Annotated in this window: 51 protein-coding genes and 1 tRNA gene (2 of these 52 cut by a window edge); 31 read left to right on the forward strand and 21 right to left on the reverse strand. The window is 65.9% G+C overall.

The genetic code is table 11. The annotated features are described in order from the left end of the window. The 3 genes from QQK63_RS04180 to hisH form a co-directional block, all read left to right on the forward strand. Nucleotides 1-355: the 3' portion of a DUF1972 domain-containing protein gene (locus QQK63_RS04180; protein ID WP_277827240.1), read on the forward strand. Its footprint begins 758 nt before the window's first position; 355 of the gene's 1,113 nt are visible here — the last part of the coding sequence; the start codon falls outside the window, past its left edge; it ends in the stop codon at nucleotides 353-355. A 63-nt stretch (nucleotides 356-418) separates the two neighbouring features. After that, nucleotides 419-1,006 (forward strand): imidazoleglycerol-phosphate dehydratase HisB, encoded by a 588-nt coding sequence (gene hisB, locus QQK63_RS04185; protein WP_277827238.1) that lies wholly within the window; start codon nucleotides 419-421, stop codon nucleotides 1,004-1,006. Between the two features lie 4 nt (nucleotides 1,007-1,010). Continuing rightward, on the forward strand, nucleotides 1,011-1,649 hold the full coding sequence (hisH, locus tag QQK63_RS04190) for an imidazole glycerol phosphate synthase subunit HisH (protein ID WP_277827236.1): 639 nt from the start codon (nucleotides 1,011-1,013) through the stop codon (nucleotides 1,647-1,649). Nucleotides 1,650-1,677: 28 nt separating this feature from the next. On the opposite strand, the gene QQK63_RS04195 is transcribed toward hisH, so the two are convergent. Continuing rightward, nucleotides 1,678-2,076: a DUF2147 domain-containing protein gene (locus QQK63_RS04195; protein ID WP_277827234.1), complete on the reverse strand. Its 399-nt coding sequence runs from the start codon at nucleotides 2,074-2,076 to the stop codon at nucleotides 1,678-1,680. 146 nt (nucleotides 2,077-2,222) lie between these two features. Between QQK63_RS04195 and hisA the strand changes: the two genes are divergently transcribed. The 3 genes from hisA (at nucleotide 2,223) to QQK63_RS04210 (ending at nucleotide 4,099) form a co-directional block, all read left to right on the forward strand. Further along, the gene (hisA, locus tag QQK63_RS04200; RefSeq protein WP_277827232.1) at nucleotides 2,223-2,939 is read left to right on the forward strand and encodes a 1-(5-phosphoribosyl)-5-[(5-phosphoribosylamino)methylideneamino]imidazole-4-carboxamide isomerase; all 717 of its coding nucleotides are present in this window, start codon (nucleotides 2,223-2,225) and stop codon (nucleotides 2,937-2,939) included. A 75-nt stretch (nucleotides 2,940-3,014) separates the two neighbouring features. Beyond that, complete coding sequence (hisF, locus tag QQK63_RS04205; protein ID WP_277827230.1) at nucleotides 3,015-3,776, forward strand: imidazole glycerol phosphate synthase subunit HisF; 762 nt, start codon at nucleotides 3,015-3,017, stop codon at nucleotides 3,774-3,776. 8 nt (nucleotides 3,777-3,784) lie between these two features. After that, the gene (locus QQK63_RS04210) at nucleotides 3,785-4,099 is read left to right on the forward strand and encodes a phosphoribosyl-ATP diphosphatase (protein WP_277827228.1); all 315 of its coding nucleotides are present in this window, start codon (nucleotides 3,785-3,787) and stop codon (nucleotides 4,097-4,099) included. 75 nt (nucleotides 4,100-4,174) lie between these two features. Here the strand turns inward: QQK63_RS04210 and QQK63_RS04215 are convergent, their stop codons facing one another. The 4 genes from QQK63_RS04215 to rlmB form a co-directional block, all read right to left on the reverse strand. Then, nucleotides 4,175-4,648: a CoA-binding protein gene (locus QQK63_RS04215; RefSeq protein ID WP_277827226.1), complete on the reverse strand. Its 474-nt coding sequence runs from the start codon at nucleotides 4,646-4,648 to the stop codon at nucleotides 4,175-4,177. A gap of 182 nt (nucleotides 4,649-4,830) precedes the next feature. Further along, entirely contained in the window at nucleotides 4,831-5,286 is a 456-nt protein-coding gene (locus QQK63_RS04220) for a YHS domain-containing (seleno)protein (RefSeq protein WP_277827223.1), read from the reverse strand. 125 nt (nucleotides 5,287-5,411) lie between these two features. Beyond that, the gene (locus tag QQK63_RS04225; protein ID WP_277827221.1) at nucleotides 5,412-5,735 is read right to left on the reverse strand and encodes a hypothetical protein; all 324 of its coding nucleotides are present in this window, start codon (nucleotides 5,733-5,735) and stop codon (nucleotides 5,412-5,414) included. 10 nt (nucleotides 5,736-5,745) lie between these two features. After that, nucleotides 5,746-6,528: a 23S rRNA (guanosine(2251)-2'-O)-methyltransferase RlmB gene (gene rlmB / locus QQK63_RS04230; protein WP_277827219.1), complete on the reverse strand. Its 783-nt coding sequence runs from the start codon at nucleotides 6,526-6,528 to the stop codon at nucleotides 5,746-5,748. Nucleotides 6,529-6,667: 139 nt separating this feature from the next. Between rlmB and QQK63_RS04235 the strand changes: the two genes are divergently transcribed. From QQK63_RS04235 to QQK63_RS04245, 3 genes are all read left to right on the forward strand, one after another. Then, a tRNA-Tyr gene (locus QQK63_RS04235) sits at nucleotides 6,668-6,751 on the forward strand. A gap of 283 nt (nucleotides 6,752-7,034) precedes the next feature. Continuing rightward, nucleotides 7,035-7,712, forward strand: coding sequence for a sugar transferase (locus QQK63_RS04240; RefSeq protein ID WP_277827217.1), 678 nt, complete (start codon nucleotides 7,035-7,037; stop codon nucleotides 7,710-7,712). A gap of 68 nt (nucleotides 7,713-7,780) precedes the next feature. Continuing rightward, nucleotides 7,781-8,803, forward strand: coding sequence for a hypothetical protein (locus QQK63_RS04245; RefSeq protein ID WP_277827215.1), 1,023 nt, complete (start codon nucleotides 7,781-7,783; stop codon nucleotides 8,801-8,803). 64 nt (nucleotides 8,804-8,867) lie between these two features. Here the strand turns inward: QQK63_RS04245 and clpX are convergent, their stop codons facing one another. Together clpX and QQK63_RS04255 are read right to left on the reverse strand one after the other, a co-directional pair. Beyond that, on the reverse strand, nucleotides 8,868-10,133 hold the full coding sequence (gene clpX / locus QQK63_RS04250) for an ATP-dependent Clp protease ATP-binding subunit ClpX (protein WP_277827213.1): 1,266 nt from the start codon (nucleotides 10,131-10,133) through the stop codon (nucleotides 8,868-8,870). A 151-nt stretch (nucleotides 10,134-10,284) separates the two neighbouring features. Beyond that, a complete protein-coding gene (locus tag QQK63_RS04255; RefSeq protein WP_277827822.1) occupies nucleotides 10,285-10,917 on the reverse strand; it encodes an ATP-dependent Clp protease proteolytic subunit in 633 nt (210 codons plus the stop codon). 149 nt (nucleotides 10,918-11,066) lie between these two features. On the opposite strand from QQK63_RS04255, the gene QQK63_RS04260 reads away from it, so the two are divergent. Further along, entirely contained in the window at nucleotides 11,067-11,729 is a 663-nt protein-coding gene (locus QQK63_RS04260; RefSeq protein ID WP_277827211.1) for a class I SAM-dependent methyltransferase, read from the forward strand. Nucleotides 11,730-11,747: 18 nt separating this feature from the next. Beyond that, a complete protein-coding gene (locus QQK63_RS04265) occupies nucleotides 11,748-12,941 on the forward strand; it encodes an FAD-binding domain-containing protein (protein WP_277827209.1) in 1,194 nt (397 codons plus the stop codon). A gap of 89 nt (nucleotides 12,942-13,030) precedes the next feature. Here QQK63_RS04265 and QQK63_RS04270 read toward each other — a convergent pair whose 3' ends face one another. Further along, complete coding sequence (locus QQK63_RS04270) at nucleotides 13,031-13,828, reverse strand: creatininase family protein (RefSeq protein WP_277827207.1); 798 nt, start codon at nucleotides 13,826-13,828, stop codon at nucleotides 13,031-13,033. Between the two features lie 208 nt (nucleotides 13,829-14,036). Between QQK63_RS04270 and QQK63_RS04275 the strand changes: the two genes are divergently transcribed. Continuing rightward, the gene (locus tag QQK63_RS04275) at nucleotides 14,037-15,251 is read left to right on the forward strand and encodes an acyl-CoA dehydrogenase (protein WP_277827205.1); all 1,215 of its coding nucleotides are present in this window, start codon (nucleotides 14,037-14,039) and stop codon (nucleotides 15,249-15,251) included. 3 nt (nucleotides 15,252-15,254) lie between these two features. On the opposite strand, the gene choV is transcribed toward QQK63_RS04275, so the two are convergent. The 3 genes from choV to choW are packed head-to-tail and all read right to left on the reverse strand — an operon-like array spanning nucleotide 15,255 to nucleotide 17,631. Continuing rightward, entirely contained in the window at nucleotides 15,255-16,268 is a 1,014-nt protein-coding gene (gene choV, locus QQK63_RS04280) for a choline ABC transporter ATP-binding protein (RefSeq protein WP_277827203.1), read from the reverse strand. Then, nucleotides 16,265-16,681, reverse strand: coding sequence for a GFA family protein (locus QQK63_RS04285; RefSeq protein WP_277827201.1), 417 nt, complete (start codon nucleotides 16,679-16,681; stop codon nucleotides 16,265-16,267). Before QQK63_RS04285 ends, choV begins: the two co-directional genes overlap by 4 nt. Further along, nucleotides 16,678-17,631: a choline ABC transporter permease subunit gene (gene choW, locus QQK63_RS04290; RefSeq protein WP_277827199.1), complete on the reverse strand. Its 954-nt coding sequence runs from the start codon at nucleotides 17,629-17,631 to the stop codon at nucleotides 16,678-16,680. The genes QQK63_RS04285 and choW overlap by 4 nt, the downstream gene beginning before the upstream one ends. Before the next feature lie 65 nt (nucleotides 17,632-17,696). Here choW and QQK63_RS04295 point away from each other — a divergent pair, with 65 nt between their 5' ends. Then, on the forward strand, nucleotides 17,697-18,341 hold the full coding sequence (locus QQK63_RS04295) for a glutathione S-transferase family protein (RefSeq protein WP_277827197.1): 645 nt from the start codon (nucleotides 17,697-17,699) through the stop codon (nucleotides 18,339-18,341). 14 nt (nucleotides 18,342-18,355) lie between these two features. Here the strand turns inward: QQK63_RS04295 and choX are convergent, their stop codons facing one another. Continuing rightward, the gene (gene choX / locus QQK63_RS04300; protein ID WP_277827195.1) at nucleotides 18,356-19,300 is read right to left on the reverse strand and encodes a choline ABC transporter substrate-binding protein; all 945 of its coding nucleotides are present in this window, start codon (nucleotides 19,298-19,300) and stop codon (nucleotides 18,356-18,358) included. 91 nt (nucleotides 19,301-19,391) lie between these two features. Here choX and betI point away from each other — a divergent pair, with 91 nt between their 5' ends. The 4 genes from betI to betA are packed head-to-tail and all read left to right on the forward strand — an operon-like array spanning nucleotide 19,392 to nucleotide 24,611. Next, on the forward strand, nucleotides 19,392-19,973 hold the full coding sequence (betI, locus tag QQK63_RS04305) for a choline-binding transcriptional repressor BetI (RefSeq protein WP_277827193.1): 582 nt from the start codon (nucleotides 19,392-19,394) through the stop codon (nucleotides 19,971-19,973). Then, on the forward strand, nucleotides 19,970-21,478 hold the full coding sequence (gene betC / locus QQK63_RS04310) for a choline-sulfatase (RefSeq protein ID WP_277827191.1): 1,509 nt from the start codon (nucleotides 19,970-19,972) through the stop codon (nucleotides 21,476-21,478). Before betI ends, betC begins: the two co-directional genes overlap by 4 nt. Further along, nucleotides 21,475-22,929 carry a betaine-aldehyde dehydrogenase gene (gene betB, locus QQK63_RS04315; RefSeq protein WP_277827189.1) on the forward strand — a complete coding sequence of 485 codons (1,455 nt, stop codon included), beginning with the start codon at nucleotides 21,475-21,477 and terminating at the stop codon, nucleotides 22,927-22,929. The genes betC and betB overlap by 4 nt, the downstream gene beginning before the upstream one ends. A gap of 11 nt (nucleotides 22,930-22,940) precedes the next feature. Beyond that, nucleotides 22,941-24,611 carry a choline dehydrogenase gene (gene betA / locus QQK63_RS04320; protein WP_277827820.1) on the forward strand — a complete coding sequence of 557 codons (1,671 nt, stop codon included), beginning with the start codon at nucleotides 22,941-22,943 and terminating at the stop codon, nucleotides 24,609-24,611. A 74-nt stretch (nucleotides 24,612-24,685) separates the two neighbouring features. Here the strand turns inward: betA and QQK63_RS04325 are convergent, their stop codons facing one another. From QQK63_RS04325 to QQK63_RS04335, 3 genes are read right to left on the reverse strand one after another with little or no spacing between them, the layout of a single operon-like run. Further along, nucleotides 24,686-25,909, reverse strand: a complete 1,224-nt coding sequence (locus QQK63_RS04325) for a vWA domain-containing protein (RefSeq protein WP_277827187.1) — start codon at nucleotides 25,907-25,909, stop codon at nucleotides 24,686-24,688. After that, the gene (locus tag QQK63_RS04330) at nucleotides 25,906-27,009 is read right to left on the reverse strand and encodes an AAA family ATPase (RefSeq protein WP_277827185.1); all 1,104 of its coding nucleotides are present in this window, start codon (nucleotides 27,007-27,009) and stop codon (nucleotides 25,906-25,908) included. The genes QQK63_RS04325 and QQK63_RS04330 overlap by 4 nt, the downstream gene beginning before the upstream one ends. Beyond that, nucleotides 27,006-27,692, reverse strand: coding sequence for a hypothetical protein (locus QQK63_RS04335; protein ID WP_277827183.1), 687 nt, complete (start codon nucleotides 27,690-27,692; stop codon nucleotides 27,006-27,008). Before QQK63_RS04335 ends, QQK63_RS04330 begins: the two co-directional genes overlap by 4 nt. 117 nt (nucleotides 27,693-27,809) lie before the next feature. Here QQK63_RS04335 and QQK63_RS04340 point away from each other — a divergent pair, with 117 nt between their 5' ends. The 3 genes from QQK63_RS04340 to QQK63_RS04350 all read left to right on the forward strand — a co-directional run bounded on the left by QQK63_RS04340 (nucleotide 27,810) and on the right by QQK63_RS04350 (nucleotide 30,592). After that, the gene (locus QQK63_RS04340) at nucleotides 27,810-29,177 is read left to right on the forward strand and encodes a phosphohexomutase domain-containing protein (protein WP_277827817.1); all 1,368 of its coding nucleotides are present in this window, start codon (nucleotides 27,810-27,812) and stop codon (nucleotides 29,175-29,177) included. 3 nt (nucleotides 29,178-29,180) lie between these two features. Continuing rightward, entirely contained in the window at nucleotides 29,181-29,567 is a 387-nt protein-coding gene (locus QQK63_RS04345) for a VOC family protein (protein WP_277827181.1), read from the forward strand. Between the two features lie 95 nt (nucleotides 29,568-29,662). Further along, nucleotides 29,663-30,592 (forward strand): dihydrodipicolinate synthase family protein, encoded by a 930-nt coding sequence (locus QQK63_RS04350; RefSeq protein WP_277827179.1) that lies wholly within the window; start codon nucleotides 29,663-29,665, stop codon nucleotides 30,590-30,592. A gap of 394 nt (nucleotides 30,593-30,986) precedes the next feature. Here QQK63_RS04350 and QQK63_RS04355 read toward each other — a convergent pair whose 3' ends face one another. The 3 genes from QQK63_RS04355 to katG form a co-directional block, all read right to left on the reverse strand. Further along, nucleotides 30,987-31,688: a VIT1/CCC1 transporter family protein gene (locus QQK63_RS04355; RefSeq protein ID WP_277827177.1), complete on the reverse strand. Its 702-nt coding sequence runs from the start codon at nucleotides 31,686-31,688 to the stop codon at nucleotides 30,987-30,989. Then, nucleotides 31,685-33,622 (reverse strand): heavy metal translocating P-type ATPase, encoded by a 1,938-nt coding sequence (locus tag QQK63_RS04360; protein WP_377134355.1) that lies wholly within the window; start codon nucleotides 33,620-33,622, stop codon nucleotides 31,685-31,687. The genes QQK63_RS04355 and QQK63_RS04360 overlap by 4 nt, the downstream gene beginning before the upstream one ends. 209 nt (nucleotides 33,623-33,831) lie before the next feature. Further along, entirely contained in the window at nucleotides 33,832-35,991 is a 2,160-nt protein-coding gene (katG, locus tag QQK63_RS04365; RefSeq protein ID WP_277827814.1) for a catalase/peroxidase HPI, read from the reverse strand. Between the two features lie 150 nt (nucleotides 35,992-36,141). Here katG and QQK63_RS04370 point away from each other — a divergent pair, with 150 nt between their 5' ends. After that, nucleotides 36,142-37,059 carry a hydrogen peroxide-inducible genes activator gene (locus QQK63_RS04370; RefSeq protein WP_277827173.1) on the forward strand — a complete coding sequence of 306 codons (918 nt, stop codon included), beginning with the start codon at nucleotides 36,142-36,144 and terminating at the stop codon, nucleotides 37,057-37,059. Here the strand turns inward: QQK63_RS04370 and cuyB are convergent. Then, complete coding sequence (gene cuyB, locus QQK63_RS04375) at nucleotides 37,051-37,743, reverse strand: cysteate racemase (protein WP_277827171.1); 693 nt, start codon at nucleotides 37,741-37,743, stop codon at nucleotides 37,051-37,053. The two genes, QQK63_RS04370 and cuyB, sit on opposite strands and share 9 nt — an antisense overlap. 3 nt (nucleotides 37,744-37,746) lie before the next feature. Beyond that, nucleotides 37,747-38,748 carry a D-cysteate sulfo-lyase gene (gene cuyA / locus QQK63_RS04380; protein ID WP_277827169.1) on the reverse strand — a complete coding sequence of 334 codons (1,002 nt, stop codon included), beginning with the start codon at nucleotides 38,746-38,748 and terminating at the stop codon, nucleotides 37,747-37,749. Between the two features lie 182 nt (nucleotides 38,749-38,930). Here cuyA and QQK63_RS04385 point away from each other — a divergent pair, with 182 nt between their 5' ends. After that, entirely contained in the window at nucleotides 38,931-40,463 is a 1,533-nt protein-coding gene (locus QQK63_RS04385) for an acyl--CoA ligase (RefSeq protein ID WP_277827167.1), read from the forward strand. Between the two features lie 93 nt (nucleotides 40,464-40,556). Continuing rightward, entirely contained in the window at nucleotides 40,557-41,537 is a 981-nt protein-coding gene (locus QQK63_RS04390) for a 2-dehydropantoate 2-reductase (protein WP_277827165.1), read from the forward strand. Between the two features lie 7 nt (nucleotides 41,538-41,544). Here the strand turns inward: QQK63_RS04390 and QQK63_RS04395 are convergent, their stop codons facing one another. After that, nucleotides 41,545-43,437 (reverse strand): amylosucrase, encoded by a 1,893-nt coding sequence (locus QQK63_RS04395; protein ID WP_277827163.1) that lies wholly within the window; start codon nucleotides 43,435-43,437, stop codon nucleotides 41,545-41,547. Between the two features lie 156 nt (nucleotides 43,438-43,593). Here QQK63_RS04395 and QQK63_RS04400 point away from each other — a divergent pair, with 156 nt between their 5' ends. The 8 genes from QQK63_RS04400 to QQK63_RS04435 all read left to right on the forward strand — a co-directional run. Continuing rightward, nucleotides 43,594-45,996, forward strand: coding sequence for a glycogen/starch/alpha-glucan phosphorylase (locus QQK63_RS04400; RefSeq protein ID WP_284283175.1), 2,403 nt, complete (start codon nucleotides 43,594-43,596; stop codon nucleotides 45,994-45,996). Nucleotides 45,997-46,027: 31 nt separating this feature from the next. Then, nucleotides 46,028-48,232 carry a 1,4-alpha-glucan branching protein GlgB gene (gene glgB / locus QQK63_RS04405; protein WP_277827159.1) on the forward strand — a complete coding sequence of 735 codons (2,205 nt, stop codon included), beginning with the start codon at nucleotides 46,028-46,030 and terminating at the stop codon, nucleotides 48,230-48,232. 45 nt (nucleotides 48,233-48,277) lie between these two features. Continuing rightward, entirely contained in the window at nucleotides 48,278-49,543 is a 1,266-nt protein-coding gene (gene glgC / locus QQK63_RS04410; RefSeq protein ID WP_277827157.1) for a glucose-1-phosphate adenylyltransferase, read from the forward strand. Then, nucleotides 49,540-50,976 (forward strand): glycogen synthase GlgA, encoded by a 1,437-nt coding sequence (glgA, locus tag QQK63_RS04415; protein ID WP_277827155.1) that lies wholly within the window; start codon nucleotides 49,540-49,542, stop codon nucleotides 50,974-50,976. The genes glgC and glgA overlap by 4 nt, the downstream gene beginning before the upstream one ends. 2 nt (nucleotides 50,977-50,978) lie before the next feature. Next, nucleotides 50,979-53,054, forward strand: coding sequence for a glycogen debranching protein GlgX (gene glgX, locus QQK63_RS04420; protein WP_277827153.1), 2,076 nt, complete (start codon nucleotides 50,979-50,981; stop codon nucleotides 53,052-53,054). After that, a complete protein-coding gene (gene malQ / locus QQK63_RS04425) occupies nucleotides 53,051-54,916 on the forward strand; it encodes a 4-alpha-glucanotransferase (RefSeq protein ID WP_277827151.1) in 1,866 nt (621 codons plus the stop codon). Before glgX ends, malQ begins: the two co-directional genes overlap by 4 nt. Nucleotides 54,917-54,986: 70 nt before the next feature. After that, a complete protein-coding gene (locus QQK63_RS04430; RefSeq protein ID WP_277827149.1) occupies nucleotides 54,987-56,129 on the forward strand; it encodes an ABC transporter substrate-binding protein in 1,143 nt (380 codons plus the stop codon). A 70-nt stretch (nucleotides 56,130-56,199) separates the two neighbouring features. Continuing rightward, nucleotides 56,200-56,840 carry the 5' portion of a branched-chain amino acid ABC transporter permease gene (locus tag QQK63_RS04435; RefSeq protein ID WP_277827147.1) on the forward strand. 283 nt of this gene lie beyond the right edge of the window, so 641 of the gene's 924 nt are visible here — the first part of the coding sequence; its start codon is at nucleotides 56,200-56,202; its stop codon lies beyond the right edge, outside the window.

Below are 56,840 nucleotides of genomic sequence, written 5' to 3' on the forward strand. Positions count from 1 at the left end.
TCATCCCCATATCCGCCTCCTCGACGCCGAATACGACCCCGGGCGCCTGCGCGCGATCCGCAGCCGCGCAACGCTCTACCTGCATGGCCATTCCGCCGGCGGCACCAACCCGGCCCTCGTCGAGATGATGGGGATCGGCCGCCCCGTCGCCGCTTGGGATTGCAGCTTCAACCGCGCGACCACCGGCGGGGCGGCAGCCTATTTCGACAGCGCCCGCAGTTTGCGGGCCCTGATCCCGGTCCTGACCGATCCGCGTCTCGCCCACGGCATGGCCGCCGAATTGCGCGCCATCGCCCGCCGCCGCTACCGTTGGCGCGATGTCACGCAGGCCTATTTCCACCTCCTCGGCCTCTGACGCGCCCTTTCCCCGCGCGCCCCCCGCGTCTATAGAACCCCCGAACCAGACGGAGCGGCCGCCATGCGCACAGCCACCATCACCCGCAAGACCAACGAGACCGCGATCGAGATCACGGTGAACCTCGACGGCACGGGACGCCATGACAACCAGACGGGCGTGGGCTTCTTCGACCACATGCTCGACCAATTGGCCCGCCACGCGCTGATCGACCTGACCATCCGCTGCGAGGGTGACCTGCACATCGACGACCACCACAGCGTCGAGGATGTGGGCATCGCGCTGGGTCAGGCGCTGACACAAGCCTTGGGCGACAAGCGCGGCATCCGCCGCTACGGCAGCTTCCACCTCGCCATGGATGACGCGCTCCTGCGCGCGGCGCTCGACCTGTCGGGGCGGCCCTATCTGGTCTGGGACGTGGAGTTTCCCACCCAGAAGATCGGCACCTTCGACACCGGACTGGTGCGCGAATTCTTTCAGGCGCTCTCGACCCATGGCGGCCTCACGCTGCATGTGACGAAACTCGCAGGAATCAACAGCCACCACATCGCCGAGGCCGCCTTCAAGGCGGTCGCCCGCGCCCTGCGCGAGGCGGTCGAACCCGATCCCCGGCAATCGGATGCCATCCCCTCGACCAAGGGGATGCTCTGATCCGATGACGACGGTCCTGATCGACTACGACTCGGGCAATCTGCATTCCGCCGAGAAAGCGTTCCAGCGCATGGCGGAGGAGGGCGGGCACGGCCCTGTCCTCGTCACCGCCGACCCCGATGCGGTCGCCCGCGCCGACAGGATCGTCCTGCCCGGCGACGGGGCCTTTCCCGCCTGCCGTCGCGGCCTTCAGGCCATCGACGGGCTGGAGGAGGCGCTGGTGGAGGCCGTCGAAACCCGCGGCGTGCCCTTTCTGGGCATCTGCGTCGGGATGCAGATGCTGACCTCATGGGGCCGCGAATACGAGGATGTCCGCGGCTTTGGCTGGATCCCGGGCGAGGTGACGCGCATCACCCCCGCCGATCCGGCGCTAAAGGTTCCGCATATGGGCTGGAACGATCTGGTGATCGACCAGACCCACCCGGTTCTGGCGGGGATCGAAACCGGCGATCACGCCTATTTCGTCCATTCCTACGCCATGCAGACCACTGAGCCCGCTCATCTTCTGGCGCATGTCGATTACGGCGGGCCGGTCACGGCCGTCGTGGGCACCCGCAACGTGGTGGGCGCACAATTCCACCCGGAGAAAAGCCAGCGCGCGGGGCTGCGCCTGATCGCCAATTTCCTCGACTGGCGACCCTGACGCGCAGCGCGCCCCGCGCGCCTGAGGTTCAGTTGACGCGGCTCCAGACACCGCCCTCGCGGCAGACAGCGCCGCCCATGACGCAGCCCGACACGCTCAAACCATTGCCCGTCCGCTGCAACCGCGACCGGTATTCCCGATCCCGGTCCGGCGAATAGAGCATCCCGCGATACTGACCCGGCTCGCCCGTCGGATTTGTGTCCCAGATGATCTGGCGGCCGACATTGTCGCTTTGCATGTTCGCCCCCGACGCGTCGAAGGCCTGCACCAACGTCCCGCACAGCGCTGCGCCGCATTGGGTGATGCGAATGATGCCGGTGTTGCCGTTGTCGTCTGGCGCGGTGCGCCAATCCCCGATCAACTCGTCCGCCATGGCGCTGCCCGCCATCGACAGGGCCGCAACGACGCCCAGAATGATCTTACGCACGGTGTTTCTCCTCCCATGGACCCGTGGCGCAAACCTGCGAAAAGCGCCCGCATCTTGTCCAGCGTGACGTTGCGAAACGGCCCGCCCTTGCCCCTTCCCCCGCGCTTTGCCAAAAGCGCCGGGAATTGCAGCGAAAGGCCTACCCGATGATCCTCTACCCCGCCATCGACCTCAAGGATGGTCAGGCCGTCCGGCTCCTGCGCGGCGCGATGGATCAGGCGACCGTCTTCAACACCGATCCGGCCGCACAGGCGCGCGCCTTTCAGGATGCGGGATGCCACTGGCTCCACCTCGTCGACCTGAATGGGGCCTTCGCAGGCCAGCCGGTGAACGGTGCCGCGGTCGAGGCGATCCTCGCCGCCACCTCCGTCCCCGCCCAGCTCGGCGGCGGCATCCGCGACATGGCGACGATCGAAGGCTGGCTTTCGCGCGGCATCGCCCGCGTCATCCTCGGCACGGTCGCCGTCGAAAACCCCGATCTCGTGCGGCAGGCCGCGCGCGCCTTTCCCGGTCAGGTCGCCGTCGGCATCGACGCCCGCAAAGGCCGCGTCGCCACCAAGGGCTGGGCCGAGGAAACCGACGTGATGGTCACCGACCTCGCCCACGCCTTCGAGGATGCGGGGGTCGCGGCCATCATCTACACCGATATCGACCGCGACGGCGCGATGGGCGGCCCCAACATCGCAGCCACCGCCGATCTCGCGCGCGCCACCTCCATCCCCGTCATCGCCAGCGGTGGCGTCTCGTCGCTTGCCGATCTCATCGCCCTGCGCGACACCGGCGTCATCGCGGGCGCGATCTCGGGCCGCGCGCTCTACGACGGGGCCCTCGATCTGGCCGAGGCGCTGGCGACGCTGGCCTGATCCTTCATCTTCCCCCAAATACGGACGGCAGAACGCCACCTTCCCTCACCCCCGCCAATCGGCTAGGCAGCTTCCATGCTCAAGACCCGGATCATCCCCTGCCTCGATGTCGCCGATGGCCGCGTGGTCAAGGGCGTGAATTTCGTCGATCTGATCGACGCGGGCGATCCCGTGGAACAGGCCAAGGCCTATGATGCCGCGGGCGCCGACGAGCTTTGTTTCCTCGACATCCATGCCACGCACGAGAATCGCGGCACGATGTACGACCTCGCCACCCGCACGGCCGAACAATGCTTCATGCCGCTGACCATCGGCGGCGGCGTCCGCACGGTCGAGGATGTCCGCAACCTGCTGCTCGCCGGGGCCGACAAGGTCAGCTTCAACTCCGCCGCCGTGGCCGACCCCGATGTCGTGGCGCGCGCCGCCGACCGCTTCGGCAGCCAGTGCATCGTGGTCGCCATCGACGCCAAGACCGTGGCCCCCGGAAAGTGGGAGATCTTCACCCATGGCGGCCGCAAACCCACCGGCATCGACGCGGTCGAGTTTGCCCGCATGGTCGTGGCCAAGGGCGCGGGCGAAATCCTTTTGACCTCTATGGACCGCGACGGCACCAAATCAGGCTTCAACCTGCCCCTCACCCGCGCGGTGGCCGATGCCGTCCCCGTCCCCGTCATCGCCTCGGGCGGCGTCGGCACGCTCGACCACCTCGTCGAAGGCGTGACCGAAGGCCATGCAAGCGCGGTTCTCGCCGCCTCCATCTTCCATTTCGGCACCTATTCCATCGCCGAGGCCAAGGCGCATATGGCCGCCGCAGGCATTCCCATGAGATTGAACTGAGGCCGACCATGAGCGACGACACCCTCTCCCGGCTCGCCGCCACCATCGCCGCGCGCAAGGGCGCCGATCCGGACACCTCCTGGACCGCGAAACTCCTGTCCAAAGGCCCCGAGAAAGCGGCCGAGAAATTCGGCGAGGAAGCCGTGGAGGCCATCATCGAAGCCGTGAAGGGCGACCGCGACCGCCTGACGGCGGAGGCCGCGGATGTCCTCTACCACCTCCTCGTCATGCTCGCCGCCCGCGACGTGACGCTCGACGATGTGCTGGCGGAACTCGACCGGCGGCAGGGCCAATCCGGCATCGCCGAAAAAGCCGCCCGCTAAGCCGAAAAACTCGAGTTTTTCGTCCGGGAAAACTGCAGTTTTCCCATCCGGAAATCTGCAGATTTCCGCCCACCTTCACAGCTTCGACGAAATGATCCCCGTGGCGAACCCGCCCATCCTGAGCTCGCCAAACAGTCGCTGATACTCGATCTTGGGGCAGCGGTTCTGGATCACCGTGATCCCCTCCGCCTCCGCGCGTGCCGCAGCCTCCGCATGGGTCACGCCGATCTGCATCCAGATGACCTTGGGCCGATGCGCCAGCGCCAGCGCCTCCTCGACGATCTCGGGCACCGCCTCGGGCTTGCGGAAAATGTCGACCACGTCGACAGGCTCGGTCACATCCGCCAGCCGCGCCTTGACCTCCACGCCCCACAACGTCGTGCCCGCCTGCCCCGGATTGACCGGCACCACGCGGTAGCCCTTCAGCGTCAGGTACCGCCCCACGTAATGGCTCGGCCGCACCGGGTTGGGCGACACGCCGATACAGGCGAAAACGCGCGATGTGCGCAGGATCTTGCGAAGCAGATCGTCGGAGGGTGTCTCTGTCATGACGCGACACTGCCACAGCCCGCGCCCAAGAAAAAGCGCCCGCAGCCATCAAGGGCGCGGGCGCAAGTCACGGAACGAGGGACAGTGATGGACGCAAGGTGTTCCGAACCAGGCGTCATGAGATGCATATGGGCCACAGCCTGACGGATTAAAGAAATCCTACGAAAACGTGATCCGACCGCTCAGCCAAGGATCGCGGGCCAATTCGCCTCGCCCGCGGCGATCACATCGGGCAACTCGGCGCTCCACAAACGCCGCGCGCGCAGGCTCGCGTTCAGGAACAAACGCCCTTCGTGGATCGACCAGGCTTCGGGGATCGTCGGCGCAAGATAGCCACGCGACGCCGCAAAGGCGCAATAACCGCCAAAGGCCGGGGCATGGCGCTCGGGCTCTGCGGCAAAGGTCGCGCGATTGGCCTCCGACGCGAACAGCCACCGCGCCCCGTTCCAGTCATGGCCGATGTCCGGGTTGCCGGGCACGGGCCCCTGCTCGGCGAAATAAGCGACCGGGTCGATCCCGTGGATCGCGACGCCTCGGGGCTGGAACACCATCGGCTCGGCTGCACGCGCCGGACGCGCCAGCACAAGGCCCGCCGGGGCAAGGGCAAGAAACCCGACAATCATGCGACGGCTCGGCATGGGCGCGCCCTCCCTGGATCACTCTTGATCCGCAGCTTGCCAGACAAGCCGCAGCCCCGAAAGATCCCCCACGAAACCGTGACGCCGCTTGATGTTGGCCGTGACCTTGGCCCGCACCCCGGACCTCAGTCGAAGATCTCTTCCACCACGTCCTCGACCATGTCCCAAACCTCGCCCAATGCGCGCTTCCACAGCGATTTCCTGCGCTTGACCGGGCGGGGCGGCAGGCGATCTTGCGGCATCGGGGGCAGGGGCGCACCATGGGGCGCGCGCGCCCGCGGGCTGGGCTTCTTGGGATGGGCCGGATCGGGGGCTTTCAGCCATTTCATCTCGTGAAGCGGCGCACCGCACGACCCACAGGCCAATTCATGCCCGCCCCGCGCCGTCAGCTGCAGCGCCTGCCGCATCCCGCAATAGGAACAGGTGGCGATCTTGGTGGAATGGGGCATCGGCCCTCCCCTACAGGTTTCTCACCGCATATAGGGACACTGCCGCCGCGTTCGAGACGTTGAGCGACCCGAAAGCCCCCGTTGCCGGGATCCGCACCAGATGGTCGCACAATTCGCGCGTGCGCGCCCGAAGCCCCGGCCCCTCCGCGCCCAGAACCAGCGCCACGGGCCGATCCGTCAAGGTCGCGGCCACGGCACCGATCTCCGCCTCTCCCTCGCCATCCAGCCCCAAGACGACATAGCCCATGTCCTTCAGGGCCTCGATCGCATTGCCAAGGTTCTGCACCCGCAGATAGGGTTGACGCTCCAGCGCGCCGCTCGCCGTCTTGGCCAAGGCACCCGTCTCCGGCGCGGCATGGCGGGCGGGCGCGACCACGGCGCGCGCCCCGAACACCTCGGCCGACCGCAGAATGGCGCCCACGTTATGCGGATCGGTCACTTGGTCGAGCAGCACCAAACGTGGCGCCGCCCCGCCATCGCCCAACGCCACATCCTCCAACCGCCCCCAATCCAGCGGCTTGACCTCCAGCGCAGCACCCTGATGGACCGATCCGGGGTCCAGCGGTGCGGTGAACTTGCGCGGATCCGCGATCTCGGGCTCAAGTCCCCCGACCGCGATGGCGTCATGCAGCTTGTCCTCGGCATTCTTGGTCAGCACGAGCCGTAACTTGACGCGCGCGGGGTTCATCAGCGCATCACGCACTGCATGCAGACCGAAGAGCCACACGGTCTCCGCCGCCGCTGCCCGCCGCCCGCGTTCTTTCTCGATGACCCAGCTCGGTTTCTTCGCCACGCGCCCTCTCCCGGCCCCGCTTCATTCCTCCGGGTTACGCGCGCCGCCCCCGCTTGCCAAGGCCCACCGCGCGCCGCGTTTCCCGGCGGTGTTTTCCGGTTGACGGCTCCAGCCCCCCCGATTATCCAGCGCTCGCGTCGGGCGACGTGCTGCAAGGTGCGGCAGCGGACTGTAACTCCGCCGGGGAGACCCATGCCTGGTTCGATTCCAGGGTCGCCCACCATTCCCCCCCAAGCATCGTCTCTTGCCTCGCTGCCCGCCCGCGCCCGTCGAATCGACGTCGGCCATCGGGCCCGTCCCGGTGCCGGTTTTTTGGCGCCGGGGCCCTGCCCCGCCTGACCATGGCCATTGCATTTTTGCCGCATCGCCCCGGTCAGCACCTGTTTTTTCAGCCAATTCTCTACAACCGGCCCACACCCTCCCTCTGTCGCTTGCCCAATGGGCATCCGCGCCCTAACACAATCCCTGTAGTGTCCTGTGTTGTTTGTGTGTGTGCGGGTTCGCGTATGTCCTATGTGCCCAAGGTCGATGGCTTTCGTGCGCCGCCTGTTGCGACGCCAATCCGCCGCCCCATCGTCGTCGTCCGCCGTGACAGCCATCTGCAAACTTGGTTAAAACGCGCCTTCGACCTCGGCTTCAGCACCGTGGTGCTGCTTCCCGCCCTGATCGTCGTGGCCTGCGTCCTTTTGGCGGTGAACCCGTTCCTGAACCCCGGCCCGCTCTTTTACGCGCAAAAGCGGATGGGGCGGGGCTGCAAACCCTTCCGCGCCTACAAGTTCCGGACGATGGATGTCCGCCCGCGCGGCATCCGCGGCCCCGACGACCCGATCGAGATCCACCGCATCCGCCCCGTGGGAAACCTGTTGCGCAAATCCCGCTTCGACGAATTGCCCCAGATCCTCAACGTCTACCGCGGCGAGATGAGCCTGATCGGCCCCCGCCCCGATTACTTCCGCCACGCCAGCCGCTACCTGCACACCATCCCCGGCTACCGCGAACGCCACGCCGTTTTGCCCGGCATCAGCGGGCTGTCGCAGGTGCGCCACGGCTATGCCGCCGGACATTTCGCCACCCGCCTCAAGACGCGGACAGATCTGGAATATATTCGCCACGGCTGTTTCCGGCTCGACATGTGGATTGTCTGGCGCACCATGGTTACGGTCTTCCGTATGCGCGGCGCGTGATCGGGCTGGCATCCGCCCCCTGCTGAGGCTAGCGTCCTCCGGGTAACGATCCCGGTGACCTTGCCCCCATGCCCTCGCGCGACCCGCTCCAGACGACCCCCGCCCACGGCCCCTTCAACGTGGTCATCGTCGCCCAGGCCGGTCGCCTCGAATACGAGGCGCTGCTTTTCGCCGCCTCCTTCCGGGCCTTCAATCCAGATTTCGCCGGGCGCTTCCTGATCGCCGAACCCCAGCCGGGTCACCGCTGGCCCCGCGATCCGCGCATCGCCAATGCGGATCTGCGCGCCATGCTGACCGGCGATTTCGGCGCGGAAATCCTGCCCTTCGAAAGCCGTCATTTCGGCGACAGCTACCCCTATGGCAACAAGATCGAGATGCTCTCGGCGCTTCCCGCCGATGAACCCTTCGTCTTCTTCGACACCGACACGCTGATCACCGGCGACCTGACGCAGGTGCCGTTCGATTTCGACCGCCCCTCGGCCTCTTCCCGCGTCGAAGGCACCTGGCCCGAGATCCAGCTCTACGGCCCCGGCTATACCGCGACATGGAAAGCGCTCTACGACCGCTTCGGCCTCGATTTCGACGCCTCGCTCGACCTGTCGCAGCCTGATGAATACTGGCGCCGCTACCTCTATTTCAACGCGGGCTTCTTCTACTACCGCGACCCGGCCGAATTCGGGCGGCGTTTCCTCGACTACGCCCTGTCCATCCGCGACGACCCTCCGCCCGAATTGGTCTGCCAATCGCTCGATCCGTGGCTCGACCAGATCGCCCTGCCGCTGGTGATCCATGGCCTTGGCGGCGGGCGCGACGCCTTGCCCCCGGGCTATCTCGACGGCAGCCATTCGTGCCATTACCGCGTCCTGCCGCTGGCCTATGCCCGCGAGGATCAGCGCGTGATCGATGTACTGGAACAGGTCAGCGCCCCCAACAAGATCAAGAAGATCCTCAAGGGCCACGAGCCCATCAAACGCATGATCTACCAAGGCAAGGGCGCCAAGGCCCGCGCGCTCTTCGACCGGGCCAACCTGCCCCGCCGCGAACAGGTGATCCGCAACACGCTCAAGCGCGAGAAACTCTGGCTCCGCTGACATCACCCTCAAACGAAAACGGCCCCGCCCATGGGGCGAGGCCGCTTGCAATCCTGGTGAAATCTCAGCCCGCCGTCGCCGGCTCTTCCTTCTTGCGTTCGGAATAGATCATCAGGGGCTGCGCCTCGGATGTGACGGCCTCCTCGTTCACCACCACTTCTTCCACGCCCTCGGTGCTGGGCAGGTCGAACATGGTGTTGAGCAAGATATCCTCCATGATCGACCGCAGGCCGCGCGCCCCGGTCTTGCGCGCAATCGCCCGCTTGGCGATCGCCTTCAGCGCATCATCGGTGAACTTCAGCTTCACATCTTCCAGCTCGAACAGCCGCTGGTACTGCTTGACCAGCGCGTTCTTGGGCTCGGTCAGGATCGTGACCAGCGCCGCCTCGTCCAGATCCTCCAGCGTGGCGATCACGGGCAGACGGCCCACGAATTCCGGGATCAGGCCGAACTTCAGGAGATCCTCGGGCTCCAGATCCTTGAAATACTCGCCCACGGTCTTGGAGGCCGGGTCGCGCACATCGGCGCCAAAGCCCATGGCCGACCCCTTGCCGCGCTGCGCGATGATCTTGTCGAGCCCCGCGAATGCGCCCCCGCAGATGAACAGGATGTTCGTCGTATCCACCTGCAGGAATTCCTGCTGCGGATGCTTGCGCCCGCCCTGCGGCGGCACGCTTGCGACTGTGCCCTCCATGATCTTCAAGAGAGCCTGCTGCACGCCCTCGCCCGACACGTCGCGGGTGATCGACGGGTTGTCCGACTTGCGCGTGATCTTGTCGACCTCGTCGATATAGACGATGCCACGCTGCGCGCGCTCCACGTTGTATTCGCTGGCCTGCAACAGCTTGAGGATGATGTTCTCCACATCCTCGCCCACGTAACCGGCTTCGGTCAGCGTCGTCGCATCCGCCATGGTGAAGGGTACGTCGAGAATCCGCGCCAGCGTCTGCGCCAAGAGCGTCTTGCCGCAGCCCGTCGGGCCAATCAGCAAGATGTTGGACTTCGACAATTCGATGTCGGATTTGCCCGAATGGTTCAGACGCTTGTAATGGTTGTGCACAGCCACCGACAGCACGCGCTTGGCATGCATCTGGCCGATCACGTAATCGTCCAGCACGTCGCAAATCTCCTGCGGCGTCGGCACCCCGTCCGAGGATTTCAGACCCGAGGTCTTCGTCTCCTCGCGGATGATGTCCATGCACAGCTCGACGCATTCGTCGCAGATGAACACCGTGGGCCCTGCAATCAGCTTGCGGACCTCGTGCTGGCTCTTGCCGCAGAACGAGCAATAGAGCGTGTTTTTCGAGTCGCCGCCGGAAGAAGTCGCCATATCGTCCACCTTTGATACCTAGGGGTGGGGGGCCCCCGACCCGGGTCAAACCCGGGCCGAAATTTCAGGAAAGCCTAGAACAGGCCAACCGTCATCACAATGTCAAATTCCCCGCGGGGGTCCGACGACCACGAGACTGTGACCCGCGCCGTCACTTGCCCTCGCTCTCCGCGGGGACGCGATTTTCCACGATCTGGTCGATCAGGCCCCAGTCCTTGGCCTGCTCGGGATCCATGAAATTGTCCCGCTCCAGCGCGTCGACCACGGTGTCGAAATCCTGCCCGGTGTGCTTGACGTAGATCTGGTTCAGCCGGTCCTTCAGCTTCTGGGTCTCCTTGGCATGGATCATGATATCCGTCGCCTGACCCTGATAGCCACCCGAAGGCTGGTGAACCATGATGCGCGAATTGGGCAGGCTGAACCGCATGCCCTTTTCCCCCGCCGTCAGCAAAAGCGACCCCATCGAGGCCGCCTGCCCGATCACCAGCGTCGAAACCTTGGGCTTGATGTACTGCATCGTGTCGTAGATCGACAGGCCGCTCGTCACCACGCCGCCGGGGCTGTTGATGTACATGCTGATTTCCTTCGACGGGTTCTCCGCCTCCAGATGCAACAGCTGTGCCACGATCAGGCTGGCCATGCCGTCATGGACCGGACCCGAAACGAAGATGATCCGCTCCTTCAGGAGCCGCGAAAAGATGTCATAGGCCCGCTCGCCCCGGCTGGTCTGTTCGACCACCATCGGCACGAGGGTGTTCATGTAGTGCTCGGTCGGATCAATCATCGCTGCCTCGGCCCCAGATACATTGCGCATGTCATGCCCTGAGTCTTAGTGGTCGCATGGGGGGGCTGCAAGGGCGGGCCGGCGCTTGACTTGTCGAACCGGATCGGAAAACAGGCAGATCAGTCTTTGGAACTCCCCGGGGGTGGATCATGGTCCGGCAATCTTCGCTCACGCTCGCCTCCGAATGTACGGTGGCCGAACGCGCGGCCATGACGCAGGCGCTTGAACAGGCGGGCTTTACCGGCGCGCATCTGGAACTGGGCACCGCGGCGGGCGGCACGCTCAAGGAGTTGATGGGCATCTACCCAGATGCGGCAACACGCCCCCCCTTCCATGTCATCGACCCGATGACCTATTTCCCCGACCAGCTCACCAAGGTTCGCACCAACCTGACGAATGCGGGCATCGATCCCGACAGCGTCCGCTTCCATATCGGCACCTCGGCCGATTTCCTGCCCGTGGCGCGCGCCGAAGGCTTGCGCTTCGATTTCGTCTTCATCGACGGCGATCACCGGCACCGCCCGGTTCTGGCCGATCTGGCGCTGGCCGATTTCGTCAATCCCGGCGGGCTGATCGCACTGCATGACAACGGCCCGAAATTTCCGGGCGTGGGCTGGGCCATCGACCGCTTCCTCGCCCGCAACCCCGGATACGAGCGCGTCACGCAGGCCGAAACCCTCACCCTCCTGCGCAAGACCCAAGCCGCCGGTCCCGTCCGCATCCTGGGCCTCGATCTGGCCGAGGCATCGGTGACCCAGGTGCTGTCGCGCTGGCGTCAATCCTACCGCAAAAGGCTGGCCCGCCGCGCCTGACCGCCTAGATCGGGCGGCATGATCAACACCGCCCTCCCCCCCGCCACCCGTACCGAGGCGATCGCGCGTCTCAGCCGCTTCGTGCCCCATGCAGGCCGCGATTACGCCGCGCAGCGCAACCATGACCTGCCGGGGCACCCCCATGTCTCGACCCTCTCGCCATGGCTGCGCCACCGCCTGATCACCGAAGCCGAGGTTTTGCAGGCCGTTCTCGGCCGCCATTCGCTGCAAGCCGCCGAGAAATTCGTGCAGGAAGTCTACTGGCGCACCTATTGGAAAGGCTGGCTCGAATTGCGCCCTGCTATCTGGGGCGACTACCGCGCGGGCCTTGACCGCGTTCTGGCCGATGCGAGCCTCACCGACCGTCTGGCGCAGGCCGAGGCCGGGCAGACCGGCATCGCCTGTTTCGACGCATGGATGCAGGAACTGGTCGCCACCGGTTACTTGCACAATCACGCGCGGATGTGGGCGGCCTCGATCTGGATCTTCACCCTCCGCCTGCCGTGGGAGGCTGGGGCCGATCTCTTCTTGCGTCACCTGCTGGACGGCGATCCGGCCTCCAACACGCTGTCATGGCGCTGGGTCGCGGGTCTCCAGACCAAGGGCAAGCATTACCTCGCCCGTCCCGACAACATCGCGAAATACACCGGCGGTCGGTTCCAGCCCACGGGGCTTGTGACCGATGCCGAACCCCTGCGCGGTCCCGATGCGCCCAAGCCGCGACCCGCGCCCGGGGGCGACCTGCCCCGCCCCGGCCTCAAGACCGCGATCCTCCTGACCGAGGAGGACCTGTCGCCCGGTTTCCTGCTCGACGCGCTCGACGGCCCGCCCGTGGCCCATGCCGCCCTTCTCGCGGTCACGGGCCGCTCGCCCCGCCCCGTCGCCCCGCGCGTCCTCGACTTCACCCGCGCCGCCATCACCGATGCCCGCGACCGCTGGTCCGACCGCATGGGCGCGGCAGGTCCCCTGACCGATGATGTCACCGCGCTGGCCGCATGGGCGTCCGAGGCCGGGATCGACCAGCTTGTGACCGCCTATGCCCCGGTCGGTCCGGCGGCCACCGCGCTCTCGCGGCTCGACCGCGTATTGGCCGATGAGGGGATCACGCTCGTCCGCCTGCTCCGTCCCTACGACGCCTCCGCATGGCCCCACGCGACCCACGGCTTCTTCCGCTTCAAGGAGGCGATCCCCAGCCTTGTCGCGGAATTGTGAGCAAACTTGTGGATAAGTTAAGTCACGGTTCGATAGGTGATAGTCCGTTAGGAAATCGTCCGGAACTTTCAGGATCGCTTAACGGATTTTCACAATCCTTTAACCGGATCGAAACGCTGCATGTCGCGCAACAGCGCGATGAAACCTTGGGTCTGCGCGGCCAGATCCGCCTCGCCCAACTCGGCCGTCGCACGCGACGCATCGCCCACGGTTCCCTTGGGGTTCAAGTCATTGGCCAGCCATCCCAAATTCGCATCGGCCATGTGATAACCCAATTTCGCCGATCCCTGCCGCAACGCCGTCTGGCGGCTCTCGAAATTCTCCACCAGATCGCCGCGCACCAGATCAGGCCGGCTCGCCAACATCATGGAAGTCTCTGATAATCCACCATGAATATCGACCATCGGCCCATCGGGATAGGTATAGACCCGCGCGCCGCCCAACCGCGTCCAGGCCGTCGTCGCCACCGCCATGCCAAGCGTCTGCCGCAGCTCGCGCGCCACGATCTCCATCGGCGCGACATTGCCGCCATGGCTCGTGACGATGACCATTTTCTTCAGCCCCGCCCGTGCCACGCTTTGCCCGATCTCGATCCAAGCCCGGATCGCGGTCTCCCAAGTCAGCGTCAAAGTGCCCGCAAATTCAATATGTTCGTTCGATTTGCACACCTGCTGCACCGGCAGGAAACTGGCGGGAACATCCCCCGGCAAAGCGTCGATGACCCGCGCCACCATCGCTTCCGCAAGGATCGCATCGACCCCCACGGGCAGATGCGGACCATGCTGCTCGATCGCCGCGATCGGCAGAACCGCGATCCAACCTGTTGTATCGCTTTCGGAAAATTCGCGCGTCGTCATCTCGCGCCAGATCGGTCTTGGCAGGCTCATGCTATCCTCCGTTTCCTCGCTGATCAGACCCGCCCGAAGGCACGTCCATGCCCGGCACCGCGCCAACCGCGAACATCCACCAGATTGCCCGCTTTCCGGGCATCGCACCAGTGAAACGCCCAAGCGCGCATCACCCGCGGATTCCCAACCCGGGGTTGCACAATCGGTGCGAATGATATGAATCGAGACAAGCCACAGGAGATACGCCATGCCCGACGGACACACCCGCCACACCGGCCCCTCGCTTGCGCCCTTCGACTGGGCCGACCCTTTCCACCTTGCCGAACAATTGTCCGAAGAGGAACGCATGGTCGCCGAAAGCGCGCGGGCCTATGCGCAGGACAAGCTTCTGCCGCGCGTCAACGATGCCTATCTGAACGAGACCGTAGCCCCTGAAATCTTTGCGGAAATGGGCGCCATGGGCCTCCTGGGCGTCACGATCCCCGAGGAATTCGGCGGCATCGGCGCCGGCTATGTCACCTATGGTCTCGTCGCCCGCGAGGTCGAGCGCGTCGACAGCGGCTACCGGTCGATGATGTCGGTCCAGTCTTCGCTCGTGATGTATCCGATCCACGCCTATGGGACCGAGGCGCAGAAGGCCAAATACCTTCCCGGCCTCGCCGCCGGAACGCTCATCGGCTGTTTCGGCCTCACCGAACCCGACGCCGGGTCCGACCCTGCAGGCATGAAGACAACGGCCAAGAAAACCGCCGATGGCTATGTCCTGAACGGTGCCAAGATGTGGATTTCCAACAGCCCCATCGCCGATGTTTTCGTTGTCTGGGCCAAATCCGAGGCACATGGCGGCAAGATCCGCGGCTTCGTGCTGGAAAAGGGCATGAAGGGTCTCAGCGCCCCCAAGATCGGCGGCAAGCTGTCCTTGCGCGCCAGCGTCACGGGCGAGATCGTGATGAAGGATGTGGAAGTCGGCGAAGACGCGCTTTTGCCCGGTGTCGAGGGGCTCAAGGGCCCCTTCGGCTGCCTGAACCGCGCACGCTACGGCATCGCCTGGGGCGTGATGGGCGCGGCCGAGGAATGCTGGCACCGCGCGCGCCAATACGGGCTTGACCGCGTGCAATTCGGGCGTCCACTGGCCCAGACACAGCTGTTCCAGAAGAAACTGGCCGACATGCAGACCGAGATCGCACTAGGCCTTCAGGCGGCGCTCAGGGCGGGCCGGATGATGGACGAGGGAAGCTGTGCGCCCGAGGTCATCAGCCTGATCAAGCGCAACAATTGCGGCAAGGCGTTGGATATCGCGCGGGCCGCGCGCGACATGCATGGCGGCAACGGGATCATGGCGGAATACCACGTCATGCGCCACGCCCAGAACCTCGAGACGGTGAACACCTACGAGGGCACGCATGATGTCCATGCGCTGATCCTTGGCCGCGCACAGACCGGGCTTCAGGCGTTTTTCTGATCCTCAGGATCCAAGACGGGCGGTCACGCTTTCGGGCGTGACCGTGCCGATCACGTCTCCCGCCTCTTCCACCGCCAGCGCTGCGGGGCTTTCGGCAAAGCGTTTGAGGATCTCGCGCACCGGCAGGTCGGCGGCGATGTGATCGCCCGCGCCGGGCACCGGCTGCATCACGTCGCGTGCGGTCAGAACCCCCAATGGGTTCATGTTGGCCACGAATTCCGCGACATAGCCGTTTGCGGGGCTCGAGAAAATCTCGCGCGGGGTGCCGCATTGCACGATCCGCCCGCCCTCCATGATGGCGATCCGATTGCCGATCTTGAACGCCTCGTCCAGATCGTGACTCACGAAGATGATGGTGCGCTTCAGATCGCGTTGCAGGTCCAGAAGTTCATCCTGAAGCTTGGACCGGATCAGCGGGTCGAGCGCGGAAAAAGGTTCGTCCATCAACAGGATCGGCGCTTCGGTCGCAAAGGCGCGCGCCAATCCCACGCGCTGCTGCATGCCGCCCGACAATTCCCCCACCAAGGCCCCCGCGCGGTCCGCCAGGCCTACAAGCTCCAGCTGACGCTCGACCCGGGCGCGACGTTCCTCGGCGGAAAGCCCGGCCAGTTCGAGGCCGAGGCCCACGTTGTCGCGGACGCTGCGCCAAGGCAAAAGGCCGAATTGCTGGAAGACCATGGTCACCGCGGTCTGCCGCAACCGTCGCAGGGCCGCGCCCCGCGCTTCGGTGACATTGACCATCGTATCGCCCACGCGCACCTCGACATGGCCGCGCACCACGGGGTTCAGCGCATTGACGGCCCGCAGAAGGGTGGACTTCCCCGAGCCCGACAGCCCCATGAGAACAAGGATTTCCCCCTCTTCGACCTCCAGCGCGCAATCATGCACACCCAAAACTTGCCCGGTGGCGGACTGGATCTCGGACCGGCTTTCCCCCGCATCGGCGCGTTCCAGCGCGGCTTCGGGTCGATCGCCGAACATGATGCAGACATCGTGGAAACGGACGGCATGGGTCATGTCGGGGTCTTCTCGTAGCGCAAGATACCGTCGATCCGGGGCGGGGCCCCGTCGGACGGATGATGGATGCCGTCATTGACCGGGATTTCAGGCAGGTCCCAGACCGAAAAATCCTTCAGACAGGCAAGGTTGACGCCGAACTGCTCGGGGTTCGAGCGGCGCTGGTGATGGGTGTAGATCCCGCAGGTTCGGCAAAAGAAATGCTGCGCTGTGAGGGTACCGAATTGGTAGAGGGTCAGATTGTCCTCGCCCGCGTGAAAGCGGATGCCGTCAAGGTTGGCCGACACGGCGACCGCCCCCCGCATCGTGCAATAGGAACAGGTGCAACGCCGGGCGGAGGACAATCCGCCTGGCAGCGTCACGTGAAACCGAACCGTTCCGCAATGGCACGATGCCTCGAACATCTCGGTCATCTGCGCCCCACCCTCAGAACCCGGTCGAGCAAGATCGCCACGACCACGATGATCAGCCCGGCCTCGAAACCCAGCCCGGTGTTGACCTGATTGAGCGCGCGCACCACCGGCACGCCCAGCCCATCCGCACCGACCAGCGCCGCGATCACCACCATCGACAGCGACAGCATGATGGTCTGGTTCAGCCCCGCCATGATCTGCGGCGCGGCATAGGGCAGCTCGACCTTCCACAGCTTCTGACGCGGGGTGGCGCCGAATGCATCGGCGGCCTCGATCAGCGCGGTGGGGGTCGAGGATATACCCAGATGCGTCAGGCGGATCGGCGCTGGCAGCACAAAGATCACGGTGGCAATCAGCCCCGGCACCATGCCGATGCCGAAAAACACGATGGCCGGGATCAGGTAGACGAAGGTCGGCAGCGTCTGCATCAGGTCAAGCACGGGCCGCATCGCCGCGTAAAGCCTTGGGCGGTGGGCAACGGCGATGCCGATCGGCACACCCAGCCCCATGCAGACCACGCAGGCCGACAGGACCAGCGTCAGGCTTTCGGTCGTTTCCTCCCAATAGCCTTGGTTGATGATGAACAAGAGGCCCGCCGCCACCAGCGCAGGCACCCGCCAACCGCGGTGAAGCCGCCAGACCAACGCCACGAAGATCAGCGTCACAAGGATCGGATGCCATTCGGGCGGGTAGAGATAATCGATCTCGGACCGGCGCAGATCATAGAGCCAGCCGGTGTTGGGCGGTTCCTGCAACAGGGCGAGAATGGCCTCGATCAGCACCTCGAGCCCCACGGCCAAAGCATCGAACAGGCCCGACAAGTTGGATTGCAGCCAGTCAAAGCCCGCCTCGGCGGCGTCCCCGACCCGCAATTTGCATTCCGTGACAGCGCCGAGCGGGCCTGCCCCCTCGGGCCAGCCCTCGTCGCAGTCCGTGATCCACCTCAGCATGGCTCACCTTTCGCGGTACCTTGCCCTGTGGCAGGCTTCGCGCGACCCGGACCGGAGGAGATGAAATGCCCGACCTGACGCTCTACACCAATCCCATGTCGCGCGGGCGCATCGCCCGCTGGATGATGGAAGAGGCGGGCCTGCCCTACGAGGCCCGTATCGTCGCCTATGGTCCTGAAATGAAATCGCCCGCCTATCGCGCGCTTAACCCGATGGGCAAGGTTCCCACGCTGGTCCACGGCGACACCGCCATCACCGAGGTCGCGGCGATCTGCACCTACATGGCCGAGCTTGCCCCGGATGCTGGCCTGATCCCGCCGCCCGCGACGCCCGAGCGCGGCAGTTTCTACCGCTGGATGTTCTTTGCCGCCGGCAGCGTCGATCCCGCGGTCTCGGCGGCCTCTCTGGGCCTCGACACCAGTGACCCGCAGGTCTACCGGCGCGTCGGCTGGGGCACTGTCGAGGCTGTGGCCGACACCTTGGCGGGCCTGTTGTCCGACGGACGCCCCTACCTCTTGGGCGAACGGTTCAGCGCGGTCGACATTTGCCTTGGCAGCCAGATCGTCTGGGGCCTGCAATACAATTCCCTGCCCGCGCGTGACGGCTTCGCCGCCTATGCCGCCCGCATCACCGACCGGGACGCCGCGCAGCGCGCCGCCGCGATCGACGACGCGCTGATCCCCGCGCCCGAACCGGGCACGGGGACTTGATGATGGCGCCGTGATCAAAGCCCCAGCGCCGCCGAGACCGCTGCCGCCGCGTCACCGCCGTCAAGCGTGGTGACCCCGTCAAGCCAGCCCATCACCGTGTCGGGATTGGCCGCCATCCACGCCGTCGCAGCCTCGGCCGGATCGGCACCATCGTTCAGGATCGCGCCCATGATCTCGTTTTCCATGGCCAGCGTGAATTCGAGATTGGTGAGCAGTTGCCCCACGTTCGGGCAGGCCTCGACATAGCCCGCGCTCGTGTTGGTATAGACAGTTGCGCCGCCCAGATCGGGGCCGAACCAATCATCGCCGCCCGTCAGGTAGGTGAGGTCGAAATTGGCATTCATCGGATGCGGTTCCCAGGCGAGGAAGACGATCGGTTCGCCCCGGTCCACGGCGCGGGCGACCTGCGCCAGCATGCCCTGTTCCGAGCTTTCGACCACGTCGAAATCCGCAGCCCCCAGCCCAAAGGCATCGGCCGCGATCATGTCGAGGATCAGGCGGTTGCCGTCATTGCCGGGCTCGATCCCGTAGATCTGGCGCTCGAGTGCGTCGCCCGCACCCGCGACATCGCTGAAATCGTCGATCCCCATGGCCGCACCATGGGCATTGGTGGCGAGCGTGTATTTCGCCCCCGTCAGGTTCGCGCGCACCGTGTCCACCGTGCCCGCATCGCGGTAGGGCGCGATATCGGCTTCCATCGTAGGCATCCAGTTGCCGAGGAACACGTCGATGTCGCCCGAGGCGAGCGAGGTATAGGTGACCGGCACCGACAGGACGCGGATCTCGGTCTCGTAGCCCAGCGCCTCGAGCACCACGGTGGTGGCCGCCGTCGTCGCGGTGATGTCGGTCCAGCCAACGTCCGAGAAGGTCACCGTGGCACAATCGTCCTGCGCCATGGCCGCACCTGCGGAAAGGCTCAGCGCCAGCGCGCTTGCGGCGCTGCGGGTCAAAAGGCTCATGGTCATATCTCCCTGTTCTGGTCGTTTTGTTGATTGACCAGTCAATTAAAAACCTGTTTTCTGCGGCAATGCAACCATCAGGGGACAAGCAATGCCACGCGTAGGCATGATGGCACAGCGTATGGACGCGCTTGTCAACGCCACGATCGGAGAGATCGGGCGCAAGGGCTCGCTCGACGTGACCATGGGGCAGATCGCCAAGGCCGCGGGCGTGTCGAGCGCGCTGGCCCATCATTACTTTGGGTCGAAGGACGACCTATTCCTCGCGGCGATGCGGGCGATTCTGTCCGAATTCGGGGCCGAGGCCCGCCGCGAGTTATCCGCGGCGCGGGATCCGCGTGGGCGCCTTGGTGCCATTGTCCGGGCCAGTTTCGGCGGCCAGAACTTTCTGCCCGAGGTGGTCGCGGCCTGGCTCAATTTCTACGTTCTGGCCCGCACCCAGCCCAAGGCAGCGCGGCTGTTGAACATCTACCAGCGGCGGCTCGTGTCGAACCTGACCCATGCGCTGCGCCCGCTCTGTGACCGGCCCCAGTCCGTCGCGCGGACCGCTGCCGCGCTGATCGACGGGCTCTATATCCGCCACGCCCTGACCGAGGCCGGGCCGCCTGATGCAACGCAGGCCATCGCCACGGTCGAAGCCTACCTGACACTCGCCATCGGAGACGCACGTTGACCCGACCCAACATCCTGATCGTGATGGTCGACCAGCTGAACGGGACGCTCTTTCCCGACGGCCCGGCCGATTGGCTGCACGCGCCGCATCTCAAACGGCTCGCCGCGCGGTCGGTGCGCTTCGCCAACAGCTACACGGCAAGCCCGCTGTGCGCGCCCGCCCGCGCCAGCTTCATGTCCGGACAATTGCCCTCGCGCACCGGGGTCTATGACAATGCGGCGGAATTCGCTTCCTCGATCCCGACATACGCCCATCACTTGCGGCGCGCGGGCTATTACACGGGTCTGTCGGGCAAGATGCATTTCGTCGGCCCGGATCAACTGCACGGCTTCGAGGAACGCCTGACGACCGACATCTATCCCGCCGATTTCGGCTGGACGCCCGATTACCGCAAACCCGGCGAGCGGATCGATTGGTGGTACCACAACATGGGATCCGTCACCGGCGCGGGCGTGGCCGAGATCAGCAACCAGATGGAATACGACGACGAGGTGGCCTTCATGGCCGAGCAAAAGCTCTATGACCTCGCGCGGGGAAAGGATGCCCGGCCCTGGTGTCTGACCGTCAGCTTCACCCATCCCCACGACCCTTACGTCGCGCGACGCAAGTATTGGGATCTTTACGAGGATTGCGCGCATCTGCAGCCCGATGTGCCCGCCCTGCCCTATGCGGATCACGACCCCCATGCGCAGCGCATCTTCGACGCAAACGACTGGCGGAATTTCACGATCACGGAGGATGATATTGCGCGGTCCCGGCGCGCCTATTTCGCCAATATCTCTTATCTCGACGACAAGATCGGCGGCATCCTCGACGTGCTCGACCGCACCCGGCAGGACGCGATCGTCGTCTTCGTCTCGGACCATGGCGACATGCTGGGCGAGCGGGGGCTTTGGTTCAAGATGAACTTCTACGACGGGTCCGCCCGCGTCCCCCTGATGATCGCGGCCCCCGGCCTTGCGCCGGGCCGGGTCGAAGATCCGGTATCGACCATCGACCTGTGCCCGACGCTGTGTGATCTGGCGGGCGTCTCGATGGCCGAGGTCATGCCATGGACCGATGGCGAAAGCCTTGTGCCCTTGGCGCATGGTCGGACACGGCAAAGCCCCGTCGCGATGGAATATGCCGCCGAGGCGTCGATCACGCCGCTGGTGGGACTGCGGCAGGGACGGTGGAAATACACCAATTGCGCGGCCGACCCCGAGCAGCTTTTCGACCTGATGGCCGATCCGCAGGAGCGGGTGAACCTTGCCGATGACCCCGCCCATGCCGGGACGCTGGAACACTTCCGCGTCATGGCCGCCGCGCGCTGGGATCTTGAGGCCTTCGACGCCGCGGTGCGCGAAAGCCAGGCCCGCCGCTGGGTTGTCTACGAGGCGCTCAGGAACGGGTCCTATTACCCGTGGGATTTCCAACCGCTCAGAGCCGCCTCCGAGCGCTTCATGCGCAACCACATGGACCTCAATGTCCTTGAGGAAAATCAACGCTTTCCGAGAGGGGAATGATGCAAGCCCAACCCAATGCCAGCCATTTCGTCAACGGTGCCTATCTCGAGGATGCGGCGGGTTCATCGCTGCCCGTGATCTTTCCCGGAACGGGTGAAGAGATCGCGCAAGTCCATGAGGCTACACCGGCCGTGATCGAAGCCGCGCTTGCCGCAGCCAAAGCCGCGCAAGCGCCATGGGCCGCGCTGATGCCCGTGGAACGGGGCCGCATCCTGCGCCGGGCCGCCGATATCATCCGGTTGCGAAACCGGGAATTGTCGGAACTCGAAACGCTCGACACCGGCAAGCCGATTTCCGAAACGCTGGTGGCCGATGCGACCTCTGCCGCCGATGCGCTGGAATTTTTCGGCGGGCTGGCCGGTACGCTGACCGGCGAGCATGTGCCGCTCGGCGCCGATTGGGCCTATACGATGCGTATACCGCTGGGGGTCTGTGTGGGCCTTGGCGCGTGGAACTATCCCACGCAGGTCGCGGCGTGGAAGGCCGCGCCGGCACTGGTCTGCGGCAACACCATGGTTTTCAAGCCTAGCGAGCAGACGCCGCTCTGCGCCCTGAAACTGGCCGAAATCCTGGTCGAGGCGGGCGCGCCGCCCGGTGTGTTCAACGTGATCCAAGGCGCGGGCACGGTGGGTCGCGCGCTGGTCGAGGACGCGCGCGTCGCCAAAGTGTCCCTGACCGGCTCGGCCGAGACCGGCAAACGCGTCTATGCCGGGGCGGCGGCGCAGATGAAGCATGTGACGATGGAATTGGGCGGGAAATCGCCCCTCGTCATCTTCGAGGATGCCGATCTCGACAGCGCGGTTTCGGCAGCGATCAACGCCAATTTCTTTTCCACCGGGCAGGTCTGTTCCAACGGGACGCGGGTTTTCGTGCAGCGCGCGATCAAGGAGGAATTCTTGGCCCGGCTGGTTGCGCGTGTGTCCAAGGCCGTCATCGGCGATCCGAGGGATGAAGCGACGCACGTTGGGCCGATGACCAGCGCCGAACAGCTGGAAATCACCTGTTCCTACATCGAAAAAGGCAAGTCCGAAGGTGCGCGGCTGGTGCATGGCGGGCGCGGGCCCGACCGGCCCGGATGGTTCGTGGAGCCCACGATTTTTGCCGATGTGACCGACGAGATGAGCATCGCGACGGACGAGATATTCGGCCCGGTCATGTCGGTCCTCGATTTCGAAACCGAGGAAGAGGTGATCACCCGCGCCAATGCGACCGATCTGGGCCTGTCGGGCGCGGTCTTTACTCGCGATCTGGTGCGCGCGCATCGCGTGATCCATGCGATCGAGGCCGGAACGCTCTGGATCAACCAGTACAACGTGACGCCGGTTGAACTGCCTTTTGGTGGGGTGAAGGGATCGGGTCTCGGGCGCGAGAATGCGCGCGCGGCGATCGAATCCTATAGCCAGCTCAAATCCATCTATGTCGGCATGACCCCGGTAGAGGCGGCCTATTGATGTCGGGATCCATGCAAGCCGATCATGTCATCGTGGGCGCGGGCAGCGCAGGCTGCGCCATCGCCTGGCGTCTGGTGGAGGCCGGAAAATCCGTCATCGTCGTGGAACATGGCGGCAGCGATTGGGGCCCGTTCATCAACATGCCCGCCGCGCTCTCCTATCCGATGGGGATGAAGCGTTACGACTGGGGCTATATGACCGAGCCAGAGCCGCATATGGACGGGCGTATCATGGCCTGCCCACGCGGCAAGGTATTGGGCGGATCCTCGTCGATCAACGGGATGATCTATGTGCGCGGCCATGCGCGCGATTTCGACACCTGGGCCGAAATGGGGGCGGAGGGTTGGTCCTATGCCGATGTCCTGCCCTATTTCAAACGGGCCGAGACATGGCATGGCGACGCGGGGGATGCGCGGTTCCGGGGGCATGATGGCCCGCTGCACATCACGCGAGGACCACGAAAAAACCCTTTGTTCCAAGCCTTTATCGAGGCGGGCGCGAACGCCGGATACGGCGCGACCGAGGATTACAACGGCCAGCGGCAAGAGGGTTTCGGAGCCTTCGAGATGACCGTATGGCAGGGTGAACGCTGGTCGGCGGCCAAGGCCTACCTGCGGCCCGCGCTGAAAACCGGGCGCTGCACGGTGGTGCGCGGCTTGGTCGAAAAGGTCGAGATCACGGACGGCCGCGCCAGAGGTGTGCGGCTGGCGGGCGGGCGCCTGATCGAGGCGCGCGAGGAGGTGATCCTGTCCGCTGGTGCGATCAACTCGCCCAAAATCTTGATGCTCAGTGGAATTGGACCAGCCAAGCATCTGGCCGAAATGGGTATTCCCGTGCTGGCAGACCGCCCCGGCGTGGGTGCGAACCTTCAGGACCATCTTGAGCTGTATATTCAATATGCGTCTACCAAACCCGTCAGCCTTGCGCCCTATTGGTCGCTTTGGGGCAAGGCGCTGGTGGGTGCGCAATGGCTGTTTTTCCGCCAAGGTCTTGGCGCGTCGAACAATTTCGAGGCCTGCGGTTTCATCCGGTCGCGGGCGGGGATCGACTATCCCGACATCCAGTTCCATTTCTTGCCCATCGCCGTGCGCTATGACGGCAAGACGGCGTCCAAGGGGCACGGGTTCCAAGCACATGTCGGGCCGATGCGATCCAAAAGCCGCGGTAGGGTCACGCTACGCTCCGCCGATCCGGCGGAGGCGCCCCGGATCTTGTTCAATTACATGTCCCAACCCTCTGATTGGGAAGAGTTTCGGCGCGCGATCCGGCTGACGCGGGAGATCTTTGCGACCGAGCCGATGGCGGGCTTTGTCGACCACGAAATCCAGCCCGGACAGGCCGAAACGGATGCAGAATTGGACGCCGTGATCCGGGAGCATGCGGAAAGCGCCTATCATCCTTGCGGGACGGCGCGAATGGGGCGGCGGGATGATCCGATGGCGGTCGTGGACCCGCAGGCGCGGGTGATCGGGGTGGAGGGGCTACGGCTGGCGGACAGTTCGGTTTTCCCCCTGATTCCAAACGGAAACCTGAATGCGCCCTCGATCATGGTGGGGGAAAAGGCGGCCGATCACATCTTGGGCCGCGCGCCGCTTGCCGCGGAAAACCTCGAGCCCTGGATCGCGCCGGATTGGGAAAACGCGCAGCGGGAGAGCGACGCGCGGAAGGCGGCGGCGGAGTGAAAAAGGGCGGTAGGGATCTCGTCGTTTTTCCGTAGTGAACCCGTAGTGCATCCGTAGTGCATCTGTCATGCGCATCAGCGCCCCTCGCCGATGACCAGAACCCGGCCATGGGGCGGCGGATCGACGGGCGCGGGGACCGCCCAGAGCACGGGGTAGCCCGGCGCGGGCGGGACGACCGCGTCGAGGTCGGTGAGCACCACGAGCATGGAGGGGGCAGCGGCCCCTGCCCGGTCGAAAAGATCGGCGTAATCCGTGCCGCCGCCCGTTCGCAGCGGCAGATCGCCCAGCGCCTGCCATCCCGATGGATCGAGGCGCGTTTCGAGAAAGACCGCCTCGTCGAAGGCCATCAGATGCACCTCGGCCCCGGTGCGGCGCGCGATGCCCCGCGCCTCGGCGGTGAAGAGCCGCAGCATCTGCGCATCTACGGAAGAGGAGGTATCGAGGCCCACGACCAGCCGGGGGCGCGCATCCATCCGTTGGCGACCCGGTTCATAGACCGGCACGGGACCGCCCCGGCGCTCGGCCTCGGCCATGCGGGCGACCCATCGCCCGGCGGGCCGCCGCCAACTGGCATGGGGCCGTTCGGTGAGCGCACGGGCGAGAACGCCGCGCAAAGCCACCTCCCACGGGACGGCGGCGGGGGCGAGATCGGCGAGGATCGCACCCAGCTTCCCAATGCCCGTGCCCGCCTTGCGCCCGGCCTCGAGCGCGCGGAGGATCTGGTTGCGCCAATCGGCGGTTTTCTGGGTCTCGCCGCTGTCGTCGGGTTCGCCAAGACCCAGATCGACGGCGAACCCTCGCGTTGCGCCCCAGTCGCGGAGTTTCTCGGCGCGTTTGGGATCGGCGTGGAGCGCCATGGCGAGCCTGTCGGCATCCCAGCGTTCCAGAGCCGCGACGGGGGATTGCGCGGGCAATCCCGCCTCGGCCAGAAGCTCGGTCAGAAGAACGGCGGGGCGCGGGACGGCATGGCCGGCAAGGATAAGCGTCTCATTGATGATCCCGTCAGCGGCGAGACCGAAGAGCGAGGCGTCGAAGCCGTCGCCCAAGCGTTCGGCCAAGCCTGCCTGCCGGTCGGAATGGCGCAGCGCGACATGGAGGACGTGATGAGCTACAAGCCCCACTTGTTCCGGCAGGCCCAGCGTGTCGAAACCGGGGCCGTAGCTGATCGTGTCGCCATCCGTTCGGGTCGCGCCATCGCCGTCGCGGTGGCGGCACCAGAGCGCCAGGACGGCAAGGGCCGGATCGACCTCGCCCAGATGGGCGAGCGCGCGGGCGGCGCGGTTGGAATGGGTCGTCACGGCAACCCTGCCGCCTGCCGTTCGGCGGCATAGGCGGCGTAATCGGGGCTGTCGGCAAAGACATCTTCCCAGCCCTGTTCGAGCGCGCGGCCGATCAGCATCTCGAAGCCGAAGGCAGCCAATTCACTCACAGGTAATCCACCGTAGCCTTGCCCGCCAAGCCCACGCAAATCGGACAGAATCTCGATGCCTGTGGATAAGTTTGCGCGGGTGGTCGCGCCGACCATCCCATAGACCAGCGCCGTCAGGCCATGGAGGGTTCGGGGATACATCACCACACGATCCTTGCGCGGAGTTTCCATCATTGCGTCAATCTGGACCGTGGCCGCGATTTCATCGGCCAGCAGCGCGAATTCGGCGGCAGGCGCCGCCCCCACCGTGCCCGCGATCATCACGGAGCGCGTGGCGCGGTCGGGAATGGCGTGCATGATCTGGCTGACCCGTGTCCAGCTGCGCGGGGTGCAGGCGATCATCTGGCCCCGGCGCAAGCTGTCCTCGGTCGTCTCGAGCAGGTCGGGCCGTGTGCGGATGAAGGCCGCGACGGCGGGATGGATGCCTGCGGGGATGGCATAGTGTTTCAGCCAATCCTCGGGATTTGCCTGCACGATCATGTGGATGAGCCGGTCCGATAGCGCCGTGCCCATGTCATAGGCGATGGCGCCATCTTCGATCCGGTTGCCTGCGGCGATGATCATGACGCTGTCGGGCAGGCGGTGGCGACCCACGCGGCGTTCCTGCAAGAGGCCGTAGACGGTGGGTTGCAGGGCGGGGGCTGCGGCGGTCAGTTCGTCGAGGAACAGGATCGCGGGGGCGTCGGTGTCGGGCAGATCTTCGGGGCGGTACCAGATGGTTTTCGCCGCCTCGTGGTCGAAATAGGGGAGGCCGCGCAGATCCTGCGGTTCGATGGTCGTCAGGCGCAGGTCGAAAAGTTCCGCGCCGATGCGATGGGCAAGGGTCTGGACCACTTCGGTCTTGCCGACACCGGGCCGGCCATGCAGCATCCAGCTGGCCATCAGGCCCCCGGCTTTCTGCGCCTCCCACCCGGCCTCCAGCACCTTCAGCGCCTCGCCCGCCGCAACCGTCGTCGCATTCACGCTCATGCGGTGGCCGCCCGTTTTTCAAGCGCTGCCGCCAGCCGCGCATGGGCGGAGACGGCGCGGGCCTCTTGCGCGATGTCGCGGATGTAGAGGTCATCGCGGTGATTGACGGCCAAGAGGTCACGCTCGGTCAGATCGGCATCGAAAAGATCCGCGAGTGCGGCGCGGTCGCCCTCATCGAGCGACAGGAGCCGGGGGGCGGGCCGGTCGGTCTGGACCGAGACGAGCGTCAGGGGGGCGATGCGTGCCAGTTCGGATTGTTCGATGACAAGGCGCAAGTCGCCATCGGTCAGGGCATGGCGGGCGGCGATCTTGCGCAGGGCGGCGCGGGCGCGGAAGGCGAGCGTGTCGAGGCGGCGCGCGGCCGTATCCGCATCGACGGCGCGGGCGCGGCCCGCCTTGGACAGGCGCAGCACCTTCATCTCGACGAAGGCGATGACGATGAGCATGGCAAGCGGGGCCTGCGTGACGGGCAGCGCCAGATCGCGCGACAGGAGCGGGATGGCGACAAAAGGCAAAAGCGCCGAGAGATAGCGGAGGATCTGGATTTCCACGATCATCCGGAGCCAGAGCCGAAAGCCCCCGCGGCGCGGCACGAGCTGCACCCGGCCCAGGAACTTCTTGGGCAGGCTGCGGGTTTCCAAGACGCCGCGGTTGGAAATGGTCGTGTCGCTGGCGATCAACATGGGTCCTAGCCTAGCGCATTTGGAGAGGCCGCCAATGGCCCTGCTTTCGTCTTTGGGTCCGATGCGCTAGGTCTGGGGTCGCCGTGTCCGAAGAGGAGTGTTTTTCGCATGACCCGCATCCCGCCGCTGAGCTGTTTCAAGGCCTATGACATCCGTGGACGTCTGGGCGACGAGCTGAACGAGGAGATCGCCTATCGGATCGGGCGGGCCTTTGCAGAGGTGATGACGGCGCGGCGCGTGGTTCTGGGGCGCGACGTGCGCCCGACGTCCGAGGCCTTGGCAGCCGCCGTGGCGCGCGGGCTGGTCGAAGCAGGGGTGGAGGTGCTGGACCTTGGCCTGTCGGGGACGGAAGAGACCTATTTCGCCACCACCCATCTGGAGGCGGATGGCGGCATCTGCGTCACGGCGAGCCATAACCCGATGGATTACAACGGGATGAAGATGGTGCAGCGCGGATCGGCCCCGATCGGCAATGCCGAGGGGATGGCCGCGATCAAGGCCTTGGCCGAAAGCGGGGAATTCGCGGCCCCCATGGCGGGCGGGCGGGTGACCTACGCGAGCGGCACCCGGGCGGCCTATGTCGCGCGGCTGATGGAATTCGTCGATGTCGCGGCGCTGACGCCGCTGAAAGTGCTGGTCAATGCCGGCCATGGAGCGGCCGGCCCGAGTTTCGACGCGCTGGCGGATGCCATGGCCGAGGCGGGCGCGCCGATCGAGTTCGTGCGGGTCTATCACGATCCCGACGGCAGCTTTCCGGCGGGCATCCCGAACCCGCTTCTGGACGAGAACCAGCCCCTGACCGCGGGACCGGTGGTGGACCATGGCGCGGATATGGGCGTGGCTTGGGACGGCGATTTCGACCGCTGTTTCTTTTTCGACAACGAGGGCGGGTTCGTCCCCGGCGAATATGTCGTGAGCCTGCTGGCCGAGGCGTTCTTGGTCAAGGAGCCGGGGCAAAAGATCGTCCATGACCCTCGCGTGATCTGGGCCACGCAGGAGATCGTGGCGGATCTGGGGGGCCAGGCGATCCAGTCGAAATGCGGCCATTCCTTCATCAAGCAGGTGATGCGCGACACGGGCGCCGTCTATGGCGGAGAGATGTCGGCGCATCACTATTTCCGCGATTTCATGGCCTGCGACAGCGGCATGATCCCGATGCTGTTGATGATCGAACTGGTTTGCCGCAAGGGGCAGAGCCTCAAGGAATTGCTGAGCGAACGGCGCGCGGCCTATCCCTCCTCGGGCGAGGTGAATTTCCGCGTCGCCGATCAGAAGGCGGTGATCGCGGCGATCGAGGCGGAATATGCCCCCAAGGCGGAGGCGCGGGACGAGACCGATGGGTTGTCGCTGTCCTTCGGGGATTGGCGGTTCAACTTGCGGGCGTCGAACACCGAGCCCTTGTTGCGGCTCAACATCGAGGCACGCGGCAAGCCCGATCTGGTGGCTGCGAAACTGGCGGAATTGACCGCGTTGATCGGGGGCTGAGCGATGGCCAAGCGCCCCGAGGCGGCCCATGTTCTGGCGATCACGTTCCTGTATTACAAGGACTTGCCGCGCGCCTTTGCCTTTTACCGGGACGTGCTGGGCCTGAAGCTTGCCATCGATCAAGGCGATCTGGCCAAGATCATGGAGATTGCCCCCAACGCCCATGTCGGCCTTGTCGACGAGGCGCGCGGCATGAACAACTGGCAGGCGGAAAAGTGCGTCCAGCTGTGCATCCGGGTCGCAGATGTCGACGGCTGGCACGCCTATCTGGCGGCGCAGGGCGTCGCGGCCTTGTCGAAGATCTTCGTCAACGACACCATCGGAATCCGCGCCTTCGTTTTTCGGGACCCCGAGGGCTACCAGATCGAGATCCAGCAGGCGACCCGTTGAGTCGTCTGCCCCCTGCCTTGGCACCATCGCACCGGCGCGCTAAGCCTTGATCCGCGACACCGCCCGACGACCGACACACCACCCCGGAGAGACCGATGCCCGATAGAAAATTGCTGGATGAAACCGCCTCGGGCGTCTTCACCATCGCGGCGACACCCTTCCTGCCCGATGGCGCGCTCGATCTCGACAGTATCGACAGCATGGTCGATTTCTACGAGGCGCGTGGCGCGACGGGCCTGACGATCCTTGGGATCATGGGCGAAGCGGGCAAGCTTTCAGCCAAGGAAAGCAGCGTCGTGATCGAACGCGTCACCAAGCGGGCAAGCGTCCCCGTGGTGGTCGGCGTCTCGGCCCCAGGGCTGGCGGCGATCAAGGCGATGGCCGACACGGCGATGGACAAGGGGGCGGCTGGCGTCATGGTGGCCCCGCCCGCCACACTTCGGACGGACGACCAGATCATCGGGTATTTCCAGATGGTTTCCGAGATCCTCGGCAAAAGCCCATGGGTCTTGCAGGATTTCCCGCTGGTGACCGAGGTGCAGATGTCGACCCGCGCGATCCGGACCATTTTCGACAGTTGCCGCAATTGCGTGATGCTCAAGCACGAGGATTGGCCGGGGCTCGAAAAGATCTCGACGCTGCGCCGTCAGGAGGCCGAGGGCGCGCGGCGGGTGTCGATCTTGTGCGGGAATGGCGGCATGTTCCTGCTGGAGGAGGTGCTGCGCGGCGCAGATGGCGCGATGACGGGATTTGCCTACCCCGAGATGATGGCCGAGGTCGTGCGCCTGACCAAGGCCGAGGACGAAGGCCGCGCACGCGATATCTTCGACGCCTACCTGCCGCTGATGCGCTATGAAAGCCAGCCGGGCCTCGGCCTTGCGATCCGTAAGCATATTCTGGCCAAGCGGGGCGCCATTGCACATGCCACGGTGCGGCGGCCCGGCACGGTCCTGAGCGCGGACACGCTGGCAGAGATCGAAACGCTGATCGCCCGGCAGGAAACCCGGCTCGCGGCCTTGGGATAGGGGAAAAGGCGCGCACTTGGGGACGGGAAAACGGGACGGGTTGTTCTTCGACAAGTATTGGTTGAGCGGCGGCTCCGTCAGTAGCTACGTCAACCGAGTTTTCTCATCATCGCGCGCCTTCATCCACGTCGCGTCAAAGACTTGCATCCGCTGAACTTGACCTTCTGGGCGTACAACGTCGCGTTGCTGATGCCCTGACCGGCTATCGCGCTGTCCTCCCCGAGGCCGCCGTCGTCGGTCTGCTTGCCAGCGCCGTTGCCCTCGCCTTCAGGCGCGGCAATGCGAAGGTCGCAGACGTTCCCGTCGATTGATATGGATCTTGCCAAGGCCATCAGCGAGATTTTCGGGGTGTCCCATGCGCGAAAGCTGTCTCGTCGCGCGCGGGCCGAATGACCTAGCCGACGGTGACCCCGAACAGCGATCCGACCAGCGCGGTGGCAGCCATGGCGAGGGCGCCCCAGAACGTAACGCGGACGGCGCCACGCAGCACACCCGCGCCGCCCGCCGTCGCCCCAAGTCCCCCGAGAATGGCCAAAGACAGCAGGGTCGCACCAGCCACGACAGGCACGATCTGCGACGGGGGCGCCAGCATGGCGACCAAAAGCGGTATCACGGCACCCAAAGCGAAGGTCATCGCCGAGACAAGGGCCGCCTGGATCGGATGGGCGGTGACCGTCTCGGAGATGCCCAGCTCATCACGGGCGTGGCTGCCGATCGCGTCATGCGCGGTCAATTGAAGGGCGACCTGCTCGGCCAGATCGCGGGTGAGCCCGCGGGTCTCGTAAATCCGGGTCAGTTCTTCCACCTCGGCCTCGGGGGTCTCTGTCAGCTCCTTTCGCTCGCGCGCCAGATCGGCGCGTTCTGCATCGGTCTGCGAACTGACGGAGACATATTCGCCCGCAGCCATCGACATCGCCCCGGCCACCAGCCCGGCAAGGCCCGCGATCAGAACCTCCGGCCGTCCCGCTCCGGTCGCCGCCACACCGACCAAAAGGCTCGAGGTTGAGACGATCCCGTCATTGGCCCCAAGCACTGCCGCGCGGAGCCAGCCGATGCGATGGACCATGTGGATTTCGGAATGGGACAGGCGGCTCATGCTTTGGCTCCTTCGGGGCGGGGATGCGGTGCAGCGAGGCCGTCGGGCGAAATGCGCAGGGCGCGCAGCGCGTTCAGGATGACGGCCACATCGATCGCTTCTTGCAAAAGCGCACCTTGAACCGGCGTCAGATAGCCGAAGGCGGCTGCGATCATACCCAGAACCGACAGGCTGATGCCTGCGGCTACGCTTTCGAGGGCGATCCTGCGCGACCGCCGGGCGATCTCGATCCCCGGCGCGATGCGGTCCACGCGATCCACCAGCAACACGACATCCGCAGCCTCGGCGCTGGCGGCGGCCCCGCGTGCGCCCATCGCGACACCGACATCAGCTGCGGCCAGCGCCGGGGCGTCATTGACGCCGTCGCCCACCATCATCACCGGGCCATTCTTGTGTTCGCTCAGGACAAGCTGGACCTTTTCTTCTGGCGTCAGCCCGGCCCGGATGCCGTCGAGGCCCAGACCCTGCGTCACCCGTTGCGCCACCTCGGCCCGGTCTCCGGTGGCCAGCAGAATGCGCGCGACGCCCTGTCGGCGCAGGGCTTGCAGCATCGCGGGCGCCCCCTCGCGCAGGGGATCGGACATCACCAGATGCCCCGCCAAGCGCCCATCGACGGCGACCGCGACCATCAAGGATCCCGCGGCCAATTCGGGATTGCCGCCCGACACCCGGCCTACCCGCGCCGCGACGAAGCCGTCGCCGCCCACGATCACCGAACGCCCATCGATGACGCCGATAACCCCCTCGCCGGGGACTTCGGTCACATCCTCCGGGATCGGCAGGATCAGCCCGCGCGCCTTGGCGGCGGCCACGATGGCCTGTGCCACGGGGTGTTTCGACGCTTGGTCCAGCGCTGCGGCGTGGCGCAATAGGTCTTCGGCGTCCATCCAATCGTGACTGTCGATGCGCACGATCCGTGGTCGCCCGTCCGTCAAGGTGCCGGTCTTGTCGAGGATCAGGGTGCGGATGCGCGCCATGGCCTCCAGCGGTTTGGCCCCCTTCACCAGCACCCCGAAATGCGCGGCGCGCGACAGCCCCGCCACCAGCGCCACCGGGACGGCGAGGATGAGGGGGCAAGGTGTGGCCACGACCAGCACGGCGACAGCGCGGATCGGATCGCCGGTTAGCCCCCATGCGGCAAAGGCGATAGCAAGAGTGACAGCCAAAAAGCCCAGCGACCAGCGGTCGGCAAGCCGGGCCATCGGCGCTTTTGACGCCTGCGCCGCCTCGACCAGCCGGACGATACCGGCATAGGTGCTGTCCCGCGCCTCGCGCAGGGCCTCGAGGTCGAAGGCGTCCCCCGCATTGGTCGACCCGCTCATGGCCTCGGCCCCGCGCTCCAGCCGAACGGGCAGGGATTCCCCCGTGAGCGCCGATGTATCCACAAAGGCTGTGGCCGAGGCGATCCGTCCGTCCACCGGCACCACGTCACCCTGCCGGATCAGAAGCCGGTCGCCGGTGGCGATGTCGTCCAGCTGCACCTCTTCCAAGCCACCGTTGCGGTGGCGCGTCGCGGTGCGTGGAACACGGGAGAGAAGATCGCGCATCTCGCGACGCGCGCGGCCTTCGGCAAAGCTTTCCAGAAAGGTGCCGCCCGAATACATGACGGCGACGACCGCCGCGGCCAGCGTTTCGCCGAAAGTCAGGGCCGCCGACATCGAGAGGGCGGCAACGATGTCGAGCCCGACTTCGCCGCGCGCGAGGCTGCGGATGATTTCGACCACCAGAGACGCCAGCACGGGCAGGACGCCTGCAAACCAGACTGCTTGGGCGAGGTCCGCGCGCCCGCTGACGTGCAGACCAAGGCCGGTGACCAGGCCCACGAGGCCGATTGTCAAAAGCAGTGTCTTGAAGCGGTCTGTTCGAGCGTGATCCACAGGGGGGCATTCTCCACCGGCTGAGGCGTTTGGCCTCGTCTTGTGCTGGACTAGCATGCCTCCGCCCGTGCCATGCACAACACATGTAGCATGGTGCACCGAAAAACGGGCGGCAAGCGGACGGGATTGTGGATGAGATCGCGCGCCGCAGCCCTGTCCGCCCACCCAAACCACCCAAAACAAAACGGCCCGGAGGTTCCCCGGGCCGTTTCGCCTTCGCGTTTCCATGCCGGGCCCTTGCGGCCCCGGCTTCCTGTTGGCTGCGCTCAGAACATGTCGTTGTGCATGACCTTGGCCCATGCAGCGACGAAATCGGTCACGAACTTCTCGGCCGCATCGTCCTGTGCATAGACCTCGGCATAGGCGCGCAGGATCGAATTGGAGCCGAAGACGAGATCGACGCGGGTCGCCGTCCACTTGGTCGCCCCCGTCTTGCGGTCCACGATCTCGTAGAGGTTCGAGGCCTTGGGCACCCACTTGTAGGACATGTCCGTCAGATTGACGAAGAAGTCGGTGGTCAGCGCACCTTCGCGGTCGGTGAAGACGCCGTGCTTGGCACCGCCGTAATTGGCGCCAATGACCCGCATGCCGCCCATCAGAACGGTCATTTCCGGCCCGCTCAGACCCAGAAGCTGGGTGCGGTCCAGCATCAGTTCTTCGGCGGCAACCTCGTAATCGCGCTTCATCCAGTTGCGGTAGCCATCCGCCAGCGGCTCGAGCCACGCGAAGCTGTCGGCATCCGTCATCTCGTCGGTGGCATCGCCCCGGCCGGCCTTGAAGGGCACGGTGACGTCAAAGCCCGCGGCCTTGGCTGCCTGTTCGACACCGACATTGCCCGCAAGGACGATCACATCGGCGACCGAGGCGCCGGCCTCGGACGCGATGGGTTCCAGCACCGACAGGACCCGGGCCAGACGCTCGGGCTCGTTGCCTTCCCAATCCTTCTGGGGGGCAAGCCGGATGCGCGCGCCATTGGCCCCACCACGCAGGTCGGACTGGCGGAAGGTCCGCGCGCTGTCCCATGCGGTGGCGACCATGTCCGCGGCGGAGAGGCCCGAGGCCGCGATCTTGGCCTTGACGGCAGCGACATCGTAGGAGGTCGAGCCTGCCGGGACCGGATCTTGCCAGATCAGATCTTCCTGCGGGGATTCGGGCCCGATGTAGCGGCCGCGCGGCCCCAGATCGCGGTGGGTCAGCTTGAACCATGCGCGAGCGAAGGTGTCGGCGAAATACTCCGGATCGGCCATGAATTTCTGGCAGATCGCGTTGTAGGCCGGGTCGAGCTTCATCGCCATGTCGGCGTCCGTCATCATCGGCATGACGCGCTTGGTCGGATCGGTGGGATCGACCGGCATGTCCTCTTCGCGGATGTTGATCGGGCGATACTGCCATGCGCCGGCGGGCGATTTGGTCAGTTCCCAGTCGTAGCCGAACAAGAGCTTGAAATAGCCCATGTCCCACTTGGTCGGATGGGTCGTCCACGCGCCTTCGATGCCGGAAGTGATGGCGTTGGTGGCCTTGCCGTCAAGGTTGGCGTTCATCCAGCCAAAGCCCTGGTTCTCGATGCCGGCTGCTTCGGGTTCCGCGCCCAAAGCGCCCGCATCGCCATTGCCATGCGCCTTGCCGACGGTGTGGCCGCCGCAGGTCAGCGCCGCGGTTTCCTCGTCGTTCATCGCCATCCGGGCAAAAGTCACGCGGACCTGCTCAGCGGTGTTGAGCGGGTTCGGCTGGCCGTTCACGCCCTCGGGGTTGACGTAGATCAGGCCCATGTGGACGGCGGCCAAGGGGTTGGCCAGCGTGTCGGGCTTCATGATGTCTTCGTAGCGCTGCGCGGCATCGCCGACGAATTCCTGTTCGGAACCCCAGTAGACGTCCTTTTCCGGGTGCCAGATGTCTTCGCGGCCGAAGGAGAAGCCGTAGGTCTTCAGACCCATGGATTCATATGCCACGTTGCCCGCGAGCAGGATCAGGTCGGCCCAGCTGAGCTTGTTGCCGTATTTCTTCTTGACCGGCCACAAAAGGCGCCGGGCCTTGTCGAGGTTGCCGTTATCCGGCCAGGAGTTCAGGGGGGCGAAACGGATGTTGCCCGCGCCGCCGCCGCCACGCCCGTCCATCAGGCGGTAGGAACCGGCGGAATGCCATGCGAGGCGGATCATCAGGCCGCCGTAATGGCCCCAATCTGCCGGCCACCAATCCTGGCTGTCGGTCATCAGCGCGGTGACATCGGCCTTGACCGCATCGAAATCGAGCGTCTTGACCGCCTCGCGGTAGTCGAAGCCCTGCAGCGGGTTCGACTTCGTGTCATGCTGGTGCAGGATGTCGAGGTTCAGCGTCTTGGGCCACCAATCGGTCACACCCGCCGCGGGCGTCGTCATCGAGCCATGCATCACCGGGCATTTGCCCATGGCCTTGTCATCACCGTCCATCATCATCTGTCTCCCATGCAAGCTGCGTAAGGTGGATCGCGTGTCCACGGGTCCCGGCAGCCGCCGATTCCCGCCTGTCTGGAATCGTTCTAGCAAGATTATGGCATCAGGATAAGTTGTATTTCCTGATTGTCATGATAAGTTCATCTTATGAAGAACATCACCCTCAAGCAGCTGCGCTATGTCGAGGCATTGGCCCGTCACGGCCACTTCGGACAAGCGGCCGAGGTGTGCGCCGTCACCCAGCCCGCGCTGTCGATGCAGATCAAGGAGCTGGAAGCGTCGTTGGGCGCGCGGCTGTTCGAACGGGGCGCGCGGCAGGTGCGGCTGACCGGCTTGGGCGAGGAATTCGTGACGCGAGCGCGCGATATTCTTCGGGCGGTCGACGAATTGGCCGATGTGGCGCGCACACGCCGCGACGGACCGGGTGGACGGCTCAGGTTGGGGGTGATCCCGACCATCGCGCCCTACCTGTTGCCGCGCCTGATCCGTGACCTTGCGGCGCGCTATCCTGGCGTCGACCTGCAGGTGCGCGAAACGCAGACAGAGCGGCTGATCGCGGAACTGATCGAGGGGCGGCTTGATACCGCGGTGGTGGCGCTGCCGGTGTCCGAGCCGTCGCTCGACGAGGTGGCCCTGTTTTCCGAAGGCTTCGTGCTGGTCCGCCCCGAGACGGAAGCGGGTCGCCCGGTGCCCTCGCCCGAGGCGCTTCCGGACATGCAATTGCTGCTGCTGGAAGAGGGGCATTGTTTCCGCGACCAAGCGCTCGAGGTCTGCGGATTGCGCGGCGGCGCGCGGCGGGCGGGTTTCGACGGCTCGTCGCTCTCGACCTTGGTGCAGATGGTGGGGGCGGGCATCGGCGTGACGCTGATCCCCGAGATGGCGGTCGCGGTCGAAACCCGTGGCGCGCCGGTCGCCATCCAACGCTTCGAGGGCGCGCGCCCCGCGCGCACGGTCGGGATGATCTGGCGACGGACGAGCCCGCTGGCGGGTGACCTGCGCGAACTGGCAGAGGTCGTGCGCCAATCGGCCGAGGCGATGTATGCGGGGGCCGCAACCTCAGGCTGAGGCATGGGCGAAGCCCACGATCTCCTCCACCAGCACATCCAACGTATCGAGTGCCATGACGCCCGGCGCGACGGCGTCGGGGATGAGGGAAAATTCGGTGCAGGCGATGAGCTGGACCGACGCGCCCCGGGCCAAAAGCGCCTCGGAGGCCCGGCGAAGCGTGGCGCGCGCGGCGGCATCGGGGCCATGGGCCTTGATCGCGCGGATGGCCGACAAAAGCGCCGCGCCATCTTGGGGATGGAGAACCTCCAGGCCTTCGTCGGCCAGCACACGGTCGAAAAGTCCCACCTGGGCAACGGCGGGCGACGCCAAAAGGCCAACGCGCCCCCCCTGCCCCGCGATACCTCGCGCGCGGCGGGCGGAGGCAGCGACCATGTCGAGAAAGGGGATCGTGACGGCGGCGCGGATCTCGTCCGCGTAGTGATGGGCGGTGTTGCAAGGCATGGCCAACGCCCCTGCCCCGGCTGCCTCCAACCGCCGCGCCATGGCGACCAGAACCGGGACCGGGTCCGCACCCGTGCCCTCGATCAGCCGGGCGATGCGGCTGGGAACTTGGCTGTTCTGGTCCACGAGAAGCGGCACATGGTCGGCATCATCCGTAGCGGGCACGGCGGCGATGACCTTGTGCATCAGGAGGACGGTCGCCTCCGGCCCCATGCCGCCAAGAATGCCGATGGTCCGCATGGATCAGCCCCGCGCCAGTGCGCCCTTGTAGGCGAACAGGCCCACGGAGCCGCCGGTATGCAGGAAGACGACCCTTTCGCCCGGTTTGAAGCGGCCCTTGCGGCACCAGTCGATCAGCCCCGCCGCGCCCTTTCCGGAATAGACCGGGTCGAGCAAGATCCCCTCAAGCTCCGCGAAAAGGCGGATCGCCTCCAGCGTATCTTCGCGCGGCAGGCCGTAGCCCGCGCCGACGTAATTGGTGTCGGCTACGACATCGTCGCGTTTCACGACGCCCGGGCAGCCGAGTTTCTCAGCGGTCTTGCAGGCGAGGTCATAGACCATCTGTTCCTGCTTTTCCTGCGGCGCGCGCGTGCCGATGCCCAGAACCGGGATGCCCGCGTTGAGCGCGCACATACCCGCAACCAGGCCCGCCTGCGTGCCCGATGACCCGGTGGCCGTCACAAGCCGGTCGATCACAAGCCCGCGGTCATTGACCTGACCCAAAAGCTCGAACGCGCAATTGACGTAGCCCAGCGCGCCCGTGGGGTTCGATCCGCCGCCCGGAATCACATAGACTTTCTTTCCCTTGGCGCGTTCGGCCTCGGCTGCCCGCTCCATCGCGGCCGGCATGTCGGTGCCGCCGGGATGAACCTCGGTGGTGGCGCCGTGCAGGTGGTCGAGCAGCACATTGCCGTTCTGGGTATAATCGGGATCCTGATAGCCGGTCCGATCTTCCAGAAGAACGTGGCAGCCCATGCCCAGTTTCGCGGCGAAAGCGGCCGTCTGTCGGGCGTGGTTCGATTGCGTGGCACCTTGGGTCATGACCATGTCGGCACCCTGGGCCATCGCCTCGGCCATCAGGAATTCGAGCTTGCGGGTCTTGTTCCCGCCCGTCGACATGCCGGTGCAATCATCGCGCTTGATCCAGATCTCGGGGCCGCCCAAAGCCTCGGACAGGCGGTCCATCCGCTCCAACGGCGTCGGCAGATGGGCGAGATGGACACGTGGAAATCGGGCGAGATGCATGGCGCTGGCTCCTGTCGGGACGTCTCGCGCCAAAGTCATGCATGCTTTGTCAGCAATTGACAATCGGGCCGCGAAAAAGCACAGCGCGCGCCATCGCAAGCGCCCGCTCTCGCCCTTGCGGCTTGCAGAACTATATGCGCCCTGTCGGCGCAGGAGACGCGGACACCATCGGAGGGGACAAAATGACGGATACTTTGGCCGCGCTGATCGGCGCACAGGCGGCGGATGCGCCCGCGATCGGCGCACCGGGGCGCGACTGGTTGAGCTTCGGCGGCCTGACGGCACAGGCGGCGCGCGTGGCGCGCGAGCTGCACGCCGCGGGCGTGGGGCGCGGCGACCGGGTCGCCATCGTGCTGCCGAACGGGCCGGAAATGGCCGTGGCCTTCGTCACCGTCGCAGGCGTGGCCACCACTTGCCCATTGAACCCCGCCTACAAGGAAGACGAATTCGCCTTCTACCTCGACGACCTGAAGGCCAAGGCCATCATCCTGGCCGAGGGGGAAAGCGGCCCGGCCCATGCGGCGGCCAAGGGTCTCGGCCTCGCGATCATCCGCCTGTCCTTCGATCCGTCCGAACCTGCCGGTACCTTCGGTCTTGCCGCCGAAACCAGCGCGGGCAGCGCGGATACCGCGGCGCCGGGAGCCGATGACGTTGCGCTCATCCTGCACACGTCCGGCACGACCTCGCGGCCCAAGATCGTGCCGCTGCTGCAATCCAATGTCGCGGCCTCGGCGCGCCATATCGGGGCCTCGCTGGCACTGACGCCTGCCGACCGCTGCCTGAACGTGATGCCCCTGTTCCACATCCACGGGCTGATCGCGGCCGTCTCCTCGAGCCTTGCCGCAGGCGCTTCGGTCTGGTGCGCACCCGGGTTCGACGCGATGAAGTTCTTCGGCTGGATGGAGGAGGCGCGACCCACCTGGTACACCGCCGTTCCGACGATGCACCAGACGATCCTCGCCCGCGCGTCGCGAAACGCGGAGACGATCAAGAACGTGCCCTTGCGTTTCCTGCGGTCCTCCTCGGCCTCGCTGCCGGGGCCGGTGATGGAACAGCTTGCCGCCACCTTCAACGCGCCGGTGATCGAGGGCTACGGGATGACCGAGGCCGCGCACCAGATGGCCTCGAACCCCCTGCCGCCGCGCGCGCAAAAACCCGGATCGGTGGGCGTCGAGGCCGGGCCGCTGGTGCGGATCGCGCATGAGATCGAGAACCGGCTGGTCGAGGGCGTGGGCGAGATCGTGATCTCGGGGCCGAACGTGACGCCGGGTTACGAGGGCAACCCCGAAGCCAACGCCAAGAGCTTTTTCGAGGCCGAAGGTCGCCGCTGGTTCCGCACCGGCGATCAGGGCCAGTTCGACGACGAGGGCTACCTGTCGCTGACCGGGCGCCTGAAGGAGATCATCAACCGGGGCGGCGAAAAGGTCTCGCCGCTGGAGGTCGATGGTGTCCTTTCGGCCCACCCGGCGGTGGCGCAGGTCGTGACCTTTGCCATCCCGCACCCCAAGCTCGGCGAGGAAGTGGGCGCTGCCGTGGTCCTGAAGGAAGGGGCCGAGGCGACCGAGGCGCAGATCCGCGAGTTCGCGGGCGAGCGGCTCGCGGGCTTCAAGGTGCCGCGCAAGGTGGTGATCCTGTCCGAGATCCCGAAAGGGGCGACCGGCAAGCTGCAGCGGATCGGTCTAGCCGAGAAGCTCGGGTTGGTCGCCGAGGCGTGAGGCGGTGAGGTTTGGGGGCTCTGCCCCCAAGCCCCCGGAGTTTTTTGCCAAGATGAGGAAGGGGCCGGGTGCATCGCCCCGGTGAGGGACAGCATGAAGATCTGCATTTTCGGCGCGGGCGCCATCGGCGGCTACATGGGGGCGAAACTGGCGGAAGCGGGGGCCGAGGTGAGCCTTGTCGCGCGCGGGCCCCATCTGGCGGCGATGAAAGAGAAGGGTCTGACCCTGATCGAGGAGGGCGAGACCAAGACATTCGCTGTCAACGCCTCGGACGATCCGGCGGCGCTCGGGCATCAGGATTACGTCATCGTCACGCTCAAGGCGCATTCGGTGCCACCGGTGGTGGGCAAGATGGCGCCGCTGATCGGGCCGGAGACGACGATCGTGTCGGGCGTGAACGGCGTGCCATGGTGGTATTTCCACAAGGTCGGCGGCCCGCTTGAAGGGACGCGGCTGGCCACGGTCGATCCCAGCGATGCGCAGTGGAACGGGTTCGGGCCCGACCGGGTGTTGGGCTGCGTGGTTTACCCTGCTGCCGAAGTCATTGAGCCCGGCGTGGTCAAGCATATCGAGGGCAACCGGTTCAGCTTGGGCGAGCCCGACGGGTCGAAATCGGAGCGCGCGACGCGCCTGTCGGAGGCTTTGGGCAAGGCGGGGCTGAAGGCGCCCGTGCGCCCGCGCCTGCGCGACGAGATCTGGGTGAAGCTCTGGGGCAACCTGTCCTTCAACCCGATCTCTGCGCTGACCCATGCGACGCTCGACGTGCTGTGCACCGATCCGGGCACACGGGGCGTGGCGCGCGGCATGATGCTGGAGGCGCAGGAGATCGCGGAAAAGCTGGGCGTGAAATTCCCCATCGACGTCGACCGCCGGATCGATGGCGGCGCGGCCGTGGGGGCGCACCGCACCTCCATGCTGCAAGATCTCGATGCCGGTCGTCCGATGGAGATCGACGCGCTGCTGGGCTCCGTTCAGGAATTGGGACGCGTGACGGAAACCCCCACGCCCACCATCGACACGGTGCTGGCACTGGTGACGCTGCGCGCCCGGGTCGCGGGGCTTTACGGGTCCTGAGCGGCGCCTAGCGCATCCAGACCCGCGCGTAGGGCGGCAACGGCAGGCGGCCGTTGCCGTCGCCCACAGGTGCGCCAGACAGCACATCGAAAAAGCCCGTCACGCCATGATGTTCCGCCCAGTCGCGGGGCACGAAGCGCCATTCCTCGGAAAAGTTGAAGAGGCAGAGCAACGGCCCCGTCGGCGCACGGCGTGCGAAGGCGAAAAGGCTGCGATGCCCGGTGTCTAGGATCTCGGTCGGGTTGCGGGCATGGATCTCGGGGGTGGCCGCGCGGCGGGCCATGATATGGCCGATACCGGTAAAAAGGCGGCCCGGAACGGAGCCGGGATCGGCGCGGGCCTCGGCAACGCGGCCCCAATCCATCACCGGCCGGTGCAGCCAGCGGCTGTCGTGGGCATGCTCGGGGATGTCCGTGTAGCTGTAATCGTTCAGCATCCCCAGCTCGTCACCCATATAGAGAAGCGGGATGCCGCCATAGCTCGCGATCAGGGCATGGCCCATCAAGACGCGGTCGATGGCCCGGTCGAGCGCCACGGGATCGCCCGCCGCAAGCGCGCGTTCGATCCCCGCCAGCGAGGCGCAGGTGCCGCTGATGCGCTTGTCGCCGGTTTCCGGGTCGTGCTGAAACAATTCCCCTTTCGAGAAGCTGCCGGGAAATACGCCTTCGTAGAAATCCGACAGGAAGGCGCGGTGGAGCGGGCCGGACAGGCCCACGGCGGCGGCATCCTCATCCGTCACGGCCCAGCCGATATCGTCATGGCAGCGCAGGTAATTGGCATAGGTCGCGTTGTTCAGGACGGGTGGGAAATGGGTGGCCATGACATGGCTCATCATCCGCGTGTCGCGGGCGGCCAAGGCCGACCAGATCTGAACCATGAGGGAATTGTGATAGGCGAGGTTGCCCTCCTTGCCGTCATGTTCGCCCCGGCCAAGGTAGGGCAACATCTCGGCCGGGCCGACGATGGCCTCCTCCAGATGGATGACGGCGGGGCAGACGATGCGGGTGACCGCGCGGAGCGCCTGAAGGATCATGTGGCATTCGGGCTCGGATTGGCAGCGCGTGCCCAGCCGCTTCCACAAGAAGGCAACCGCATCGAGGCGCAGCACCTCCACGCCCCGGTTGGCGAGAAACAGCATGATCTCGGCCATCTCGAGGAAGACGCGGGGGTTGGCCCAGTTCAGGTCCCATTGATGTTCGTTGAACGAGGTCCAGACCCAGCGTTTCATGTCGGGCTGGTAGAGGAAATTGCCCGGCGCATGGGCCGGAAAGACCTCGTGCGCGGTCTTGTCGAATTCCTTCGGCAGGGTGTCGTCGGGAAAGGTCAGGTAATAGTCGAGGTAATCGGGATCGCCCGCGCGCGCCCTTTGCGCCCAGTCGTGTTCGCGAGCGGTGTGGTTGAGCACAAGATCGATGCAGGTGCTGATGCCGCGGGCGCGCGCGGCGGCCAGCGTTTCCTCGAAATCCGCCATGCTGCCCAAGGCGGGATTGATCGCGCGGTAATCCTGCACCGAATAGCCGCCGTCGCTGTCGCCGGGGCGGGGTTTGAGGCAGGGCATCAGATGCATGTAGGTGACGCCCAGATCGGCCAGGTAATCCAGCCTGTCGCGCACGCCTTTGAGGTCGGTGGCGAAGCGGTCGATGTAGAAAACATAGCCGACCATGCCCGGCCGCTGGAACCAGTCGGGTTCCAGATCGCGCGCGAGATCGAGCCGTTTGAGCGGCGCAGGGCGCGCATCCCATGCGGTGCGCATCGCGGCCTCTAGGTCCGCGCGGAAACGCGCATAGGCGGGATGCTGGCCATAAAGCCGGTCGAGCATGGGCCAAAGGTCCTCGGCGCTGCGCTGAAGGCGCATGTCGAAGATGTCGGCATCGGTGACGGATTCGCGCGGTTTGGTCATGGCGGTCAGCAAAATCCCGCCCCAAGCCGCGATGCAAGGCCCTTGACGCCTGCCGGGCGGCGGCAGACACAGGGTGTGACGAAATTTCTCAAAGCGCTTTCAATTCCATGTTGAGAGCGTTAGTTAGCGCTAACGATTGCGCCAGATCGAGGCAGGATGATGACCTATCAGGAGACCGGGGCAAAGCCGGGCATGCAGGATGCGATCCTTCGGCACCTGACCTACACGATCGGCAAGGATGCCAGCCATGCCACGCTGCATGACTGGCGGATGGCACTGTCCTTTGCCGTGCGCGACAGGATCGTGGACAGCTGGTTCTCCTCCACCCGCGCGGCCTACGAGGCCGGGGCGAAACGGGTCTATTACATGTCGATGGAGTTCCTGATCGGGCGGCTTCTGGGCGATGCACTGGTGAACCTGCGCGCCGATGCCGAGGCCAGGGCCGCGATCGAGGCGCTGGGCCTCGATTTCGACACGGTGCTGCATGACGAACCGGATGCGGCGCTTGGCAACGGGGGCTTGGGGCGCCTTGCGGCCTGTTTTCTCGAATCGCTGTCGACATTGGCCTGCCCCGCCATGGGCTATGGCATCCGATATGAGCACGGGCTGTTCCGCCAGCGCTTCGAGGAGGGACGCCAGATCGAAGAGCCCGAGACATGGTTGCAGCAGCGCCACGCCTGGGAATTCGAGCGGCCCGAGGCTCTGTATCCGGTCGGCTTCGGCGGCCATGTCGCCGAGCGCGAGGGCCACATGGTCTGGACCCCCGACGAGGCGGTTCTGGCCGAGGCCTATGACACGCCGGTCGTGGGCTGGCAGGCGCGCTGGACCAACACGCTGCGCCTATGGGGCGCCCGGGCGGTCGATCCACTGGACCTGCAGCGCTTCAACCATGGCGATTACGTCGGCGCCGCCGCGCCCGAAATGCTGGCCCGCTCGATCAGCCGGGTGCTTTACCCGGACGACACCACGCCCGCGGGCAAGGAATTGCGCCTGAAACAGGAGTATTTCTTTACCGCCGCCAGCCTGCACGACATCCTGCGCCGGTTCGACAGCGAACATGGCGACATCCGCGCCTTGGCCGACAAGGTGGCGATCCAGCTCAACGACACGCATCCCGCCATCGCGGGGCCTGAACTTGTGCGTCTCCTGCATGACGAGCGCGGCCTGCCCTTCGACGAGGCGGTGGACCTCGCGCGGCGCACGCTGAACTACACCAACCACACGCTCTTGCCCGAGGCGCTGGAGAAATGGCCGGTCGACCTGATGGGGCGCCTCTTGCCGCGCCACATGATGCTGATCGAACGGATCGACGCCGATCATGCGGCGCGCCATCCGGACCGTCCCGTGCCCATCGTCGCAGATGGCGAGGTGAACATGGGCACGCTCAGTTTCGTGATGGCGAACCGGGTCAATGGCGTGTCTGCGCTGCATACCGAACTGGTGAAGGAAACGGTCTTTGCCGATCTGCACGCGCTTCACCCGTCGCGGATCGTGAACCAGACCAACGGCGTGACGCCGCGCCGCTGGCTGCACGCGTGCAACCCGCGCCTGTCACAGATCATCACCGACGCCATCGGCGAGGGTTGGGTCGGCGACCTCGAACAGCTCTCGCGGCTCGAAGCGCATCTGGGGGACGCCGGGCTGCAAGAGGCGATCACGGGGGCCAAACGCGCCAACAAGGTCGACCTGTCCAACTGGATCAAGGACACCCATGGCGTCAGCCTCGACCCCGATGCGATGTTCGATGTCCAGATCAAGCGCATCCATGAATACAAGCGCCAGCACCTCAACATCCTCGAGGCGGTGGCACTGTGGCAGGCGATCCGGGCCAATCCGGGCGCGGGCTGGACGCCGCGGGTCAAGATCTTCGGGGGCAAGGCCGCACCGGGCTATGTCTTTGCCAAGAAGATCATCCACCTGATCAACGACGTGGCCCGCGTCCTGAACGCCGACCCGGTGACGAGCCCCTATCTCAAGGTCGTGTTCCTGCCCAATTACAACGTGACGCTCGCCGAGCGGCTTATCCCGGCCTCCGACCTGTCGGAACAGATCTCCACCGCGGGCAAGGAGGCGTCGGGCACCGGCAACATGAAATTCGCGCTGAACGGCGCGCTGACGGTGGGCACGCTCGATGGTGCGAATGTCGAGATCCGCGATCACGTCGGGCCCGAGAATTTCTTTCTCTTCGGCATGACCGCGCCCGAGGTTGTCGCCCGCCGCGCTGTCGATGGCCACGCCGCGCAGGCCATCGCCGCCGATCCCCGCCTTGCCGCCGCGCTTGAGGCGATCGAACAAGGCGCGTTTTCCAGCGACGATCCGGGCCGGTTCCATGACATCACCGGCAACCTGCGGGGGCCCGATTATTTCCTCGTCTGTTCGGATTTCAGCGATTACTGGCGCGCCCAGCGCGCGGTGGATGCGGCCTATCGCGACGCGGCCCAATGGACGCGGATGGCAGCGCTCAACACCGCGCGGTCGGGCTGGTTTTCGTCGGATCGCACGATCCGGGGCTACATGTCCGATATCTGGGGCGCACGATCCGTCGGGCCGGGTGCTTGACCTCTGATGGGGCTCCTGTAGCGTCTTGGACATGTCGACCGGACCCGACAGCGCCCTGACCGCTCACCTGCCCGACCGGGTGGCGGATGCAATCCGGGCAGGCACTCATGCCGATTGCTTCGCTGTTCTGGGCGCGCATGTGCTGGACGGGCAGCGCTGGATCCTCGCCTTCGATCCGGGCGCGGTGGCGATGTCGGCACGCATCGGCGACACGTCCGTGGAACTGGCATCGGTGTCGGGCGGCGGCGGCCTTTTTGCCGGGATCGCGCCAAACGATGGTCCCTACATCCTGCACGGCACCGGCCCCGATGGCGCGGTCTGGGACATGGAAGACCCCTACCGCTTTGCCCCCATTCTGGGCGAAATCGATGAATACCTGATCGGCGAAGGCACGCATCATGCGCTTTGGCGGGTGCTGGGCGCGCATGTGCGCGACCACCAAGGCGTCAGGGGCACCCATTTCGCGCTTTGGGCGCCGAATGCCCGGCGCGTCGCCGTGGTGGGTGATTTCAACGGTTGGGACGCGCGGCGGCATGTGCTCCGGCCACGCGGCGCGACCGGCGTGTGGGAAATCTTCCTGCCCGGCATAGGCGAAGGCGCAGCCTACAAATTCGCAATCCTTGGGCCGGATGGCGCGGCCCTGCCGCTCAAGGCCGACCCCGTGGGCTTCGGCTCGCAACACCCGCCCGAAAATGCCTCGGTCGTGCGCGATATCGCGGGCTATGGCTGGCACGATGGCGGATGGATGGCGGAACGCGCAGCCGCCCATGTCCGGACCGCGCCGATCTCGATCTACGAGGTGCATCTGGGATCGTGGCGGCGCAAAGCGCAGAACCGCCGGATCAGATACAAGGAAGCCGCCGAAGAACTCGTGGCCTATGCGACCGAGATGGGCTTCACCCATCTGGAACTTTTGCCGATCAGCGAATACCCCTTCGACGGCTCATGGGGCTATCAGCCCGTGGGGCTGTACGCGCCCACCGTCCGGCACGGTCCCCCGCATGAATTCCGCGACTTGGTCGATGCGGCGCATCAGGCGGGGCTGGGCGTGATCCTCGACTGGGTGCCGGGGCATTTCCCGACCGACGCCCACGGCCTTGCCCGCTTCGACGGAACGGCGCTCTATGAACATGCCGATCCCAAGGAAGGGTTCCACAGGGATTGGAACACGCTGATCTTCAACTACGGGCGGCGCGAGGTGAAAAACTACCTCATCGCCAATGCGCTCTATTGGCTCGAGGAATACCACCTCGACGGGCTCCGCGTCGATGCCGTGGCCTCGATGCTCTACCGCGATTATTCCCGCGATCCGGGGCAATGGGTGCCCAACAAGGACGGCGGCAACGAGAATTACGAGGCGATCGATTTCCTGCGCGCGATGAATGTCGCAGCCTATGGCGCGCATCCCGGCATCATGACGGTGGCCGAGGAAAGCACGTCCTTCCCCAAGGTCTCGGCCCCGGTCCATGACGGCGGGCTTGGCTTTGGGTTCAAGTGGAACATGGGCTGGATGAACGACACGCTCCGCTACATGGCCGAGGACCCGGTGAACCGGAAATATCACCACGACAAGGTGACCTTCGGCCTGCATTACGCCTTTTCCGAGAATTTCGTCCTGCCGATCAGCCATGACGAGGTCGTCCACGGCAAGGGCAGCATGTACACCCGCATGCCCGGCGATCACGCGACCAAACTTTCCAATCTGCGCGCTTATTACGGCTTTATGTGGGGCCATCCCGGCAAGAAGCTTTTGTTCATGGGGCAGGAATTCGGGCAGCAGACCGAATGGAACCATGACGCGGAGATCGGCTGGCACCATCTGGACGATCCGGGGCACAAGGGCCTGCAGCGGCTGGTGCGCGACCTCAACACCTTCTATCGCGCAACGCCCGCGATGCATGTGAAGGATGCGGATGGCGACGGGTTCGAATGGCTGATCGGCGGCGATGCCGACCAATCCGTCATCGCCTGGGTGCGGCGCGGCGATGCGGCCGACAAGCCAGTCGTGATGCTCACGAATTTCACCCCCGTCGAACGCCCCGGCTACCGCATCGGCCTGCCCCATGCGGGCGGATGGCGCGAGGCGCTGAACACCGACGCGGCACTTTATGGCGGCGGCAACCGGGGCAACATGGGCCGGATCGCGGCAGAGGCGGCGCCAAGCCACGGCCAACCGGCCAGCGCGGGCGTCTACCTGCCACCGCTGTCTACGCTGTTCCTGATACCGGACGATTGAAACAGCGCCGCGGGAGGGTGGCGCATCAAAGGGAGGACGACACCAATGGCTGGACCATCCCAAAGGCTCGTGGCGCGATCCATGGCTTTCGTTCTGGCAGGTGGGCGCGGCAGCCGCCTGATGCAGTTGACCGACAGGCGCGCGAAACCGGCGGTCTATTTTGGCGGCAAGACGCGGATCATCGATTTCGCGCTGTCCAACGCACTCAATTCCGGCATCCGCAAGATGGCCATCGCCACGCAATACAAGGCGCATTCGCTGATCCGCCATTGCCAGCGCGGCTGGAACTTCTTCCGGGCCGAGCGCAACGAATACCTCGACATCCTGCCCGCGTCGCAACGCGTGGACGAGGTGCATTGGTATCAGGGCACGGCCGATGCGGTGTTCCAGAACATCGACATCATCGACAGTTATGACGTGGATTACGTCGTCATCCTTGCGGGCGACCATATCTACAAGATGGATTACGAGGTGATGCTGCGCCAACACGTCGACACGGGCGCGGATGTCACCATCGGCTGCCTGACCGTGCCGCGGTCCGAGGCGTCTGCCTTCGGCGTCATGGCCATCGACGGCAATGACAGGATCACGTCCTTCCTTGAAAAGCCCAAGGATCCGCCCGGAACACCGGACAATCCCGACATCACGCTGGCCTCGATGGGCATCTATGTCTTCAGCTGGCCCTTCCTGCGCGATCTTCTGGCCCGCGATGCCGACGACCCCAATTCCAGCCGCGATTTCGGCGGCGACCTGATCCCGCAGATCGTGGCGGGCGGCAAGGCCATGGCGCACCGGTTCGAAGCGTCGTGCGTCCGCACCTCGCCCGAGGCCCCCGCCTATTGGCGCGACGTGGGCACGGTCGACGCCTATTGGAAGGCCAACATCGACCTGACGAGCTTCACACCCGAGCTTGACCTGTGGGACACCAACTGGCCGATCTGGACCTATTCGGAAAGCGTGCCGCCGGCCAAGTTCATCCATGACGAGGCCGACCGAAGGGGCAGCGCGATTTCCTCGATGGTGTCGGGCGGCTGCATCATCTCGGGGACCGAGGTGCGGGAATCGCTCCTGTTCACCCGCGTCTATACGAATTCCTACTCGCAACTCCTGCGCGCGGTCGTGCTGCCCGATGTGGTCGTGGAACGCCACGCGCGGCTCAAGAACGTGGTGATCGACCGGGGCGTCGTGATCCCGCGCGGGCTTGTCGTGGGCGAGGACCCCGAGGAAGACGCCAAGTGGTTCCATGTCACGACAGGTGGCGTGACACTGATCACCCAGGCGATGCTGGACGAGAGGGCAGCCGCATTATGACCACGGCACCGGGCCAACCTGCGACGATCAAGGTGCTCTCCGTCACCTCGGAATGCGCGCCGCTGGTCAAGACCGGGGGGTTGGCGGATGTGGCGGGCGCCCTGCCCGCCGCGCTGGCCCCGCTGGGGGTCGAGATGCGGACGCTTTTGCCCGGCTATCCCGGCGTCTTGGCGGCGATCCCCAAGGGTAAGGTGGTGCTGGAGGATGCCGATCTCTTCGGCGGTCCGGCGCGGGTCATCGCTGCCGGTGCGGCGGGCCTTGATCTTCTGGTGCTGGATGCGCCGCATCTCTTCGCGCGTGACGGCGGGCCCTATGTCGACAGCGCCGGGCGGGACTGGCCGGACAACCCCGAACGCTTCGCCGCCCTGTCGTGGATCGGGGCGCAGATCGCAGGCGGTGCCATGGCGGGCTGGCGGCCCGACATCTTGCACGGCCATGATTGGCAGGCGGGGCTTGCGCCTTGGTATCTGCGCGCGCGCCATCCGGCGGCGGGCGTCGGCAGCGTCATGACGATCCACAACATCGCCTTTCAGGGCAAGGCGGGCGTGGACAGATTGGCCGCCTTGCGGCTCGCGCCCGGGGACATGACACAGGATGGCGTCGAATTCTGGGGCGATATCAGCGCGCTCAAGGCCGGCCTTGTCGCCGCGGACCGGATCACCACGGTCAGCCCGACCTATGCGGGCGAATTGCTGACCCCCGATTTCGGGATGGGAATGGACGGCCTGCTTCGGGCGCGCTCGGGCGTCTTGTCGGGCATCCTGAACGGGGTCGATCTTGCGGCATGGACGCCGACCTACAAGACGCCGGCGGGAAAGACGCGCCACAAGGCAAGGCTCCGCCGCGAAATGGGTCTGCCCGAAAGCGACGGGCCGCTTTGCGTCGTCGTCTCGCGGCTGACGCATCAAAAGGGGCTGGACCTGCTCATCGACGCCCTGCCGCGCCTGATCGACCGGGGCGGACAGCTGGCGCTTCTGGGCTCCGGTGAAAAGGATCTGGAACAGGCCTTCCTGCGCGCCGCCGACCACCCTCAGGTCGCGGTGCGGCTGGGCTATGACGAGGGACTGGCACGGCTCCTGATCGAAGGCGGCGACGCGATCCTCGTCCCCTCCCGGTTCGAGCCTTGCGGCCTGACGCAGATGTATGGCCTGCGCTTCGGCACCCTGCCTCTGGTTGCCTATACCGGGGGTCTCGTGGATACGGTGATCGACGCGACACCTGCGGGCCTGCGCGCCAGGGCGGCCACGGGGATGCAGTTCCACCCGGTCACGGCAGAGGCGCTGTCGCGCGCGCTTGACCGTCTGTGCGATCTTTACGCCCGGCCCGATCTGTGGCTGTCGATGCAACGAAACGCCATGCGCCACCCTGTCGGCTGGGACCAGTCGGCAGCAGATTACCTGGCGCTTTACCGGGGCCTGAGCCGTCAGGATTGACCATGCCGAACAGGATGACCGCAGGCCGCCCCGCGCCCTTGGGGGCAACACCCGATGCCCTTGGCGTCAATTTCGCGGTCTTTTCCGCCCATGCCACGCGGATGGTCCTGTGCCTGTTTTCCGAAGACGGGCAGGAGGTCGCGCGCCTCGACCTGCCCGAACGTGACGGCGATGTCTGGCACGGCCATGTCGCCGGCCTGCGTCCGGGGCAGTTGTACGGCTACCGCGCCCATGGCCCCTATGCGCCGCAGGACGGCCACAGGTTCAACCCCAACAAGCTTCTGGTCGATCCCTACGCGCGCGCGCTCACCGGCCACCCGGTCTGGCACGATGCGCTCTATGGATACGACCCGGCCAAGGGACCGGACAGTTTCTCGACATTGGACAGCGCGCCCTACATGCCGCGCGCGATCGTCGTGGACCCGAGCTTCGACTGGGGCGGCGACCGCCCGCCCGAGACCGCGACCGAGGACAGCGTGATCTACGAGGCGCATGTGAAGGGCCTGACCCGGCTGCACCCGGCAGCCGCCCCACCCGGCAAATTCGCGGCCCTCGCCTCCGCCCCGATGTTGGCGCACCTGACGGGGCTGGGCGTGACGGCGGTGGAGCTTTTGCCGATCCATGCCTTCGTCGATGACAAGTTCCTGCACGACAAGGGGCTGACGAATTACTGGGGCTACCAGAGCCTCGGGTTTTTCGCCCCCGATCCGCGCTACCAGACCGGCGGCGGCATCGCGGAATTTCAGGCGATGGTCGCGCGCCTGCACGAGGCGGGGATCGAGGTGATCCTCGACGTGGTCTACAATCACACCTGCGAAGGCGACGAGATGGGGCCGACCCTGTCCTTCCGGGGCCTCGACAATCTCAGCTACTACCGCCTCGCGCCGGACCGGCGGCATTACATCAACGATACGGGCACCGGGAACACGGTGAACGTGGATCATCCGATGGTGCTTCGGATGATCATGGATTCCTTGCGCTACTGGGTAGAGGTCGGTCATGTCGACGGGTTCCGCTTCGATCTTTGCGCCACATTGGGGCGCACGCCTGCGGGCTTCGATCCGGGGGCCAGCTTTTTCGACGCGATAAGGCAGGACCCTGTGCTCACCCGCGTCAAGTTGATCGCCGAACCTTGGGACATCGGGCCGGGGGGCTACCAACTCGGGGCCTTTCCGCCGCCCTTCCTCGAATGGAACGACCGGTTCCGCGATACCGTCCGCCAGTTCTGGCGCGGCGATGCGGGGCTGGTGCCGCGGCTTGCCGACCGGATCACCGGATCGGCGCGGCAGTTCGACCATTCCGGGCGGCCCGCCACGGCCTCGGTCAACCTGCTGACCGCGCATGACGGCTTCACGCTTGCCGATGTGGTCAGCTATGCCGAACGCCACAACGAGGCCAATGGCGAAGGCAACCGCGACGGCCATTCCGCCAACTGGTCCGACAACATGGGCGTCGAGGGGCCGACCGCCGATCCCGCCATCATTGCCGCCCGCGCTCGTCGGCAGCGCAACATGCTGGCGACCCTGATGCTGGCGCAGGGCACGCCCATGCTGCTTGCGGGCGACGAGATCGGCAATTCGCAATCGGGCAACAACAACGCCTATGCGCAGGACAACGAGATCGGCTGGGTCGATTGGACCGCCCCCGACGACGACCTGCGCGCCTTCACCGCCGCTCTTATCGCCTTTCGCCGGGCGCAGCCGATCTTGCGCCAGAAGCGGTTCTTGCATGCCCGCGAACGGGCGGTGGACGGCCTGCCCGACCTGTTCTGGTGGCGCGAAGACGGGCAGGAGATGACGGAGGCCGATTGGCAGGACCCAAGCCGCCGCCTGCTGTGCGTGGAAAAGCGCACGGCGGCCGGCACGCCGCGCTATGCCGCCTCTGACGCGGCGGTGTTTTTGGTGTTCAACGGCGGCGGCCCGGCCGAGGTGCGCCTGCCCCCCGCCCGTGCGGGCTGGCATTGGGTGGTCCGGATCGACACCGTAACCGGGACCGGCGCGGTGAGCCGCCCGGTATCGGACAGCCTGACCTGCGCGGCCGACACCGTTCTGGCCTGCGTGCTCGAGCCCATGACATGACCGACGCCATCGCGGCACTGGCCGATGCCATGGGCATCTTGCCTCGCTACACCGACCAGATGGGCGGCACGCGGACGACCGAGCGCGACACGGCGCTGGCCCTACTGGCCGCGATGGGCGTGGAGGTCACGACCGAGGCGGAGGCAGAAGACCGGCTTGCCGCGCATCGCGACACCGAGGCACGGCGCCGCCTGCCCCGTTTCCTGATCCTGACGCCCAACGCCACGACCCGCCTGCCCGCCGATCCTGGCGATTGGGGCGTGACGCTCGAGGACGGCGCGCAGATCGAGGGGCGTGGGCGCGACCTGCCCCCCCTGCCCCTTGGCCGCCATGTCCTGCGCGCGGGCGGGATGGAAACGACGCTCCTGACCGCCCCCGCCAGCCTGCCGCTGCCGCCGCGCGGTTGGGGCGTGACCGCACCGCTCTGGGGCCTGCGCCCACCTGAATGCGCAGGCTTCGGCGATTACCACGATCTGCGGGAAACCGGCCTGTCGCTTGCGCGCGCGGGCGCGGGGTTTCTGGGGATCAACCCGATCCACGCGGGCTTTCCGACCGAACCCGCATGGTTCAGCCCCTATTCGCCCAGCCACCGGCGGCGACTGAACCCGCTGCACATCGGCACTGGCGCGGGCCTGTCCACCGGAGCCTTGGTAGACTACGCCGCCGAAATCCCCGCCAAGCGCCGCGCCCTGCGCGCTGCCTATGACGCCTTCACCGGCGATGCGGACTTCGACACTTTCTGCGCGGAGGAAGGCGCGGCGCTCACCCTCTTCGCCACCCATCAGGCCCTGTCCGAGCATCATGGCGCGCTCTGGACGGACTGGCCCGCGCATCTTCAGGATCCCGCAACTGCGACCGGCGCGGTGCCCACCGACGCGATCCGCTATCACCAATGGCTGCAATGGATGGCCCATCGCCAATTGACCGATGCGCAGGCGGCCCTGATCGCGGCGGGGATGCGGCACGGGCTTTATCTTGATCTGGCCGTCGGCACCCATCCCGCCGGGGCCGAGACCTGGGCCGACCGGCACTGGTTCGCGCAAGGTGTCTCGCTCGGCGCGCCACCCGATCCCTTCGCCCCCGATGGCCAGCGCTGGAGCCTTGCGCCCTTGAACCCCGAGGCGCTGATCGCAGGACATTTCGCCCTTCTCGCCGATACGCTGCGCCAGCAGATGCGCTATTCCCGGCTGATCCGGATCGACCACATCCTCGGTTTCGACCGCGCCTTCTGGGTGCCCGACCAACCCGGCCTGCCCGGGGCCTATGTGGCGATGCCCCGCGCGGCCATGCTCGCCGTGATCTTGATCGAAGCCGCCCGCGCAGGTGCGACCGTGATTGGCGAGGATCTGGGCAATATCCCCGACGGGTTGCAGGGGGCACTGGCCGAAGCGGGTATCCTCGGCTGTCGCCTGATGCAGTTCGAGCGGGACACGCCCCCCGAAACCTACCCCGCGCCCACGCTTGCGGCCTTCGGCACGCATGACCTGCCGACCCATGCCGGTTGGGCGGATGGTGCCGATATCCGGGCGCGCCATGCCATCGGCCGGATCGGGGACGAGACCCTGACCCGTGGCCTTGCCGCCCGCGCGGACGAGGCGCGCGCCCATGCCGCCATGACAGGCGGGGAGGATGCGTCGTCCATGCACCGCGCGCTGGCCCGCGCCGGGTCCGCTCTGGTCGCCGTTCAGGCCGAGGATGTGCTGGAGATGGCCCAGCAGACCAACCTGCCCGGCACCATCGACGAATACCCCAACTGGCGGCGAAAACTGCCCGTGGCAGGTGCCGACCTTGGCGATGATCCGCGCCTCCGGGCCATCGCCGGGGTGATGCGTGATGCGGGGCGCGCGCCGACCGGGGCTTGACCCCGGCGCAAATCTTGGGACGATCTGGCCCATCAGGGAAAAGACCCGAACAAAAAGGGGGGTGGTCGCGATGAAGTTTAAGGGTTTGGTGCTGTCGGCCTCGGTGCTGGCTCTGGCGCTGGCGGGGGCCGCGAAGGCCGAAACGAAGATCGGCATGATCACGACGCTCTCGGGCGGCGGTGCAGCCTTGGGCATCGACGTGCGCGACGGGTTCCTGCTGGCCATCGAACAATCGGGCCGCGACGATATCGAGGTCATCGTCGCCGATGACGAACAGGCCCCCGACGTGGCTGTGCAACTGGCAGACCGGATGGTGCAATCCGACGATGTGGACCTTCTGACCGGGATCATCTGGTCGAACCTCGCCATGGCGGTCGTCCCCTCGGTCACGGCGCAGGGTCTGTTCTACCTCTCGCCCAATGCGGGGCCCTCGCAGCTTGCAGGCCGGGGCTGCCACCAGAATTACTTCAACGTCGCATGGCAAAACGACAACCTGCACGAGGCGGCGGGCGCCTATGCCAACAGCGCGGGCTATGCCAACAGCTTCATCCTCGCGCCGAACTATCCCGCAGGCCAAGACGCGCTCGCAGGCTACAAGCGCTTCTACGAAGGCGGGCTTGCAGGCGAGATCTACACCCAGCTCGGCCAGACCGATTACGCCGCCGAGATCGCCCAGATCCGCGCCTCGGGTGCGGACAGCGTGTTCTTCTTCCTGCCCGGCGGCATGGGGATTTCCTTCTTGCGCCAATATGCCGACAGCGGGCTGGATATCCCCGTGATCGGTCCGGCATTCTCCTTTGACCAGAACATCCTGCAGGCGGTGGGCCCCGCGGCACTGGGTGTGCGCAATACCGCGCAATGGTCGCCCGATCTGGACAACCCGACCAATGCCGCCTTTGTCGAGGCCTTCACCGCCGAATACGGGCGCATCCCCTCGCTCTACGCCAGCCAGGGCTTCGACACCGCGAACCTGATCCTTTCCGCGCTCGATGACGGCCACCCGACCGAAAGCCCCGATGCCTTCCGCGAGGCGCTGCGGGCGGCCGATTTCGCCAGCACGCGGGGCGATTTCGCCTTCGGACCCAACCATCACCCGATCCAGGACATCTATGTCCGCGAAGTGGTGCAGGACGGCGATATCTTCACCAACCGGATCATCGCCACCGCGCTGGAAGATCGCGGCGACGCCTTTGCCGGCGAATGCCAGATGTAAACGCCGCGCGACGACCTGACCGGGGCCGGTCCTTCGCGGGCCGGCCCCTTTGCTTGAACCGGGGTTTTCCATGTCCACGATCCTGATCGTCGAACAGGTGCTGAACGGCTTGCAGTTCGGCGTGATGCTGTTCCTGATGGCCGCGGGCCTGACGCTGATCTTCGGCGTGATGGGCCTGATCAATCTGGCGCATGGATCGCTCTACATGGTGGGGGGCTTCGTCGCGGCGGTGGTCGCGGGCCTCACCGGCTCTTTCACGTTGGCGCTGATCGCCGCGATGGCCGCCGCAGCCATGGCAGGCGCGCTGATCGAGATGACGGTCATCCGCCGCCTTTATCACACCGACCATCTGGACCAGGTGCTGGCGACCTTCGCCCTGATCCTGATCTTTTCCGAAGGCACGCGGTGGGCTTTCGGCTCCTTCCCCCTCTACCTGTCGCGGCCCGAGGCGCTGGCGGGGTCCGTCACGCTGCCCTTCGGCATCGAATACCCCCTCTACCGGCTTGCGTTGATCGGGGCGGGGCTGGCGGTGGCCGTGGGCCTGTGGCTCCTGATCGCCAAGACTCGGCTGGGCATCCAGATCCGCGCGGGCGAAAACGACCGCGAGATGATCGCGGCCTTGGGCGTCGATATCCGCACGCTCTACACTTTCGTCTTCGCCCTTGGCGCGGCACTGGCGGGGCTTGCGGGTGCGCTCGTGGGCGCGATCCA

Origin of the sequence: Roseicyclus marinus, from assembly GCF_030163795.1 — a bacterium.
Taxonomy (GTDB): Bacteria; Pseudomonadota; Alphaproteobacteria; order Rhodobacterales; family Rhodobacteraceae; genus Roseicyclus; species Roseicyclus marinus.

Bases quoted from the DNA above. Each gene is read 5' to 3' on its own strand.
- hisB (WP_277827238.1), top strand. From the start codon at position 419: ATGCGCACAGCCACCATCACCCGCAAGACCAACGAGACCGCGATCGAG.
- hisH (WP_277827236.1), top strand. From the start codon at position 1,011: ATGACGACGGTCCTGATCGACTACGACTCGGGCAATCTGCATTCCGCC.
- hisA (WP_277827232.1), top strand. From the start codon at position 2,223: ATGATCCTCTACCCCGCCATCGACCTCAAGGATGGTCAGGCCGTCCGG.
- hisF (WP_277827230.1), top strand. From the start codon at position 3,015: ATGCTCAAGACCCGGATCATCCCCTGCCTCGATGTCGCCGATGGCCGC.
- QQK63_RS04210 (WP_277827228.1), top strand. From the start codon at position 3,785: ATGAGCGACGACACCCTCTCCCGGCTCGCCGCCACCATCGCCGCGCGC.
- QQK63_RS04215 (WP_277827226.1), bottom strand. From the start codon at position 4,648: ATGACAGAGACACCCTCCGACGATCTGCTTCGCAAGATCCTGCGCACA.
- QQK63_RS04220 (WP_277827223.1), bottom strand. From the start codon at position 5,286: ATGCCGAGCCGTCGCATGATTGTCGGGTTTCTTGCCCTTGCCCCGGCG.
- QQK63_RS04225 (WP_277827221.1), bottom strand. From the start codon at position 5,735: ATGCCCCATTCCACCAAGATCGCCACCTGTTCCTATTGCGGGATGCGG.
- QQK63_RS04240 (WP_277827217.1), top strand. From the start codon at position 7,035: ATGTCCTATGTGCCCAAGGTCGATGGCTTTCGTGCGCCGCCTGTTGCG.
- QQK63_RS04245 (WP_277827215.1), top strand. From the start codon at position 7,781: ATGCCCTCGCGCGACCCGCTCCAGACGACCCCCGCCCACGGCCCCTTC.
- clpX (WP_277827213.1), bottom strand. From the start codon at position 10,133: ATGGCGACTTCTTCCGGCGGCGACTCGAAAAACACGCTCTATTGCTCG.
- QQK63_RS04255 (WP_277827822.1), bottom strand. From the start codon at position 10,917: ATGATTGATCCGACCGAGCACTACATGAACACCCTCGTGCCGATGGTG.
- QQK63_RS04260 (WP_277827211.1), top strand. From the start codon at position 11,067: ATGGTCCGGCAATCTTCGCTCACGCTCGCCTCCGAATGTACGGTGGCC.
- QQK63_RS04265 (WP_277827209.1), top strand. From the start codon at position 11,748: ATGATCAACACCGCCCTCCCCCCCGCCACCCGTACCGAGGCGATCGCG.
- QQK63_RS04270 (WP_277827207.1), bottom strand. From the start codon at position 13,828: ATGAGCCTGCCAAGACCGATCTGGCGCGAGATGACGACGCGCGAATTT.
- QQK63_RS04275 (WP_277827205.1), top strand. From the start codon at position 14,037: ATGCCCGACGGACACACCCGCCACACCGGCCCCTCGCTTGCGCCCTTC.
- choV (WP_277827203.1), bottom strand. From the start codon at position 16,268: ATGACCCATGCCGTCCGTTTCCACGATGTCTGCATCATGTTCGGCGAT.
- QQK63_RS04285 (WP_277827201.1), bottom strand. From the start codon at position 16,681: ATGACCGAGATGTTCGAGGCATCGTGCCATTGCGGAACGGTTCGGTTT.
- choW (WP_277827199.1), bottom strand. From the start codon at position 17,631: ATGCTGAGGTGGATCACGGACTGCGACGAGGGCTGGCCCGAGGGGGCA.
- QQK63_RS04295 (WP_277827197.1), top strand. From the start codon at position 17,697: ATGCCCGACCTGACGCTCTACACCAATCCCATGTCGCGCGGGCGCATC.
- choX (WP_277827195.1), bottom strand. From the start codon at position 19,300: ATGAGCCTTTTGACCCGCAGCGCCGCAAGCGCGCTGGCGCTGAGCCTT.
- betI (WP_277827193.1), top strand. From the start codon at position 19,392: ATGCCACGCGTAGGCATGATGGCACAGCGTATGGACGCGCTTGTCAAC.
- betB (WP_277827189.1), top strand. From the start codon at position 21,475: ATGATGCAAGCCCAACCCAATGCCAGCCATTTCGTCAACGGTGCCTAT.
- betA (WP_277827820.1), top strand. From the start codon at position 22,941: ATGCAAGCCGATCATGTCATCGTGGGCGCGGGCAGCGCAGGCTGCGCC.
- QQK63_RS04330 (WP_277827185.1), bottom strand. From the start codon at position 27,009: ATGAGCGTGAATGCGACGACGGTTGCGGCGGGCGAGGCGCTGAAGGTG.
- QQK63_RS04335 (WP_277827183.1), bottom strand. From the start codon at position 27,692: ATGTTGATCGCCAGCGACACGACCATTTCCAACCGCGGCGTCTTGGAA.
- QQK63_RS04345 (WP_277827181.1), top strand. From the start codon at position 29,181: ATGGCCAAGCGCCCCGAGGCGGCCCATGTTCTGGCGATCACGTTCCTG.
- QQK63_RS04350 (WP_277827179.1), top strand. From the start codon at position 29,663: ATGCCCGATAGAAAATTGCTGGATGAAACCGCCTCGGGCGTCTTCACC.
- QQK63_RS04355 (WP_277827177.1), bottom strand. From the start codon at position 31,688: ATGAGCCGCCTGTCCCATTCCGAAATCCACATGGTCCATCGCATCGGC.
- QQK63_RS04360 (WP_377134355.1), bottom strand. From the start codon at position 33,622: ATGCTAGTCCAGCACAAGACGAGGCCAAACGCCTCAGCCGGTGGAGAA.
- katG (WP_277827814.1), bottom strand. From the start codon at position 35,991: ATGGACGGTGATGACAAGGCCATGGGCAAATGCCCGGTGATGCATGGC.
- QQK63_RS04370 (WP_277827173.1), top strand. From the start codon at position 36,142: ATGAAGAACATCACCCTCAAGCAGCTGCGCTATGTCGAGGCATTGGCC.
- cuyB (WP_277827171.1), bottom strand. From the start codon at position 37,743: ATGCGGACCATCGGCATTCTTGGCGGCATGGGGCCGGAGGCGACCGTC.
- cuyA (WP_277827169.1), bottom strand. From the start codon at position 38,748: ATGCATCTCGCCCGATTTCCACGTGTCCATCTCGCCCATCTGCCGACG.
- QQK63_RS04385 (WP_277827167.1), top strand. From the start codon at position 38,931: ATGACGGATACTTTGGCCGCGCTGATCGGCGCACAGGCGGCGGATGCG.
- QQK63_RS04390 (WP_277827165.1), top strand. From the start codon at position 40,557: ATGAAGATCTGCATTTTCGGCGCGGGCGCCATCGGCGGCTACATGGGG.
- QQK63_RS04395 (WP_277827163.1), bottom strand. From the start codon at position 43,437: ATGACCAAACCGCGCGAATCCGTCACCGATGCCGACATCTTCGACATG.
- QQK63_RS04400 (WP_284283175.1), top strand. From the start codon at position 43,594: ATGATGACCTATCAGGAGACCGGGGCAAAGCCGGGCATGCAGGATGCG.
- glgB (WP_277827159.1), top strand. From the start codon at position 46,028: ATGTCGACCGGACCCGACAGCGCCCTGACCGCTCACCTGCCCGACCGG.
- glgC (WP_277827157.1), top strand. From the start codon at position 48,278: ATGGCTGGACCATCCCAAAGGCTCGTGGCGCGATCCATGGCTTTCGTT.
- glgA (WP_277827155.1), top strand. From the start codon at position 49,540: ATGACCACGGCACCGGGCCAACCTGCGACGATCAAGGTGCTCTCCGTC.
- glgX (WP_277827153.1), top strand. From the start codon at position 50,979: ATGCCGAACAGGATGACCGCAGGCCGCCCCGCGCCCTTGGGGGCAACA.
- malQ (WP_277827151.1), top strand. From the start codon at position 53,051: ATGACCGACGCCATCGCGGCACTGGCCGATGCCATGGGCATCTTGCCT.
- QQK63_RS04430 (WP_277827149.1), top strand. From the start codon at position 54,987: ATGAAGTTTAAGGGTTTGGTGCTGTCGGCCTCGGTGCTGGCTCTGGCG.